Genomic DNA, 57,671 nt, shown 5'->3' with positions numbered 1-57,671 from the left:
CTTCCGAATTCGTACTATATCTGCCAATTCCCAATGAAGTAAAATTCTTATCGTCTGCTGAAGTGTTCGACGGGTTGGAACCCAATATCGATAAGGGAAGCATTAGAGAAGCGGCGTAGGGAAGAAGGCCGGTTGAGCTTTTTCGCTCCAGGCTTACTGCCCGATTGAGTTGAGAGCTCTTGAATCTACCACAGAGATTCGTTTTTCCAGCCAGTTCCTTTACTAGTTCTTCGTCAGTCTTCCTGCTGAAGTCTACTACTTCTTTCTCACAACTACTGCAAAATCTTCCTTTTTCGGAAGGAGTCATGTTTTCCCAACCCTCGTGACAGGGCTCTGGAACATTGATGGTGATGGCTTTTTTCATGCTTCGGTTATTGATACATCAAAGCAATCAAAATTCAGTCCGAAATAAAATGGCTTTTGAGGGAAACGGGTGAATTAATGAGGGAATGGGGTAGTGGGGGAAGGGTGTTAGTATTTTAGAATATTAGTAGGTTAGTATTTTAGAATGTTAGTAATAGACTATTTACTGAACACTGAACACTGAACACTGAACACTGAACACTGAACACTGAACACTGAACACTGAACACTGAACACTGAACACTGAACACTGAACACTGAACACTTAACACTTAACACTTAACACCGAACACTAAACCCATCTACTTTTCCACAACCCGGATCTTGAAGAGCTTATCCCAGTTTTTACCCGTAACATAAAGGATATTAGTTTCGCCTTTATACGCTATACCATTTAGGACATCCAGCTCTTCGTGTTGCGTTACTTTGTCTTTTAACCCTTTTAGATTGATCACTTTTTCTACGGCACCATTCTTCGGATTAACAACGGCAATGGCATCTTTCTGATAGATATTCGCATATATCTTTCCATCTACCCATTCCAGCTCATTCACGTTTGGAATTTTGGCCGTATTGGTGTAGAGTTCAATATAGCTTTCTTCGGCCAGTGTTTCGGGATTCAATGTCCAGATGCGTTCTGTACCATCACTTTTGAAGATCTTCGATCCGTCGTTGCAGAGGCCCCAGCCCTCTTTACTTTCTCCATAGACAAAGGACCCCGTGCTTTCAAGTGTACTTAGGTTGTAGATTAGCCCGGTATTTTCCTGCCAGGTGAGTTGGTAGACCTTGTTGTTTACAATGGTGAGTCCTTCTCCGAAATAACCGTCACTTAGTGAAACGCTTTTAAACACTTCTCCGGTTCGATAGTCGGTTTTACGCAAACTCGATTTCTTATACTTCCCCGTACTTTCGTACAAGGTGTCGTTGTGAAATTCCAGTCCCTGGGTATAAGCCATTTTATCATGAGGATAACTTTCCAGGATCTCGTATGTGTACAGCACTGGTTTTTCCGATGCCAGTAGTACTAAATTGCCTTTAAGTTCGTATTGTTTTTCTTCTGAATGAATTGTTGCTGTAATCTCCCTTTTCCCCAGGTTGAGGGCAGAAACATCAAGTGATACCTGCGCTCCTCCGATACTTTGCCCCACTGTGTTACCATCTATCGCATAACTCACCGAATCGATGGTATTTCCTTTTCTTGCCTTTACTGAAATATTCAATGGCATCGCCCCGTCGTGACCTTTTTTCGCACCGTCGAATTCCATCTTGAAAAGACTTTTAGCAGTAGGCTCTTTATCATCACAAGCGGCAGGAGCTGTCACTAAAAGTATCAGAACGAATATCTTAAGAAATGACATCATATAAATTCAATTTTCGGGCAAGATAACCAATAAAAATTGTATTGTAAAAACCCTTGCGAAACCTTAAAATTGCCGTATCTTTGCACTGGCAAGTCCTACACAACCAGCTCCTGTTGAATCCCCCAGGGCGGGAACGCAGCAAGGGTATACGGTCGTAGCGGTGTGATGTAGGTAGCTTGCCATTTTTTATGCGCTTTTTTTTGCAATTCTTACCCCTTAGGCGCATCTTTGCTTCGTTCGTAACCAACTATGTCCAAAGTTATATTCATTACGGGAGGATCCTCAGGGATCGGCAAAGCCATGGGCGATTTTCTCACCGATAAGGGGTTTGTGGTCTATGGTACTTCAAGGAACCCAGATCGACTCTCTGAAGATTTCAAATTCGAGCTCGTGAAAATGGATGTCTGTAATGCAGATTCTGTTTCTGCGGCCATTTCCGAAGTAATTCAAAAAGAAAATAGACTGGATGTTATTATTAACAATGCTGGTGTAGGTATTACCGGCCCCATAGAAGAAACTCCGGACACTGAGATCCACAAAGCGTTCGACACAAATGTTTACGGGCCCATTCGAGTGATCAAAGCAGCATTACCTCAAATGAGGAGTCAGGGCAAAGGCCTGATCATCAATATCACTTCCATTGCGGGTTATATGGGATTACCGTATCGTGGGATCTACTCGGCGACTAAATCGGCATTGGAAATAACAACAGAAGCCATCCGCATGGAAACCAAACAATTTGGTATAGAAATAACGAACGTGGCGCCCGGCGACTTTGTTACTAATATTGCCGCGGGCAGGTATCATGCCCCGGAATTAGAGCACTCTCCATATCGCAAGGATTATGGCGCTACTCTAAAAATGATGAACGAGCATGTTGATGCGGGTGAGGATCCGGTGCAGATGGCGGAAACGATTTATCGCATCATAAACACCCCTAAACCCAAAGTACGTTACAAAGTAGGGGCCTTCCTTCAGAAGTTCTCTATCGTGCTAAAAAGAGTTCTCCCTCAACGCATGTATGAGCGTATGCTTATGAATCACTACAAACTGAAATAACTACTGCGGTTATTGGATTTTCTATTTCCTGAAGTTGTCAACAATTTTTGTTTGAAAAAATCAGCAGGTACATTGAAGTAACTTGCAAACCTTCGTACTTTTGTGACAATAAAAAAATACAACCACAGCATGAAATTTTTCATTGACACAGCGAATTTAGATCAGATAAAAGAAGCCCAGGATTTAGGAGTACTGGACGGTGTTACCACCAATCCTTCCTTAATGGCAAAAGAAGGAATTACCGGACGGGAGAATATCTTGAAACACTATGTAGACATTTGTAATATTGTGGATGGTGATGTTTCTGCTGAAGTGATCGCGACCGACTTCGATGGTATGATCAAGGAGGGGAAAGAGCTGGCGGCATTACACGATCAAATTGTAGTAAAAGTACCGATGATCAAGGAAGGTGTGAAGGCGATCAAGTATTTTTCGGATAGTGGAATCAAAACGAATTGTACCCTGGTATTCTCTGCGGGTCAGGCGTTGCTAGCTGCTAAGGCAGGAGCTACCTATGTTTCTCCATTTATTGGAAGATTGGACGATATTTCCACGGATGGATTGAACCTTATAGCTGAGATCCGACTTATTTACGATAACTATGGTTTCGATACACAAATCCTTGCGGCGTCTGTTCGCCACACCATGCACGTACTCGAATGTGCTAAGATTGGTTCCGATGTAATGACAGGGCCACTTTCTTCCATTGAAGGCCTTCTGAAACATCCTCTAACGGATATAGGCCTGGAGAAATTCCTGGCAGACTACAGAAAAGGAAATTAAAAAATAAAGCCTCGGGAAACCGGGGCTTTTTAGATATTCAGAAATCCTAGCAGATTATCTTCAATGGTAGGAGAGAAAAGGTTAGTATGACCGTCCCTGATCTCACCATTCTTATCCACGATAATCGCTTTATTCGTAGAATTGATAAGTAGTTTCTTTTCGGCATCCTTGATATTCTCGAGCTGGTACTCGTGCACAGTGCTGTAACCAGCCTTAGTTACAACCTCTTTCCATTTCTTAAAATGTGTATCTGTGTTAACACCAATAAAATCGTATTCCGGGTATTTGGATTTTAACTCTGCGGCACGTGAATGAAGGTTCCTAAAATGCTTCACAGACTCTGCAGACCAGAAATACAGAACAGTAGGGCGGTTAATGATCGAATGCACGTCTTTCATTACATTATCATAACTAACCAGCATGATGTTTGGAAGCACATTGCCGGGTGTGAGTTGCATGGTCCGGTTGGCCAATAGCTCGATCTCGGCATGATGTTTTTCGTTTGTGTTCGTCGACTTGAAGATAGACACCATTTGCTTTTCATTCTCAACATCCTTAGCGTTGATGAGATATCTTCGGGCGCAGGTATATAATAGATTATTCTTAAGTATTTCACATTCCACAATGCTATCTATGAGCTTTATTTTATGGAAATTGTGATAGTAGCTGTTTCTATTCAGAAAATCACCTGTATGATTATTTTTATTATGCGCAAGATTATCGAAGTAGCGGTTCAGAAAACGATAATAAGGGTAATAGGATCGAAGTTCGGCACTACCAAAATCAATATCATTCCTGTAATCGTAGAAATTAGAAGGAAAATCTTCTTCTTTCAGATTTGGATTCATGGCATTGGCCGAAGTGTATAATTCTTTTTTGGAATAATAATCGTAATTAATATTCGCCAGTGCGATTTTCTTAAAATCAGAGCACAAGGACTGATTTTCCGAATATTCGTTGTAGAGGTTCATTCGGATATCCCTAAGTGAATCGATCTTCTCTTCGAACATAGGTGGGCTCAAGCGATACAGAGAAGGCATGAGCGTATTCTCGCTTTCATTCATCAGAAAGAGATCCATCAACAGGTTATTTCTTGCTGCACCTATCCCGGAATAGCTAAGGGATTCGTCAAAATCTACAGTGTTTACACGAAGCATTAAGCTGTCACCGGGTTCCAGGTAAAAGATCTGATATTCATGATGACGGAAAGAATACAAACCTGCCGAAACACTATCGGATTTATAATGAAAGAAATTTTTGCTGTCAAGTTCTATCGTATCAAGAACCTTGTTGTCCTTCAGTAGCAACACATAATCGCTCTTGGGATTGACGATCTCTCCCCCAATCCATGTACTGTCAGACCTTTTTTCAGAACCGGTCTCACAGGATAGGAGGGTAATACACAATGTGAAGAGGAGTAGATTTCTAAACAATACTATGTTAATTTTGGCACACGAAACAAAAGTAACCCTCAGTTCTGCTACTCAGTGTTAATTACTAGTTAAAAGTATTTTAAAACCAGATTGTTGCAACAATCCCAGTTATTTCGCTACTTTTGCGGCGAATTTAAGAAATATCACAAAGGAGACATGTTAAGCGTAAATAACCTATCGGTTCAATTTGGAAAAAGAGTACTTTTTGATGAAGTGAACACCCAGTTTCTACAGGGTAATTGCTATGGTATCATTGGTGCAAATGGAGCGGGAAAATCTACTTTCCTAAAGATAATTGCGGGCAAACAGGATCCAACCTCAGGGAATTATCACCTTGAGCCAGGTAAGCGTATGTCTGTGCTGGAACAGAACCACAATGCATTCGATGATTACCCGGTGCTCGAAACTGTGATGCGAGGTAATAAAGAATTATTTGCAATTAAATCGGAGATAGACAGCCTGTACGAGGATTATACAGATGCGAATGCCGAAAAGATAGGGGAGTTGCAGGTGAAATTCGAAGAGATGAATGGTTGGAACGCCGATAGTGATGCTGCTGCCTTACTTTCGAATCTAGGTATCAAGGAGAGTCTTCATTACAATATGATGGGTGACCTGGACGGAAAGCAAAAAGTACGTGTATTGTTGGCCCAGGCGTTATTCGGTAACCCGGATCTTCTGATCATGGATGAGCCTACCAACGACCTGGATTACGAAACCATCACCTGGCTGGAGAATTTCCTGGCAAATTATGAGAATTGTGTGATCGTGGTGTCTCACGACCGTCACTTCCTGGATGCGGTTTGTACGCATATCAGTGATATTGACTTCGGAAAGATCACTCACTACAGTGGAAATTATACATTTTGGTATGAAAGTAGTCAGCTTGCTGCTCGCCAAAGAGCTCAGCAGAACAAGAAGGCTGAGGACAAAAAGAAGGAACTGGAGGAATTCATCCGAAGATTCTCCGCGAACGTAGCGAAATCTAAACAGGCTACTAGTCGTAAGAAGATGATCGAGAAGCTTGATGTGGAATCCATCCGGCCTTCAAGTAGGAGATATCCCGCCATCATCTTTGATCGCGAGCGTGAAGCAGGAGACCAAATACTTAACGTTGAAGGGCTTTCAGCTTCCCTGGATGGAGAAGTACTTTTCAGCAATGTGGACATCAATCTCGCAAAAGGTGATAAGGTAGTAGTGTTTTCCAGAGATTCACGTGCGACCTCAGCCTTTTACCAGATCATCAATGGACATGAGCAGGCGGATTCCGGAAAATACCAGTGGGGGGTAACTACTACTCAAAGCTATCTTCCCCTGGACAATGAGGAGTTCTTTAAAACCGATGATTCCCTGGTAGACTGGCTGCGTCAATGGGCCAAAACAGAGGAGGAAAGAGAAGAAGTATATATCCGTGGATTCCTTGGGAAAATGCTTTTTAGCGGTGACGAAGCATTGAAAAAGGCCAATGTACTTTCAGGAGGGGAGAAAGTGAGATGTATGTTGAGCCGAATGATGATGCTTAGAGCCAATGTGTTAATGCTGGATGAACCCACCAATCACCTGGACCTCGAATCCATTACCGCATTTAACAACTCCCTGAAGAATTTCAAGGGAACAGTATTGTTAACCACTCATGACCATGAGTTCGCGCAAACCGTTGCCAATCGTGTGATCGAGATCACACCGAACGGGGTTATCGACCGCTACACTACCTTCGATGAGTACATGAATAATCCGAAGATCAAGGAGCTGCGTGATAAGATGTACGCCGTGGAAGTTTAGTGATTAGGCGTTGTAATACTTACTGTCCCAAATAGCACCGTTGAAATTCTTACCCTTGGCAAATCCGTAATACAGGACGATTCCACCCACGGCCTTGAACATGAACAGGAACATCAGGAAATACTCCTGCATGGAAACCTCTCCATGCGTAAAGAGTTTCATAGGGGTTATTGCCGTAAGCACTATGCTTAGTAAGAATACTGTAAACACCAGGTTTTCAAAATTCTTATAAGGCCACATTAACAATTTCCTGAACGGATGCAGATCATTTCCCCACTTATGAACTAAATAATAGTAATCGTTCCCTAGTGGAGCAAATAGAAGCGGGTCATCTGCATTTTCCAGTTTCAGGCGTTTAGCAGGAGCCACGATCTTAAAGCCAGACAGGGCAGCGTCGTGTTCCTTCTCTAGTTGCCGGATCTTTGAAATGGCTTCTTCAGGTATCTCTCCTTTGAAAAAGCGAGAGTCCAGGAACCTTAAGCGGTAGGTGATACATAATTTCTTGATATCCTCTATGTGGAAGATCTTTTCAGTCTCAAGCAGGTCGAGATTTAATGAATTGTCTTCAACTGAGGCAGTCTTCAGCTTGTCTGAGATCGACTCGCGTTCTTTCGCGTTATCCTCAAGGATAGCAGCGACTTCCCGTAGAAGATCTTCGGGAGTCGTTCTTTTATTGCGAGTACGATATAGCTGTGTTTCGAGATTGGTCTTTTCGAACATGAACAATTTTTTGCTTAAAAATAATCAGCAAACTAATTAGACGCAAGATTTTAACAATTCTATTTGAAAATAAATATTAGTTACTAAAATTCGTTAGTAGGAGAGAATGTGTACTTTTATAAAATGAAACTCTTTGATATGAGATTGAGAAATTTACTAGCCCTGGCTTTGATAGTTTGCACAACATCTTCGCTTATTGCCCAGAAATACAAGACTACGGACAGTTCGGTAGTGAAACGAACTTACAATGGAATTGAGTTTTCTTCCGATAAATCACTGTTTGAAAATCTCTCCGAAGCACCTGGATTTACGGTGTATAGTAGTATGCTGGAAACACATTCCGAAGCTGTTCTTCAGGAAGGATTTATGGGAACCGTTTTCGTCATGCCTGATACTGCCTTCGATACCGATTCCGAAGATCCCGAAGCACCCAATCTATCCGATCCTTCACTTCAGAAAAAAATATTACAATTCCTTATTGTTCCGGGTCGCGTGGATGCTCATGCATTGAAAAAAGCTGCTTCAAAGGGAGGAGGAATCGCCAGGTTGTCCACCGTGAGCGGTTCAACGCTGCAGGTGAAACTGCAAGGTGATCAAATTGTACTGTTGGATTCGAAAGGAAATTCTTCACAATTGATAGCTACCGATCTCTATCACAGGGAAGGTTTTTTTCACATTGCAGATGCGATTTTACTTCCTGAATAAGAGATTCGTTCTGACTTATTTTTTCTCTTTCTGAATTGGTGGTCTTTCAATAAGGTAATCTACTCATTTTAAGACGCCTATACTGGTATTATTTTGGATGTTACCAGTGGAGATTGGACCGTATTTCGAACAATGACCCTTGTCATATATCAGCAAAAAAGACACTTCTACTTTTGCGCTAATCTCAAACCAAATACCAAGATAAAAAAGGCTTCTGAATATAGACGTCAAGAAGTTGTTTTTGAGTATCGATGCTACTGTGGACGCCACCACTGCTTTAGGGGCAACGGTAGGAACTGAGGTTGACATCAACCCATGGAAAATTGGTGCGGGATTTGGAATGAAATTTTAAGTGTGCAAGCCTAACTGGAAATGCGTTGGACTACAATTATAGGTCCGGCGCATTTTTTTTAATCTATATGAACATTAACGAAGCTGAGCGCCGAAGTCCTTTTCGAATCGTTGCTGAAGTTTTGCCATGATCTTATCGATCTGCTTGTCGTTTAACGTCTTTCGATCATCCTGAAGCGTAAAACTCAAGGCGTAGGATTTTTTGCCCTTCGGAAGATTTTTTCCCGTATACACATCGAAGAGGGATACCTCTTTAAGAAGTTTCTTTTCCGTTTGAAGAGCCGCTGCCTTAAGTTCCCCGAAGGCAACACTATCATCAAGAAGCAGTGCAAAATCCCTTTTAACCGAAGGATATTTCGGAATGGCTTGAAAAACAAAATTCTCCGCACTTATCTGCTCGAGAAGAACTCCCCAGTTAAAGTCTGCATAAAGCACTTCCGCGTCGAAATCGAAATGTTTGCGAACTTTTTTATTGATTATCCCGAAGTTCACCAGGTCCTGCTTGCCCCTGGAAAAAGTGAGTCCCTCGATGAAAATATCTGCTTTTGAAGATTTTTCAGTGTAAGCTGTAATTCCCAGTCTTTCCATAACGGCTTCAACCACTCCTTTGAAATAGAAGAAGTCGCTCTTTTTCCCTGGGGTAGTCCAACTTTCCTCATGGCGTTCTCCCGATACCACCATGCTAAGATGTTTTCGCTCTTCGCGCCCGTCCGGATAGTTGTGATAGGTGCATCCGAATTCGAACAACTTCACGTCCTTCATCTTTCTGTTACTATTGTAACTCAGCGCTTCCATAGCCCCAAAAAGCATTGAGGGTCGTAAAACGGACAGTTCCTGGCTCAACGGATTCAGAATCTCTACATTGTGCACCTCCTTTATTTGGTCACTCACCTCACAAAAGGCAGGAGAGGTTAAAGAATTAGCGAGCATCTCATTAAAACCAAGGGCTGTAAGCTGACCGGATATCTGCTGTTGTAAGAGGTGGTCTTCAACTTTCTTTGTTTCCGAAATGGATGCATTGAGCTTCTCGGAGAATGCTATTCGGTTATAGCCATACACCCTAAGAATTTCTTCGATTACATCAGCTTCTCGCGTCACATCATTCCTGTAGGCAGGGATTGTCATCCCGAGGCCGCTTTCGGTAACGTTGTTCACCTTGATCTCAAGAGAGGTAAGGATTTCTTTTATAGTCTCCCTGGGTAGTTCCTCTCCAATGAGTCGATTTGCGTTATCGAAATTCAGTACCACCTGGTGATCTTCTATTTTCTTCGGATAGATATCAACGATGTCACTCGTTATCTCTCCTCCGACAATTTCAGTAATCATAATGGCCGCTCGCATGAGTGCGTACTCACAGGCATTGGGATCAACACCCCGTTCGAAGCGGAACGATGCATCTGTATTTAAACCATGACGTTTTGCCGATCTTCGTATACTTATCGGATTGAAGTAAGCACTTTCAAGGAATATACTGGTAGTGCTCTCGGTCACACCACTGTGAATACCACCGAAAACCCCGGCAATACACATAGGTTTGTCCCTGTCGCAGATCATTAAATCTTCTTCATCTAGTTCGCGCTCAACTCCGTCCAGGGTGACAAACTTGGTTCCGCCTGGCAGTGTCTTAACGTTTATCTCATTTCCTGCGATCTTTACAGCATCGAAGGCGTGGAGTGGCTGCCCCAGTTCATGCAGAACGTAATTTGTTATGTCTACAATATTATTGATAGGTGAAAGCCCGATGGATTTTAACCTATTTTGAAGCCAGACCGGTGAAGGTGCCACGGTAATTCCGCTTATGGTTAATCCGCAATAGCGAGGGGCCAGTTTATTGTTTTCAACTTCCACATCAACTTTCAGCGTCCTGTTATCCACGTGAAAACTACTGGTAGATGGTGTGATTAATTCTCGCTGCACTTCTTTCTGAAGTAGTCCAGCCCTGAGATCCCTGGCTACTCCCCAGTGGCTCATCGCATCAGCGCGGTTGGGTGTTAACCCTATTTCGAAGATTTCGTCGTTTTCAATATCAAAGACTTCTGAAGCGGGAGTACCTGGTTTCAAACTATCATCAAGAACCATGATCCCGTCGTGACTATCTCCCAGACCCAGCTCATCTTCAGCACAGATCATCCCCATGCTTACCTCGCCACGTATCTTACCTTTTTTGATCTTCCAGGGTTCTCCTTCTTTGCTGTACAGGGTTGTTCCCACTGTAGCAACAGGTACTTTCTGACCTTTGGCAACATTTGGAGCCCCGCACACAATCTGAACCGGTTCGGAATCTCCCAAATCAACCATGGTAAGCTTTAGCTTATCGGCATTTGGGTGTTGCTTACATTCCACTACATGACCCACAACTATTCCTTCCAATCCTCCCGGAACGGAAGTGAAAGGTGCTATACCTTCAATCTCCAAACCTAAATCGGTAAGGAGATCACCGGTGCTCTCTGCATCCCAGTCGATATTGATAAATTGTTTAAGCCAATTGTACGAGATCTTCATCTAGCCTTTAATTTAAGCCTACAAAGATAAAACAATGGTGATACCATTCAAAGATTGGACTAGAATTTGTACTTTTATATCTTAAAAGTTAAACCCAATAAAATGAAAGTATTTTTAAAGTTATTTATCGTTTTATTTGTTTTTGGACTTACTTCATGTCGTGATACCAAAGCCGAAGAGGCTGAAGCGGCGAAAGTAGTGGAGCAAATAGAATCAATTGAAGAAGAAACCGAAGCAATCACAGAAGAAATTCAAAATGAAGCTGCCGAATTAGAGGCAACATTAACCGAGTTAGACAGTCTATAAAAAAAGAGAAGTATGAAAAATTTGATAAAAGCAATATTTGTATCACTGGTATTAGTGATGGGATCAACCCAATTAACTTATGCCCAGGACGATGCGCAGAAGGTGACTAAGAAAGTCACTGAAACGAAAAAAGACATTCAGAAGAGTAAAACGGAAGCCGATAAAGCAGCAAAAGCTAAGATTGAGAAAGAGCAGCAAAAGCTGAAAGAAGCCGAGAAAGAAGCCAAAAACAAGGCAAAGAACCGCTCGGATAATATGAAAAAGGATGCAGACAAGGTTATGAGCGATGCTCAGCAGGCCAAAAACGATGCTTCTGATGCCGCCATAGATGCCACGGATAAGGCAAGGGCAAAAGGGGATCCGTCTAAAAAGACAGGAGTAGAAACCCGAAAGCCGGAGATCAAGCGAATGGGTAGTGATGCAGCAAGTGTGGCTTCTGCAAAAAAGAAAATGGAGAATGCCAAGCAAAAACTTACAGGGCATGACCAATCACTTGCTAATGCGGAACAAAGAATCGCCAAAGCTAGAGAGCGAGTGGAAGAAGCGAAAGCCGAGGGAAAGATCAACGAGGAAGAATACGCGGCTAAAATGGCTAAAGTGACCGCAGCAGAAGAAAGATTGGCGAAATTTAAAGATGCTTTGAATAACGCCAACAAAAAGGTTGAGGAGAAAGAGAACTCGCTTAAAAAGCTCGGTTCTGATTCTGACATGAACTAAATTGACATTCCAATAATTTCTGCAGGCGCCTTTTAAGGCGCCTGTTTTTTTTGGGTATATTTCAAGACGTTTTATGAAACAATTATTCTTTTTACTGCTAATATCGATAACTTTAATCTCCTGTGATAATGGCCCGCACCATCCCAATCACGGTATTTGGCGAGTTTCACTGGATATTGGTAATGGGCGGGAATTACCATTTTTAGCTGAATTTCCTCAGGATCATACTTTTGTTTTCCTGAATGCTGAAGAACGTGTGGTGACGGAGGAAACAATTATCCGAGGAGATTCAATTATCATACAACATCCTGTTTTCGAAGGTGTTTTCAAAGGTCGGTTTACTGCTGAAACGATTAGTGGAGATTTTATTAAACCAAGCCTGGATAGGGTAGTACCCTTTACGATGAAATATGGAGATAGTCTTCGGTTTCAAACTAATGAATCACCTGGCCAAGAAGTAGAAGGGATGTGGGAGACTGTTTTTAGCCCCGGAGATCCTGCAGCCAGATATATCGCAAAGGGAATCTTTAGACAGGAGGGAAGCAGTGTGACGGGTACCTTTCGAACTACCACGGGTGATTATCGTTTCCTTGATGGAGTCGTTGACGGTGATACACTTCGCCTTTCTACCTTCGATACTGCCCACGCCTTTTTGTTCAAGGCAAAAGTGACGGATAGTACGCTAGATGGTATGTTTTATAGCGGAAACCACTTTGTTGAACCTTTTGTTGCCAAGAGAAATACCAACTATGAATTACCCGAGGAAGATGAACTAACATTCCTGAAAGATGGCTACGATACCATTGAATTTTCATTCCCCGATACCGCAGGCGACACGGTTTCACTTGCAGATGAACGATTTCTGAATAAAGTAGTCGTAGTCCAGATCATGGGTAGCTGGTGTCCGAATTGCCTGGATGAAACCCGCTATTACACAGATTATTTCAATAATAGCTATTCACGTGATCTTGAGTTTGTTTCCCTGGCGTTTGAATACGCGCCTACACGACAGAAAGCAATGGTTGCGATAAACCGGTTGAAACAGAAGGTTGGGGTGCCTTATCCAATTTTACTTGCGCAATTCGGAACAGAAAGCAAGCTGGAAGCAAATATGAAATTACCCATGCTGAATCATGTACTGGCATACCCCACGACCATATTCATCGACAAGAAGGGTATGGTGCGAAGGATCCATACTGGTTTTAATGGTCCGGCGACAGGTGATAAGTATACTGAGTTTAAGCAGGATTTTGAAGCCTATGTTGAGAGTTTACTCTCAGAATGATCAGAACTGGTATTTTAGCAACTTTTAGTTAATGTGACTAAGAAATATAATTCCAGATGTTTCGGTATTTAGCCAATTGAGCATAGGTGAATTTTACCACAGCATTCTCTTTCTTTTCAAGGTTCGGATCCTCTTTTAGCATTTGAAATGCATGCGACCTGGCGATCTTCAGGATATCGCCATCCTTAACTATATCGGCGATTCGGAGGTTTAAGACTCCGCTTTGCTGTGTTCCCATGATATCTCCGGGCCCTCTGAGCTTGAGATCGGTTTCAGCAATTTCAAAGCCGTCATTGGTCCGAACCATGGTCTCCAGGCGTGTTCGGGCATCATGAGTAAGTTTATGACTTGTCATCAGGATACAATAGCTTTGCTCGGCTCCTCTACCAACCCGGCCTCTAAGTTGGTGAAGCTGAGATAAACCGAAACGTTCAGCACTCTCAATTACCATTACTGAAGCATTTGGGACATTTACGCCTACTTCGATAACAGTTGTGGCAACCATGATCTGGGTTTCACCTTTAACAAATCGATCCATCTCAAAATCCTTGTCGGCCGATTTCATTTTTCCATGGACAATAGAGATCTGGAAATCGGGCATCGGAAATTCCCTAACTATACTCTCATATCCATCCATGAGATCCTTGTAATCCAGGGCCTCACTTTCCTGTATCAGGGGGTAGACTATATACACCTGTCTGCCCTTGGAAATTTCGTCCTTCAGGAAGCGAAAAACTTTGAGTCTGTTGGCGTCAAATCGGTGCACGGTTTTGATCGATTTTCTACCCGGAGGAAGTTCGTCAATAACGCTAATATCCAGGTCCCCATATAAGCTCATAGCGAGAGTTCGCGGAATGGGTGTGGCGGTCATGACCAGGATGTGAGGAGGGCGTTCATTTTTGTGCCAGAGTTTACTTCGTTGCGCCACCCCGAAACGATGTTGTTCGTCTATAATTGCAATGCCCAGATTCTTAAATTTCACCTTATCTTCGATGAGTGCATGGGTGCCAATTAAGATATGAAGCGAGCCATTTTCAAGGTTTTCGTGGATTTCTTTTCTATTTGAAGTAGAAGTTGAACCAGTAAGTAATGAAATACTGATATTCAATTTATTACACCATTCCAGTAATCCGTTATAGTGTTGGACTGACAAAATTTCAGTCGGCGCCATTAAACAGGCTTGAAAACCGTTGTCAAGTCCTATTAACATTGACATGAAGGCTACAATGGTCTTTCCGCTGCCCACGTCACCTTGTAGTAATCGATTCATCTGAGCTTTACTGCCCACATCTTTGCGGATTTCCTTGATCACTCTTTTTTGAGCAGCAGTTAATTCGAAGGGTAAATGATCTGAAAAGAAGGTGTTGAAATACCCCCCTACTTTCAGGAATGGATACCCTTTAATTTTTGCTTTGTGGATTAAATTCTTCCGAAGTAATTGTAGTTGGATGTAGAATAATTCCTCGAATTTTAAACGATATTGAGCCTTGGCTAACAGGGTATTACTTCTCGGAAAATGGACGTTAAAAAGCGCCTCGTTTTTAGGTAGTAATTTAAGGTTGTTTAGTACCCTCTCAGGGAGGCTTTCAACAAAGGTATTTTTTGCTTCGGAAAAGAGCTGTTGCATGAGTTTATTTATCACCCTATTAGTGATACCCCTGTTCGTCAATTTTTCGGTGGAAGGATACACAGGTTGCATAGCCGATCTAAGGCTCTTTTCGTGCTCTTCCAACAATTCCATTTCAGGATGAGGCATGGAGTAATGATCGTTAAACCAATTAACTTTTCCGAAGATTACGTATGGCTGATTGATCTTTAAGTTTTCGCGAATCCATTTTTGCCCCCTGAACCACACCAACTCCATAATACCGGTTTCGTCTATGAATTTAGCGACCAGTCGCTTTCCTCTTTTTTGCTCTACGGTTTTGATGTGGGAGATCTTACCAATTATCTGCACTTCGGCATTGGATTTCTGGAGATCAGCGATCTTATAATACCGGGTTCTGTCCAGATAGCGGTTAGGAAACAGGTTGATAAGGTCCTGGAAGGTGTGAATATCCAATTCCTTCTTCAGGAGATCAGCCCGGTTGGGGCCTACCCCTTTGAGATATTCTATGGGTGTTTGAAGGAAATTGGGATTCATATAACGAAGTTACAAATTCCGGCGAAGGCAGGAATCTAGTAGCCTATTAATTCGTAATTTGCAATGCGTAACACGAACTTTGTGTTATATAGTTTATGAAGCACCTCCTATTATTACTCGCCGCCTTTACCTTCTTCGGAAGCCACGCCCAGCAGACCGATGTTGTCGATTTTCTTGAAATACGTGCAAATCTTTACGCTTCTCCTGAAAATAAAACAATTGAGGGTGGGATAGAGGTTACGTTTAAAATGTTGAAAGACGCAGATTCCGTATATCTCGATGCCGTGAATATGGAAAGGCTTTCCCTTGATGGAGACTACGATAATATGAATGTGGAGGCAAATGAAGATAAGTTTTGGATTATAGGGAATTTTAAGGAGGAAAAGGAATACAAGATCTTCTTCTCCTATCGCGCTGAACCTAAGCAAACCCTCTATTTTACCGGTGATCAGATCTGGACACAAGGCCAGGGAAAATACACATCTCACTGGTTGCCTTCTATTGATGATATGAACGACAAGATCGAATTCGACCTGTCGATTTTAGTGGAATCCGAAAAAAGAGTCGTCACCAATGGTGCGTTGAACTCGTTAACCACCAGGGATAGCGAATCCTTGATCGTTTGGAATTTCAATATGGATGAGCCCATGTCTAGCTACCTGGTAGCACTTGTCATTGGGAATTTCAGTAAAAATACAATACAGTCTGAATCGGGCGTGCCGATCGAACTATATTTCAGACCGGAAGACTCCCTCAAAGCTGAGCCTACTTATCGCTACACCAAAGAGATCTTCGATTTCCTCGAAGAAGAGATAGGCGTTCCCTATCCCTGGCAGAACTATAAACAGGTTCCGGTGCGCGATTTTCTCTATGCCGGGATGGAAAATACTACCGCCACTATTTTTTCCGAAGCCTTTGTGGTTGACTCTATAGGCTTTAACGATAGAAACTACGTGAACGTAAACGCTCATGAGTTGGCGCATCATTGGTTTGGCAATCTGGTTACTGAAACCTCAGGGACACATCATTGGCTGCAGGAAGGCTTTGCAACCTACTATGCCCACCTGGCCGAAAAGGAGATTTTTGGGGACGATTATTTCTATTGGGTTATGTATCAGAGTGCCGAACAGCTTAAGGAGCTGAGCGACCAGGGTAAAGGGGAGTCCCTTCTCAACCCTAAGGCTTCGTCACTTACCTTCTACGAAAAAGGGGCCTGGGCCTTGCATATCCTGCGTGAGAAGATAGGAGATGAGGCTTTTAAAAGTGCGATTCGATCCTATCTTCAGAAACACAAATTCAAAAATGTAAATACGGAAGACTTCCTTTCGGAGGTGCGTGCGGCCACCGATGCGGATATTTCTAATTGGGAGCAGGACTGGCTTCAGCAAACGGCGTTCAAAGCAATGCAGGCATACAGTTCACTCTCCGAATCCGAGTTCATGGATAGCTACTTCCAGGTTTCTTCATTACGGGCAGGACAGCTTTCAGAAAAAATAGATTTGCTGGAAAAAGCTATCGAGGAAGGAAATGATTTTATAGGGCAAGAAGCCGTGTACCAGCTGTCCGGAGAGAATCCACTCGTTTCTCAATTCCTATACGAAAAAGCCCTGGACAGTGACAACCTGTTTATCAGGCAGGCAGTAGCCATTTCTATGGATGGGGTTACTGAACGACTCAAACCGAAATTCGAACGATTATTGGATGACCCCAGCTATGTAACCATTGAGGCGGCCTTATATTCGCTCTGGAATTCGTTTCCGAACGACAGGGCAAGGTACCTGGATCAAACAGAATCTATTGCAGGTTTCCAGGATAAGAATGTGCGACAGCTATGGCTGGCACTGGCAATCATAACACCAGACTATCGTTTGGAGAACAAATCCACATTTGTAAACGAATTGCGGGATTACTCAAGTGCGAAGTACAGTTTTGAGATCCGACAAAAAGCCTTCGAATATCTCGCCGAATTACAGATGTACAATGATGAAGTGATCGATAACCTCGTGGATGCATCTGTACATCATAACTGGAGATTTCGCAGTGGTGCCCGTAACATGCTAAAGCAACTTTCCGAAGATCCCGAAGTGAAGAAGTCATTGTATGAACGCCTGGATCAATTCTCAGAAAAAGAAAAGCAGTATCTCACGACTAAAATTATTTCTGAATGAGAGCACTGGTGATTTCGGGGGGAGGGAGTAAAGGTGCTTTCGCTGGCGGCGTGGCCCAGTACCTGATGGAGGAAAAAGGGCACGACTACCGCATTTTCGTGGGTACTTCCACCGGCAGCTTGCTAATTTCCCACCTCGCTCTTAACAAGCTGGAAAAGATCAGGAAAGTCTACACTTCGGTGAACCAGGACGATATCTTCAGCCTCAGACCTTTCAAAATAAAAAAAGGTAAGTACGGACAAAAGGAGATCGCCATTGATCATTTTAAAGTACTTCGGAATTTCTTCAGAGGAAGTAAAACCTTTGGTGAGAGTTATAGTCTTCGGACCTTAATTTCCAATTCGCTAACGCAGCGTGAATTTGACGAGCTAAAGCAAAGTGGAAAGGAAGTGGTGGTTACCGTCTCTAATCTTACTTTGAACCAGGTAGAATACAAAAGCATACAGGATTTCGACTATAGTGATTTTTGCGACTGGATCTGGATCTCCTGCAACTACATTCCCTTTATGAGTCTGGTAAAGAAGAATCAAAATGAGTATGCGGATGGGGGATTTGGGAGTATGGTTCCTATTGAAGAAGCCATTCAAAGAGGTGCAACTGAAGTAGACGTCATCATTTTGGAAACAGAAGTAACACACTACAACCGAATGCCTTCCCGTAATCCTTTTTCCCTGCTAACAAATATGCACGCCTATATGCTGGATCGGGTAGAAAAGCAGAATATTCGCATTGGAAAGTTTGTTGCAGGTCATCACAATGCCGTGATAAACTTCTACTACACACCTACCGTGCTCACCACGAATTCCTTAATCTTTGAAAAAGAACAAATGTTGAAATGGTGGGACAGTGGCTATCGCTATGCCAGGAGCCAGGACGAAGAAACCAGTGAAATTCACCCGAATGACACTTAGAATAGCTCGGCAACTTCTTTTTTGATATACGCCAGGGCCTTTTGAGATGGAGTTATCTCTTCCATGAAATTCCGAAGTAAATATTCTCTCATCTGGTCCGCATTATTATCTTTTTCATGCATAGCGGCTTGCCGTATCACATGAATTGTTGCATTCTTAGCAGCGTTAATGAGGTTCCAGCATTCGGGAGTGATATAAATCTGCTGCGCCACGTTATGCTCAAATTCCTGCTCGATATTCTTGATGAGCAGGGCTTCGTACTTCTCTATTTCGTCGGAATACGGACTAACGCGAATCAATAACTTGTTAGGGTCAAGTCGCTCCATTAGCAGCGTAAGACGCTCATAGGCCTGTAAGCGCATGGGCAGTACTTTGTTCTGCGCTTCCTTTTGAATTAGGTAGCGCCTTCTTCCTTCTTCGTTGGCGGTATGGCCTTTGAAAAAATAATACGCGATAATACCAACCACGATGGCAGGTAATAAGTAGGCTACATAGCTGAGGATTTGAGAAAGTTCTTCCATTTTGATCGGTATTTAAGTTCTAATAACGTACTTCGTTCTTTTCCATTGCCCTTTTTACACTGTTTTTTGCCTCTTTAGGCTGGTAATTACCACCCAAATGTATGCAATTCATGCAATCTTCAACACTGGTAAATCCTGTCTTTGTTTTGTTGTAAGAGAAGGAATCGGCCAGCGTCTTTACCAGGTTTCTATCCCCCAGGCTGAATTCCACATCGTCCATAGTGATCTGCGAAGGATGCTCATAACCACAGGAACGGGTGATCTCCAGTAGTTCTTTTCTGAAGTTCTTAAAATAATAATGCGTTCGTTTCGCCTTGTCTTTCACATTGATCCCGCTTTGTCGCCACTTACTTTGCGTAGCTACACCGCTGGGACAGCGATTGTTGTGACATATCTGTGCCTGAATACAACCTATCGCCATCATGGCTTCACGAGCTACGTTGATGCAGTCGGCACCCATGGCGAAAGCCATCGCAGCTTTGGCGGGAAAACCGAGTTTTCCACTTCCTATAAAAACTACTTTTCCACAGAGTTCATACTTCTGAAAGATCTTATAGACATCACTAAATCCGAATACCCATGGTAAAGCCACGTGATCGGCGAAACTTGGAGGCGCAGCCCCGGTACCTCCTTCACCACCGTCGATCGTAATAAAATCAGGCCCCTTTCCGGTTTCTTTCATTTTGGAGGCAAGCTCCTCCCAGCTGTCGAGCTTACCAACGGCCGATTTGATACCAACAGGCAGCCCGGTTGCTTCAGCAATATCCTCTACAAAATTCAGTAAACCGTCAATTCCATCGAAAGCGCTGTGAGTAGGAGGAGAGAGCACATCTTTACCCTTCACAACACCTCGAATAGCGGCAATTTCCGAAGTGATCTTCGAGCCAGGGAGTACGCCTCCCTTACCTGGTTTTGCTCCCTGGGATAATTTTACTTCGATGGCACGAACCTGGGGATTGTTCTTTACCAATTCCTTCATTTTCTCCATGCTGAAGTTTCCTTCGGAATCGCGAACCCCGAAGTAACCCGTTCCGAAGTGAAAAACCACATCTCCACCCTGACAATGATACGGAGACAAACCGCCCTCACCAGTATTATGGTACGCATGGGCCATTCCACAGCCTCTGTTCAGGGACTCAATAGCACGAGCGGATAAAGAACCGAAACTCATGGCCGAAACATTGATCACGGATGCGGGACGATATGGCCGCCGGCGCCTCCCTTCACCCATAACTTTTGCACAGGGTACAAAATAAGGGTCATTCCTGTTGGGATGGTCTTCCGGAAGTTTGAAAGGGAGTAAGGCGTTATTTATGAAGATATAATTGGGTTTATAAAAATCCCGATCACTTCCGAAACCTTCGTAATTATTCTGGTTTTTCGCTGAAGCGTAGATCCAACCTCGTTCTATACGGTTAAAAGGAAGCTCTTCACGATTGTTGGCAACGATGTATTGTCGCATTTCCGGACCTATACTCTCCAGCATATACCGAATGTGACCCACGATAGGGAAGTTATGCTGGATGGTGTGCTTCTTATTGAAAAATATATCCCTGATGGCGATCAAGGTGAGCACAAAAAGCACCCACGCCCACCAGGGCACCGACTTCAATACATCTAGGAATGCGTCCATTTATTGGGCGTTTAGATAATCCAGTGAAAGTTGTGTCATAGCCTTCACACCAAGCAATAGCCCATCCTCATCAATCTTAAAATCCGGTGTGTGATGTGGGTATGGCGTTTTATTTCCCGGGGTCATACCTCCAAGGAAAAAATAGAATCCCGGAACGATCTCCTGGAAATAGGAAAAGTCTTCACCTCCGGTGGTTGCCTTCATGCTAACTACCTTGTCAGCACCTGCTACTTGTTGCAAGCTAGGAAGCATTTGTGCTGTTAGATCGGGATCGTTATAGGTAACAACGGTATTGTTTTGCCATTCGATGGTAGCTTCGCCACCGTATGCCTTTGCGATATCCCGTGCCATTTCATTCATACGTCGCATGATGAGTTCACGCATTTTAGGGTCTAAAGTTCTTACGGTTCCAATGAGTTCCGCACTTTCAGGAATGATATTAAAACGTACGCCACTGGTGATCTTGCCTACGGTAATAACCGCTGCTTCATCGACAAGAGGTGATTCCCTGCTGATGATGGTTTGGAAACCATCGATGATCTTAGCCGAGATGAGGATGGGATCCACACCTGTCCATGGGGCTGAGCCATGTGTTTGTTTCCCTTTTACGTTAACGACAAACCGCTCCACTGCAGCCATAGTACCGCCACTTTTATACTTTATAGTTCCTACCGGTGTAGCCGAATTGATATGGAGTCCGAAGATCACGTCGACGTCGGGATTCTTTAACACTCCTTCCTTTATCATTAGCTTCGCACCGCCCTCTTCGCCGGGAGGAGGTCCTTCTTCCGCGGGTTGAAAGATAAATTTGATAGTACCCTTTATTTTGTCCTTGTTTTTTGAAAGTACTTCCGCCACACCCATCAATATAGCAATATGGGTATCGTGTCCGCAGGCATGCATCACGCCTGTTTCCTTATCGAGGAAGGTTGATTTTACTTCACTCCTGAACGGAAGGTCATTCCGCTCTGTAACTGGCAATCCGTCGATATCTGCACGTAATCCAACCACCTTTCCCGGTTGGTCGCCTTTAAGGATGCCAACCACCCCGGTTTTGGCAATGCCGGTTTGTACGTCCATTCCAAGGAATCGAAGATGCTCCTCGATCTTCTTTGCTGTGTTGAATTCCCGGTTGGATAGTTCCGGGTTTTCATGAAAATAGCGCCGCCAATCAATGACCTGCTGTTCAATACTTTCAATATCACTAAGTACGGATTTCTCCATTTGTGCCTCTGCTGAGGTAGCCAGAATTAAGACGGCAAGTAAGGTAAGTAGCTGTTTCATAGGGTAAAAAATTCAGCTAAAGATAACGGATTTTAGCTAAAACCAAAACCAGCTCGAATTGTTTATAATTTCTGAATTGGCGCACGCTTTATTCATTCTAAATTCAGTATTTTTCAACTCTAGAATCTCCACAACTTGCAAGCATTCTTAGAACAGCTTAACGATGCACAATTAGCCCCGGTCCTGCAAAAAGACGGGGCAATGATCGTTATTGCAGGTGCCGGTTCCGGTAAAACCAGGGTGCTAACCTACCGTATCGCCTATTTGATGTCGCAAGGAGTAGATCCATTCAATATTCTTGCCCTCACCTTTACCAATAAGGCGGCCCGCGAAATGAAGAAACGGATCGCACAGATCGTTGGTAGTAGTGAGGCTAAAAACCTTTGGATGGGAACCTTTCACAGCATCTTTGCAAAGATCCTGAGGTTCGAGGCGGATAAACTGGGCTATCCATCCAATTTCACGATTTATGATACCCAGGATTCTCAGAGTGTAATTCGGAGCATCATCAAAGAAATGCAGCTGGATAAGGATATCTACAAGTATAAGCAGGTGTATTCTCGCATCTCTTCATTTAAGAACAGCCTGATAACCGTAAAGGCCTATTTCAGTAACCCGGATTTACAGGAAGCCGATGCGATGGCTAAAAGGCCTAGAATGGGAGATATTTACCACGCTTACGTGGACAAGTGCTTTAAAGCAGGCGCTATGGATTTCGATGACCTGCTTCTGAAGACAAACGAACTCCTGAACCGCTTCCCGGATGTGTTGTCCAAATACCAGAATCGCTTTCGCTACATACTCGTGGATGAGTACCAGGATACGAATCACAGTCAGTACCTCATTGTTAAAGCCCTGAGCGACCGATTTCAGAATATCTGCGTTGTTGGCGATGATGCTCAGAGTATCTATGCATTTAGGGGTGCGAATATCAACAATATCCTCAACTTCCAGCGGGATTATGATGATGTGAAGGTCTACCGACTCGAACAAAACTATCGTTCCACTAAGAATATTGTGAATGCCGCCAACAGTATTATTGAAAAGAATAAGCAGCGCCTGGAAAAGGTGGTGTGGACAGCTAATGACGAAGGCAACAAGATACTTGTGAACCGCACGATGACTGACGGTGACGAAGGACGTTTCGTTGCGAGTTCCATCTTCGAGAACGCGATGACTCAACAAGAGATGTACGACTCTTTCGCGGTTCTTTATCGCACCAACGCCCAGTCCAGGGCTATTGAAGACGCGCTTCGGAAAAAGGACATTCCGTATCGAATTTATGGCGGACTTAGTTTTTACCAAAGAAAGGAGATCAAGGATGTACTTGCTTACCTTCGATTGGTATTGAATCCGAAGGATGAAGAAGCACTGAAACGTGTGATCAATTACCCGGCCCGGGGTATCGGACAAACAACGGTTGACCGACTCATTGTGGCAGCGAACCACTATGATCGTTCGATGTTTGAAGTGATGAAAAATATCGACAAGATCGATCTGAAGATCAATAAGGGCACCAAGGGCAAGTTGCAGAATTTTGTGACCATGATCGAGAGTTTCCAGGTCCTAAACCAAAGCTACGACGCCTTCCAGATCTCAGAACATGTGACGAAAAAGACGGGGCTAGTACAGGAATTGAAAAAAGACGGTACCCCCGAAGGTATTGCACGTATTGAGAATATCGAAGAACTCCTAAATGGTATCCGGGATTTTGTAGAAGAGCAGAAAGAATTGGCAGATACCACCGGTTCCCTGTCTGAGTTCATGGAAGATGTTGCCCTTGCAACGGATCTGGATATGGATAAAGGCGATGACAATCGTGTGGCCCTTATGACAGTTCACCTGGCGAAGGGGCTTGAATTTCCCTACGTGTATATCGTTGGACTGGAAGAAGACCTTTTCCCTTCGGCAATGAGTATGAATACGCGAGCGGAGCTGGAGGAAGAACGCCGCTTGTTCTACGTGGCACTTACCAGGGCTGAGAAACAGGCTTACCTAACTTATACCCAGAGCAGGTATCGATGGGGTAAACTTATCGATGCCGAACCTAGTAGGTTTATAGAGGAGATCGAAGAGCAGTTCCTGGATTATTTGACACCCAAGACCGAGAATCGCTTCAAACCACTTATCGATACAGATATCTTCGGGGAAGTAGATAAAAGCAAGCTACGCATGCGCAAACCGGTTTCGGGAACTCCTCCAAAGGGACCTTCGGAAGAGCAACTTCGGAAACTAAGGCGATTGAAGCCCGTAAAGAGCAGTAGCGACAAAAATTTCGATGCAGCCGCTGCAAACCTTTCCGAAGGAACCATGGTAGAACATGTTCGCTTCGGGAAAGGTAAAATACTGAAGATCGAAGGGGTAGGAGCAGACACCAAGGCCGAGATCCTCTTCGAGAACGGGGGATTAAAAAAGTTGTTATTGCGTTTTGCAAAATTGAACGTTCTCGATGCCTAGTGCTCCCGAAGATAACTTCAGAATTACTGAATATTTTGTAACTTACTACTATGGCTGAGTTCATACGTATATATGAAGAAAATCCCAATCCCAGGGACATTAAAAAGGTAGTGGACATTATCCGCTCAGGTGGGTTAGTGATCTACCCAAGTGATACAGTCTATGCCCTAGGGTGCGACATTACTCATAACAAAGCCATGGAAAGACTCGCCAGGATAAAGGGCGTCCGACTCGACAAGGCAAACTTCTCCTTTATCTGTGAAGATTTGAGTCGGTTGTCGGATTTTGTTAGACAGATCGACAACACAACGTTTAAAATGCTCAAGCGTGCTTTACCCGGTCCGTATACTTTCATTTTACCAGGGAACAATAAATTACCTTCCATCTTCAAAAAGAAAAAAGAAGTAGGGATTCGTGTCCCCGATAACGCTATTGCCCGTGCGCTGGTTTCAGAACTGGGTAACCCTATACTTTCTATGTCCATAAAGGACGAGGATGAGGTGATCGAATACACCACAGACCCCGAACTCATTTACGAGAAATGGGCTAATAGGGTAGATGTGGTTGTTGATGGTGGCTATGGCGGTAATATCCCATCAACGGTGATCGATCTCACCGGTGATGAGCCCTTGCTGGTACGAGAAGGGAAGGGGAGTTTGGAGTTTTAACCTTAATCAAAAGGCAGCAGATCCGGTTCCAAATATTGATTCCTGGCTTCTTCAGAATCGAAAATATTAAATGCGTAGTGATACCCCAACAATTGTTTGAAATCGAAAATCAACCTTGGGTTTTCTTTTAAGAAACCCCTGAAAGTGGTTGCTTCTGAAGAAAGAAGAAAATGAAATACCGCACGAACTGAAGCCACTGTAACAGTTTCATTGTATTTCGCGCCCACACCATGGATTTCGGTGTAGGTTTTCAGTTGGGTGGTTACATTATCGATAGCATTCTCCAGGCCGTATTTGGTGATATGTATCCAGGCCAGGCGCAAGTGTGCTTCATGTGAAAAATAGCTCGGATGCAATAACCCGAACTTAAACTGTTTCTCGAACTCCTCGTCGGTGAATTGGTAATGTGGTTGCATAAACTATTCTATTGGTTAGGTGGGGAGTATGCTTTTCTAGTAGACGAATATCGCTCGGGAGTGTTACACTAAAAAATGAGTTAATTTCAACTGGATTATAAAAATTCAGAAATAAAAAACCCGGACATACGTCCGAGTTAGAAATATTATGATTCCGATATTAGTTTCCTTCTGCGGATAAAGTCTCAAGTTCTTCTTCTATCATGGTGTAGAACTGATCGATCTTCGGTAGTACCAGTATCTTGGTTCGTCTGTTGGTAGCACGATTCTCAGCGGTATCGTTATCCACGAGTGGAATATGTTCTCCTCGCCCTGCAGCGATCAGTTGCGCAGGTTTAACACCAAGTTCCTGAAGTTTTCTAACTACAGCTGTGGAACGCTTCACACTAAGATCCCAGTTGTCGAGTAACACTCCGCTTTTGTAAGGAACATTGTCCGTATGTCCTTCAACCATAGCTTCAAAGTCAGGCTTACCGTTGATAACAGTAGCTACTTTTCCAAGAATTTCATTTGCTCTGGATGATAAGTTATACGATCCGGTTTTGAAAAGAACCTTGTCTGAAAGTGAGATGAATACTACTCCTTTTTCAACATTGATCTCTATGTCGGGATCATCTAACCCCACTTCCTTTTTCAGGCTGGTTACAAGGGCCAGAGTAACACTGTCCTTTTTACTAAGTGCGTCCTGAAGTCTTGATATCTTAAGATCTTTCTCTCTTAGACTCTCCAGGGATTTCTCAAGATTAGTAGCTCCTTGTTGAGTCAGCATCGTGAGATCTTTCGAACTTTGGATGAGGTCTTGATTGGACTTTCTCAACTCTTCGAGTCGAGCTAATGCCGCCGCCTTATCTGTTAAACAGCTATTCAATTTAACGGTTGCAGTATTCAATAAGTCCTGTGTCTCTTTTTGCTTTGCTTGCAGTGCTGCATATTCCTTCTTGGATACACATGATCCGAGAACGAGCATCGCACCGACAGCAAACAGTAACAGCTTTTTCATGTTAAGATTGTTTATTTTAGTTATTCAAAATTAGTAATTAGGCGGGTTCTGAAATTGCACTTAACAATTATTTAAGTTTAAATTATCAGAGTTGGTTAAAGGTACGTTTTTTTAGAACAAAGTACTTCCAAACCACCGAATTAATTTCCGAGTATCGCATGGATGACCTGTGTTTTTTTCGCTTCTGAAGGAACTTGCCAAAAAGTGAGTAAAAGCTAAAATGCGCCCTAATAATCGCCCATATATGCACAAACTCACCCTTTAGTAGAAATCGCAACGCTGCCAATCCGTCCAGAAGCATCCGAAAGAAAATCAATCTGTAAACCCTACCGCCTTTTACATTTTTCAGTAGTAATAAAAGTGTATTTCTGAAGTTGTAAAACGTTTTTTGTGGTTTGGCTGAAGCTAAGGTGCCACCTCCAAGGTGATAGACTGTCGAATTTCCGAGGTACATGATCTTACCACCATTAACTTTCAAGCGCCAGCAAAGATCGATCTCTTCCTGGTGAGCGAAGAAATCTTCGTCCAATCCACCTACTTCCCGGAAAGCGGTCTTCCTTATGAAAAGACAAGCACCGGTGGCCCAGAAAATCTCGCAGTTGTCGTTGTATTGTCCTTCGTCTTTTTCAATAGCATCAAAGATTCGTCCCCGGCAATACGGATACCCCAATGCATCTATGTATCCTCCCGCTGCGCCAGCATATTCAAAACTGTCTCTATGGGTTGCATCCAGTATCTTCGGTTGAGCAGCTACAAGTTCGCTGTTGCTTTCGAATTCTTTGACTACGGGTTGTAACCAGTTTTCGCTCACTTCTACGTCACTGTTCAGTAGGATAAAAAGATCTTCATCCAGTGTTTTCAATGCGTCATTATATCCCTTGGCATATCCGCCGTTTGTTTTATTCTGAATGATTTTTACTGAAGGAAAATTTGATTGCACCAATTCCACCGAATCGTCCGTAGATGCATTGTCTGCAACATATACCGTAGCTTCCGAAGAAAACTCAACTACCGAAGGTAAATAGGTTTCCAGCAAGGATCTTCCGTTCCAATTCAGTATGACTACGGCTATTGTCATAGACACAAAGTAACGGCATTATTTCTTAACATAGGATGGCAATTCTTTTAGAAAATGGTAGCGTTCCTCCTCGTAATCCAGGGTACAATAATAATGACTTAATCCATTGGTAACCATTAGATAGGTTGCATTTAATGAAAAATTATATCGTGCGATCTGGTCGAAAGTGTCCTGGCTTATCGCTATCGATGGAGCCTTGCACTCCACTACTATGTGAATACTACCGTCCGGGTTGAACACCACAATATCGTAGCGTTTTGAAGTTTGGTGAACCTTGATCTGCTTTTCTACATTGATAAGTGAATGCGGATAATTCAACTCATGGATCAAAAATTGCACACAGTTTTGACGAACCCATTCTTCAGGTGTGAGAAGTACAAATTTTTTTCGCACCTCGTCAAAGATCAACGGTTTGTTTTCCCTATTTTTGAATCGAAATGTGAAGCTCGGGAAGTTGAGTTGCTGCATAGTACAAAGGTAGCAAACACTTCCAAGATTTCAGAACTAAGAATCTTCCACAACAATTATACGTGCCTTTAGAGAAGACAAAACAGATCATTACCGATATTCAGCAGGGTAGGATAGCTCCCATCTATTTCCTAATGGGGGAAGAACCTTATTATATAGACGGTATCAGCGATTATATTGAACAGACCGTCCTCACGGAAGAAGAACGCAGTTTTAATCAGATCATACTGTATGGCAGGGATGTGACTATCGATGATATCGTGAGCAATGCAAAGCGCTACCCGATGATGGCGGAACGACAGGTTGTGATCGTGAAGGAGGCCCAGGACCTTTCAAGAACCATAGAAAACTTACTGCCTTACGTGGAGAATCCGCAGCCAACAACGGTACTGGTGATCTGCTACAAGTACAAAAAACTGGATGCGCGCAAGAAATTATCCAAAACCATTCAGAAACAAGGTGTGCTCTTTGAGAGTAAAAAATTATACGAGAACCAGGTCCCTGACTGGATCAGGCGTGTGCTGGCGGGAAAAGGCTACACCATAACTCCCAAGGCGGCACAGATGCTCACTGAATTCCTTGGAAACGACCTTAGCAAGGTGAACAATGAACTACAAAAACTACAATTGATACTCCCGGATGGTTCACAGATCACCCCTCAGGTAGTTGAAGAGAATATCGGGATTAGTAAAGACTTCAATAACTTCGAATTGCAAAGCGCCATTGGAGAACGCGATATGAAGAAAGCATTTACCATTGTGCAGTATTTTGGTCAGAATCCTAAAAATCACCCGATTGTGATGACCATTGCGTTGCTCTACAGTTTCTTCTCAAAATTATTAAAATATCACGCTTTGAAGAACCCGGCCCATGCGGCCAGGGAATTGGGTGTTAATCCCTATTTCATTAAAGACTACCAGTTGGCTGCTCGTAATTACCCGATGAAAAAGGTAAGTGGGATCATCAGTTCCATTCGCGAGATCGATATGAAAAGTAAAGGGGTAGGAGCGGCCAATGTTCCGCAGGGGGACCTTTTAAAAGAACTCCTGGTCAAGATTTTTGAATAGAATCCAGGTTCTTCCGTTCTTTAATATTCTTCAACACTTCCGCAGCATTCGTTTTATATGCTTTCAGCATAGTGTTATAATTCCTGCATACGATCACATAGTAATAGGCTACTTTGTTCTTGTAATCCTGGGATTCCATATAGTCATAAAGGCGTTCATCCATCCTTCCTGAAGTAACTTTACTAAACCAAGGCTGGTTGTCCCGCCAATCACGCACATTCTCTAATGTAAATTCTTTAACCTCGTCCCCAAACTGGGTGAGCAGGGCGTCGAAGGCGTTATAAAATTGAACGATCTCCACCGTGAGGGTGTCCTTCTTTTTTGACGAATCCACTATCTCTTTCAGCCTGGAGTATCCCTTATCGTTAATCTTTAGCGGGACATAGGTTGAGATAAGTGTAGGACAAAGGGTACATTTCTCGAAATCCTCCCTACTGTACTTGTCGTCAATTATAGCCTTTGCAACACTGTCTCTGGCTTCGTAATATTTTATGGCAGCTCCAACAGTTAAGGTGTCCAGTTCGAGATCGTATGTGATGCTTTGTAATACGCCATCAACCAGTTTCTTCTTTTTTCGTTCTTCGTTATAATTATTTATCTGAAGTGCGATTAGAATACCGGCCACTACCAGCACGATCTCCCCCAATGCATATAGCATATACCGCCCCACTTGTTTATTTGTAAAAGACTTGATCTTCAATGACTTTGTGAATAAAGGCATGTTATTTTTTATCTACGGAAATTTTCCCGGCCCCTGTAAGGGCGATCACAAGGAAGGCGCAGGCGAACATCAGCGCTTTTTCCTTTGTTCCGAAAGGATCTGATGCGTGTACAACAAAGGCAGCGACAAGCATGGTGATGAGTGCAGGAATAGCTGCCAGGCGGGTTTTATATCCTATTATGATGAGTAACGGACAAATAACTTCCCCGATCACGGCAAGTATCTTAGTTACCGTTGCTCCCAATCCGATAGGATCTCCAAATCCGAAATCACCCTGTAGAACGTCCAGGAGTTTAGGGATACCATGGACTAACATCATTCCGGAAAAACCGATTCGTAATATAAGAAGGCCGAGGTGATAAGTGGAAGTCATAAGAGTTAGAATTTAGTTGGTTTGGTTAAAAATAGTAAATCAATCCGATTTTACAATTCCGCTAACTAAACTTTACAATACTTTAAAGATTGATCCCCATTTTCGATTTGAAAAGAAAAATCTTTCATGATATGGTAATCTCCAGCTAAAATTTTCGGTACAGGCTGCCACTATTTTTGACACAGTTTAACTAAATGTACCAACAATGAAAAAAATTACTATGCTGGCAGCCCTACTTCTAGGCGCTGCTTCTTACGCTCAAATTACATTAGACACCATTAACCAGGAAGGCAGAATAAATACGTCGGTTGATAATGCTGACTGGGGAGGTGGTGTTCATACACCAGAAGGAAATCCTTCGGTCTCATTTTCTGCGGATTTTACCTCAGTAGCAGAGGATGGCGCGTCTGTAGATGTTGAAGTGACTATTAACCAGGCACCTGTAACGAATGGTTCGGTTGATGTCAACATCCTGGCTGGCGGATCAGCTGTTGAAGGGGTCGATTTCAGTTTTCTAGCCGCTGAAACTCTGGTTTTTCCTTCGGGAAGTACGGCATCTCAAACAGTGACTATTCCGATACTAAACGATAATGACGATAATAGCGACGTATTCTTCCTTCTTCAACTTGAGAATGAAGTCGACCTCCAGATCTCCGGCGATAATGTTTTCGGTGTGTATATTCTGGACGATGACACGGTTGTTCCTGCGGGAGACAATACACAATTAGATATCAACTACCTTACCAGCTACCTGGTGGACGGTAGTGGAACAGCAGAGATCTCAGCCTATGATCCAATTACACAACAGATCATTGTAACCAATGGTGACAAGATCGAATTTATTGACTTCTCGGATCCATTGAACATGAGTACCAATGCTACTGTGGACCTAACCGGAATTGGTGACGGTGTTCAAAGTGTTTCCGTGAGTAATGGAATCTATGCTGTAGCCATCGCCGCGAACGAAGCGACAGATAATGGATTCGTGCTTATCGCTGATGTTGAAAATACCGTAGGTGATATCGTTGAAGTAGGATCACTTCCGGATATGCTTACCTTCAGCCCGGATGGAAACAGCCTACTGGTTGCTAACGAGGGAGAACCAAACGATGATTACTCGATTGACCCTGAAGGTTCTGTCTCCGTTATCGATGTGAGTGCCGGTGCGGGAAATATCAGCCAGGCAGACGTTACTACACTCGATTTTAATGCCTTCGATTCTCAACAAGCGGCCCTTGAGGCAGCAGGAGTGCGAATTTACGGTCCGGGAGCTAGTGTTTCCCAGGACCTGGAGCCGGAATACATCACGGTTTCTTCAGATAATCTTTTTGCTTATGTAGCGCTACAGGAAAACAACGCCTACGCCATTGTAGACCTAACTACTCTCGAAATTACGGACGTAATATCCTTTGGATTGAAAGACCACAGCCTTGCTGAGAACTCACTGGATGTTTCTGATGAAACCGACTTTATTTTCGACGCAACCTGGCCGATCTACGGTATGTATATGCCCGATGCCATTGCTTTCTATGAAGTAGGAGGAACGGGTTACATTGTTACGGCTAACGAAGGTGATGCCCGCGAGTACGACACCTACGAAGAGGAGCGTAAGATCGATGATGGAGATTATACGCTTGACGGTTCTGTATTTAGTAATATCGATATCCTGGAATTGGAAACCAACCTGGCAGAGATCAATGTCACAAATGCATCCGGTGACATCGATAACGATGGTGAGTTCGAAGAGATCCATGTTTTCGGCGGAAGGTCCTTCAGTATTTTTGAAGCGGCCACAGGAACCCTGGTTTACGATAGTGGTAACGACTTCGAGGTGATTACAGCGAATGATCCTACCTATGGTGCGATATTTAACGCCAGCAATAGCAATAACAATTTCAAGAACCGCAGTGATAATAAAGGCCCGGAACCTGAAGGCGTGATTGTTGAAGAGATAGACGGTGAATTCTATGCCTTTGTCCTACTGGAGCGTATTGGTGGAATGATGGTGTATAACATAACAGAACCAACTGCCCCTGTTTTCCTCGAATACGAGAACAACAGGGACAATACTCCCGGTGGAAACGAAAGTGGTGACCTTGGTCCGGAAGGGGTATTATATATTAACCCTGCGGATAGCCCAACAGATAAAGGGCTTATCGTGATCTCGAACGAAGTTAGTGCTACCTTGGGTGTTTATTCTATTGACAATAATATCCTTTCAGTAGGCGATAGCCAAATAACCGAAACCGGCTTTGTCATGTACCCGAATCCAGCCACAGGACAAATATTCTTTAGTGAGCCTGGAAGTTATAAAATCTACGACATCACCGGCCGTAGAGTTTTGGAGGCCAGTGAGGTTGCATTCATGGATATTTCTTCTTTAAGAAGCGGAACCTACATTGTGAGCAATTCCGAAGGAGTAACTAAGAAATTGATTGTAAAGTAATTCTTTTTCATATAGATAGTTGTCGTAAAGCCCGTCTTCAGTTTTTGGAGGCGGGTTTTATAATTTAGACGTATTTTTGCAACCTAAAAAGTGTTGCATGTCTAAAGTTAAGGCCTGGGTCTCTGCGGCCCGCCTGCGAACCTTGCCATTATCGGTTTCCGGGATCATCACCGGAAGTGCTGTTGCCTATGCTGCGGACTCCTTCAGGCTGATCGTCTTTCTTTTTGCGATCGCCACCACACTGGGCTTTCAAATACTTTCCAATTTCGCCAATGATTATGGAGATGGTGTTAAAGGCACCGATAATAAAGGCCGAGTGGGTCCTGCCCGAGCCCTTCAAAGTGGTAAACTTAAAGCAAAAGAACTCAAACGGGGAATGATCATCACCGCTGCTATAACACTCTTGTTGGCTAGTATGCTGATCTTTGTTTCCTTCGGAAATGACAACTTCCTGCTGTCCTTTATCTTCTTTAATTTGGGTATCGCGGCTGTCATTGCTGCCGTTACCTACACTGTGGGCAAGAGGGCATATGGCTATCGTGCACTTGGAGATCTGTTTGTTTTTATATTTTTCGGAATCGTGGGTGTGATGGGTTGCTTTTTTCTCTACACCCAGAACCTGGGATCCTACGTCGTTTTGCCTGCTGTCAGCATTGGCTTACTGAGTACCGCCGTTCTCAACCTGAATAATATGCGGGACAGGATATCCGATGCGAAGTCGGGGAAGAACACCCTGGCAGTAGTACTGGGTCCGAACAAGGTGAAAATATATCACGCCGCATTGATCATCATTGCTTTTTTAGCAGCGGCCTTGTTTATCTGGATGGGATTGGGAGGAGGCATATATTTTGTAGCATTGATCGCCTTCATACCGCTGTTTTTAAACCTGGTGAAAGTATTCAAAACCGCCGATGCTACCACCCTGGATCCGGAGCTTAAGAAAGTCGCCCTGAGCACCTTTTTATTTGCACTATTACTATTTGCTTCCAATTTCTTTTAGAAGTAACTTTATGTAAAATTATTAATTATGAAGATTACATTCTACGGTCAGAACAGCCTCGGAATAGAGGTTTCCAATAAACACATAGTCGTCGATCCTTTTATAAGTGGCAATCCACTTTCCAGAGACAAGGTGGATATCAATTCCCTGAAAGCAGACTACATTCTGCTCACACACGCTCACCAGGACCATGTGCTGGATGCTGAGGCCATTGCCAAAAACACGGGTGCCGCCATAGTTAGTAACTATGAGATCGCAATGCACTACCAGGAAAAAGGGTTTAATGTTCACCCCATGAACCACGGTGGCAAGTGGAAATTCGATTTTGGGACGGTTAAGTATGTGAATGCCATTCACACCAGTGCCTTCGCAGATGGAAGTAACGGTGGTGATCCGGGTGGTTTTGTAATTGAAGGAGAACACAAGAATATCTACATAGCCGGGGATACGGCGCTTACCATGGATATGAAACTAATTCCTATGAGTACTAAGCTGGATCTCGCAATTTTACCCATTGGCGACAATTTTACCATGGGAATAGACGATGCTATCATCGCGAGTAATTTCGTGGAATGCGATAAAGTGCTGGGGGTACATTACGATACCTTCGGATTTATCGAGATCGATCACGATGAGGCTAAGCGAAAGTTTTACGATGCCGGGAAAGACCTGATGTTACTTGAAATAGGAGAGTCTATCGAACTCTAACACCAAAAGTCACCCCAAGCAAACGGTCTCCGCCATGTTGCAAGCCTCCCGCCTTAAACACATCCTTCAGTTTAAAAATCCCAGTGGAACATCGCGTGGTGTTTTAACCACCAAGGATACCTGGTTCCTTATTCTAAAGCAGGGTGATAACTTCGGAATAGGGGAGTGTGGAATGTTTCGCGGACTCAGTTACGACGACCGACCCGATTTTGAAAAGAAACTGGATTGGACCTGTAAACATATAGATCTAGGCCTGGAAACACTACTTGCCGAACTTGTAGAATTTCCTGCAATACAGATTGGTTTGGAGACCGCTTTTTTATCGTTAAGGTCCAAAGATCCATTTTCTATTTTTCCTTCGGAATTTACTACTGGAGAAGCTGCTATACCTATCAATGGGCTCATCTGGATGGGTTCCGAAGCATTTATGAAAGAGCAGATACGCGATCGCCTGAAAGACGGTTTCGGTTGTATCAAGATGAAGATCGGGGCCATTGATTTCGAAAAGGAAATCTCTTTGCTAAAGTCGATCCGCAGCGAATTCTCTTCAGAAGAAATCGAACTAAGAGTAGATGCCAACGGTGCTTTCAAACCTTCTGATGCGCTCGAGAAACTACATCGCCTGGCAGAACTGGACATTCATTCCATCGAACAACCTATAAAGCAGGGTCAGTGGCAGGAAATGGCAGGACTCTGTGAAGAAACTCCCTTGCCTATAGCGCTGGATGAAGAATTAATCGGGGTAGTGTCCATGACCGATAAAATAAAACTACTGGAAACGATTCGCCCTCAATACATCATCCTAAAACCAACCCTGGTTGGTGGATTCTCAGGCAGCGATGAATGGATATCTTTGTCGGAAAAGAACAGCCTAGGCTGGTGGATCACTTCAGCCCTGGAATCTAATGTAGGATTAAATGCCATTTCACAGTACACCTTCACAAAAAATAGTAAATTGCCGCAAGGATTGGGCACGGGAAGTTTGTTTACCAACAACATTGATTCACCCTTGGAGGTGACAGCGGGAACCCTTCGCTACCAACCGGAAAAACAATGGAATGTCGATCTTTTTTCAATATAAACTGTTTATCATATGTTCATAGCCCAGGCGTTTAAGTACAAGCACGATTGGTGGCGTTATCTCCTCCCGGCACTTGGGTTGCTGGGATTGTTCGCATTGAATTATGCCGTGGTATTGCTGTTGGATATGGATGTGGATGCCTTAATGCGGGATCAGATAGAACAAAAAGGATCTAACCGGGTGTTTTTAGAGAATCTCATCCCTTTTGCACTATTCCTTGGTGCGATCTTTGTTTGGGTGAAGTTAGTACACCAGCAGCCTATTCTATCACTTACTACAAGTAGAAAGAAAATTGACTGGGGGCGGGTCTTTTTTGGATTTGGATTGATAGCCGTTACCACAACCGGGCTAACCCTGGTTGCATATTATACCAATCCGGACGATTTTGTTCTTCAGTTCGATCTAGTACCCTTCCTGGTACTTGCCCTTATAAGCTTCTTACTTATTCCTCTGCAGTCCAGCTTTGAGGAATATATGTTCAGGGGATACCTGATGCAAGGGATTGGGGTTCTGGCAAAAAATAGGTGGATGCCGCTTATTGTAACTTCAGTTCTCTTCGGAATTATGCACTCCATGAATCCTGAAGTCGAAAAGTTGGGATACATTATTATGGTCTACTATATCGGAACGGGACTCTTCCTTGGGATCATTACCCTGATGGATGAAGGACTGGAACTAGCCCTTGGATTTCATGCAGGAAACAACATCATCGCGGCGCTTCTAGTTACTTCCGACTGGACCGTATTTCAAACCAACTCTGTATTCAAAGATATTTCCGAACCCTCTGCTGGTTTCGAGATCATCATGTCGGTAGTAATAACCTACCCGATCTTCCTTGCCCTTATGGCCTGGCGCTACAAATGGAAGGGCTGGAGTGACAAACTCTTAGGGAAAGTGGAGCCACCACCCGAGCCACTTTCAGAAGTAACCGATCAAGCATCCTAATTATTCAGCTGTGGAACTAACCTCACAAACACTTCATCCCTCCTTTAAGCTGAACGGCCTTGAATTTTCCTCGGCTGAAGAAGTGTTGAATTTTGCCGATGGGCTCCTCGAAGATGGCGATGCCCAGGAAGAAAGCGTGGTTCGATTCATAGAACAATGGTTGGATTTCAGTGAAACTGTAACCGTAAGAACTTCAGGATCCACAGGGAAACCCAAAGAGATGCAGCTTAAGAAGGAGCACATGATCAACAGTGCGAAAGCTACGGGCGCCTATTTTAAAACGGGAAGTGGTACGCGCGGTTTGTTGTGTTTATCGGCAGATTACATAGCCGGGAAAATGATGCTGGTTCGTGCCATGGTACTGGGCTGGGATCTGCACGTGGTAATGCCTTCGAAAGACTCGCTTACCGAATACGATAATGATTACGACTTTGTTGCCATGGTTCCTTACCAGGCCTGGCATTCGCTTCCTGCATTGAGCAAGGTTCAGAAAATGATCATTGGCGGGGGTCGGATACCTGCCGAACTAGAGGAGAAATTGCAGGATGTGGAAACGGAAGTTTTTGCTACCTATGGTATGACAGAGACGGCTACTCATGTTGCGGTTAGAAGGATCAACGGCCCGGCACGAAGCGAATCCTTCTCGGCCTTGCCTGATGTAAAGTTCTCAACCGATGAAAGGCAATGCCTGGTTATAAACGCACCAAAGATCCTGGATAAACCCATAACTACTAACGACGTGGTTAGTTTACATTCGCCCACCAACTTCACCTGGCACGGTCGTTACGACAACGTGATCAATAGTGGTGGTGTGAAAATCTACCCGGAAGTAGTAGAAGCTAAGCTTGCATCTGATATTGAAAGTAGTTTTATGGTTGCTTCTGAAAAAGATCCTGAGCTTGGTGAAAGGGTGATCCTGGTTTACGAAGGAGACGAACGCTCCGTGCCCAACCTATCCCGGGCTTTTGAGAAATTGGAGTCCTACGAACGACCCAAGCGCGTGTACAGCCTTTCAAAATTTGTATATACCGAAACCGGTAAACTGAAGCGAAAAGACATACTCCAGGTCCTTCAGAAATACAAATAAGGATTTTCCCTCGCCCAAAGTGGCTGTTTACTCAATTGTTGTTTATTTTCGTGAATACGGAGCTTAGTTTTATGGAAATTCTTTAAAACCAAAGCGTTATGAAAAAAATATTTACTGCTATTTTTTGCTTGTTTGTGCTTCAATCCTATGCACAAACTGTCACAGTTACCGGAACGGTGACCGATGATTACAATGTTCCCCTGAACGGTGCCACTGTTCAGGTTAAGAATGTCCAAAAAGGAGTTACAGCCGATTTTGACGGAAACTACACCATAGATGTGGAGGTAGGCCAGGAGTTGGTTTTCTCCTATGTAGGCTATGGAAAACAGACGAAAAAGGTGAATCAGGCGGGACGAATCGATGTGATTATGACCATTGAGGAGCTTGGCGTAGTCTACCTTGAGACCTATGGGGTGAAAAAAGACGAGAAGTTAAATCCGACCTCCATCACGGTCATCGATGGATCTCTCATTGAAAACAAACCTGAGACGGACGCCATTCGTTCGATAGTGGGGAAAGTACCGGGTGCACGTATTATCGGCGCATCAGGGATTAGCGGTTCAACCACTAACTTTTCCATTCGCTCATTGAGTTCCATCACAGGTGATAACACTCCACTGATCATGGTGGATGGCGCACCATTCAATGCTGGGACTAATGACATTGGCGGACTAGCCGGCGGAGGCGCCATTACCAGCAGTCGTTTTCTAGATCTGGACCCGAACAATATTGAATCGATAAAAGTACTTCGCGGACTCAGTGCAACGGTGCTCTACGGACAAGATGGAAGGAATGGGGTTGTATTGATAACCACCAAATCAGGATCACAGAAAACAGAAGAGGCCGGACCGTACGTTCCTTATAGTGAACGCTACCTCGCCGCGCAGGAAGAAACCCGTACTGCCCTGGCCAATGAACGAACAGCTGTGGAACTTGGCTACAGCAGCCCTTATCAATCCATGGTTAAATCCATCCTCAACAGTAGAGAACGGATGGCAACCTACATGGAATTGCGAAAAGGCAACGAAGAGGACCCTGCCTTCTATGTGGATGTATTTGACCGATTCAAAAAGATAGACCCGGATTTTGCCATGGGAGTGCTCAATACTTTTGCTGAAGTGGATAGTTCGGACCCTCAACTACTGAAAGTACTTGCATATAAACTGGAAGAGCAGGACAAGGATATGGATGCAGTGAAGCTGTATCGAAAGTTATTGGAGCTGCAGCCCGATGAGCCTCAGTCGTATAGAGACCTGGCATTAATGCTGGAAGAAACAGGAAATGAAAATGAAGCCATTAAGTTACTTTTCTCTGTAACTCAAAGAGCAGGTTTAGATAAAGAGTACGGTACCATTATCGAAAATGATATCACACGTATCTTAAGGAACTCAAAGGAGGCGCGTGAAACCTATAAAATTCGTGAGTCGGCCCTCAAGAAAGTAGGGAAGGACATACGAATTGTGATCGACTGGAACCGTCCTGATGTAGACCTGGATCTTACGGTTATAGATCCTAATCTCGAGATCGCCACACCTGAGAATCCACGGACACGAAAAGGAGGACGGCTAATCAGTAATAACGAAGCGGGTTATGGCCCGGAGATCTTCGAACTCCCTGAGCTACAAAGCGGATCATACTATCTCAAAGTAGGGCATCCACTGGAAGAAGGAGAGTATCTTGATGTGGAGGGTCCCACCTACGTTAAGCTAACTATCTACCGGAATTATGGACGTTCGGGACAAACCAAGGAGATACAGTTAGTTCGTATATCCGATGACAAGAAACTACAGCTGATGGATCGCATCGCTGTGCTATAACCCAATTATGAATCAGGAAAAAGAGCCGCTGTTGCGGCTCTTTTTTTTATGCTGTATATTTAGAAAAAAATTGAATTTCATGCGAATCTTACTTTTCTTTTTGTTCCTCGGAAGTCTTACAATTCAATCACAAGTCCTCAACGAATGGGACCGCGCTACACTAAAAGACGAGATCCTGGCCGATCGTTTTAATAACCTCTTACCGTCTTTAATGGATCGTGCGGATATAGACATGTGGCTGGTGATCGCCAGGGAATACAACGAGGATCCCGTGATGCGTACCATGTTGCCGGCACGATGGCTGAATGCCCGCAGAAGAACCATGCTGGTCTTTTACAGAAACAAGGAAGCGAATACTATCGATAAGCTTGCAGTTGCGCGATACGATGTAGGAGAGAATATCACTTCGGCCTGGGACAAGGAAAAGCAACCGAATCAATGGGCACGGCTGGTTGAGATCATTCGTGAGAGAAATCCCAAAAAGATAGGCATCAATATTTCGGAACACTTCGGAATTGCGGATGGCCTGGTTTATACAGATTATAGCGAACTTCTTGATGCACTTCCTGATGACCTGGAATCCAAATTGGTTTCCGCAGAAAAACTTGCCATCGGGTGGATTGAGACACGGACCGCCAAGGAAATGGAGCTGTACAACACCCTGGTAGAAATTACGCATGGCATTATTGCCGAGGCTTTTTCAGAAAAAGTAATAACACCTGGAAAAACTACAACCGATGATGTAGTGTGGTGGATGCGACAAAAAGTGACCGACATGGGCCTCGAAACATGGTTCCATCCAACGGTCGACATTCAGCGAACGGATGAGGAATTGAAGAGTCATATCTACTCCTTCACCAAAGGTGATAAGAATAAAGTGATCGTACCGGGAGATTTGCTGCATTGTGACTTCGGGATCACTTATATTGGGCTTAATACCGACTGCCAGCAGCACGCCTATGTGCTAAGGGAAGGCGAGAAGGAGGTGCCTGGTTTTCTTCGGAAAGCATTTGCCGATGGAAACCGCGTACAGGATATTTTCACATCTAATTTTAAAACAGGACTAACGGGAAACGAGATACTACTGAAATCACTTTCGGAAGGGAAAGTCGAAGGATTACGTCCTTCCATCTACACCCATCCTTTGGGGACCTATGGGCATAGTTCAGGGCCAACGATTGGAATGTGGGATTCGCAGGGAGGTGTGCCGGTGAATGGTGATTACCCACTCTATCCGAATACCGTATATGCGATCGAATTAAATACGACGGTAACTATTGATGAATGGCAAAAAGATATACGTATCATGCTGGAAGAAGCAGGATTTTATGGGGAGGATGGTTTTCGATATGTAAATGGCCGTCAAACCGAGATCAGGCCTATTCCTGCAGAATAGAGTTCATTTCTGCATTTTCAACGAGTAATCAACCGAGTGTTTTCCAGATCCGAAGAACAGGAAGAATACACAAACGATAAAGGTTAGAAGCGCCATTATAAGGTCGAACGAATTCAAATCACCCATAGCATTGATAAGAATCGCTCCAACAAGTATCGGTAGCTGTGCTAAAATGGCCCAGCGAGTAAGCAATCCAAAGGCTATTAACAAGCCTCCCACGAAATGAGCTGGCGCCACATAATGGATCATGATCATTTCACCCCCGATACTTTGCAGGGGCTGTACCAGTTCGAGGAGCATTTGAGTATTGCCCATAAAATTTATTCCTTTTATAAAGAGAAACACACCCAGGGCAATACGCAGAAAATCCAATGGGTAATAGGAATGTCTATTGGCCCATTTGTTCCAGGTTTTTATAGTTCCCATAATAAAAAGGTTTGATTCAATTTCTTAAGATACTCATTATTAAGGGAATAACCAATGATTTTTGTCAGATTTGACCCCATTATCCGTCAAGTGAATACAGAATCTACCTATTTACCTACACATCAGATACTGCAATTACCATTAAGAATATCGTCACGAGTAGGATTGTATGCATTACCCTCAACCGTATAGAAAAACTGAATACCACCAGGATTACTAACGAGGTTGAATAAACCACAAAAGTCCGTTAGGGAAGTATTGAAAATAATTGTACAATCCCCAGTGTTCAGGAGGTTCGAAAAAGCATCAAGATCTGTCAGTGAATCATTGTAAGCTATATAAAATGCATCATCAATATTAACTAATGCATCGAAAGCCTGGATAGTAGTCAATGAAGAGTTAACGTCTATACTAAAGAAGTCTCCAACGGTTTCAAGGCTTGTAAAGCCAGTGATTGAAATGAGTGCCGGATTCGCTCTTATTTTAAAATCATCTCCTGTGTTGTTGAGAGATGCAAATCCATTTATCCCTGTTAATGAAGCATTATTTCTGATGCTAAATTCTCTTTCAACTGATGCTAGAGCATTAAATCCGGAAATTGTAATCAAGTTGTCATTTTCTTCGATATATATGTCGTCTCCTGCTATTGTCAGATTATTAAAACCATTCACCACTTGAAGGCTTTGATTATTTACAATGGCAAATTCATCGTCAACCTGATCAATGTCGTGTAAAGCAGAGATATCAGTAAGAGAATCATTAAACGCAATTACCAGATAACCATTAATTGTACTGATGTTTTGAAGACCATTCAGTGAAGTTAAGATCTCATTATCACGAATGGATATATCGAAAGTGGATGTCAAATTAGCCAACGCACTGATACTCGTTAAGTTATCATTTCTTTCAATAAAAATGAAATCACCTACACTAATCAGTTGATTTAAGCCCTCAAGGGATGTTAGATTCAAATTACTACTGACTATCAGGAAACCGGTTAATTCTCTTAGATTTTTAAATCCGAGAAGATTTGTGATTCCTTCACTATTCTGAATGTCTAAACTTCCGATTTTTATAAGAGTCTGAAGTGTCGTAACATCGTTAATGCTTTGGCTTCCGAAGCTAACAATTGTTAATCTTCCCACAACCTCGGAGTAGTTTTGATATCCAAAATCGAGGAGTTCTTGTTGCGTGGTTAATGTAATGTCCCCATTAAGAATAAGCCGGTTGGCAAAGCTTAGCGTGGTTTCTGTAGCTTGATCGCTATAAACCGTTCCGCCACTATTTGTTCCATAGGAACGAATGTAATAGGTTGTCTCTTCTTCCAGGAATGCGAGCTGAGCCTTGTAAGTTCCGGGACTACTGAATGCAATCTTATCGTCATTAATGGTAGGATTAGGACTTTCAGACCAAACCACTCCAACTTCAGTTACCCCGCTGCCGCTTCCTTCTTCGCTTATTGTAAAGGAGACTGTTATACCATTGGCTCCGGTAGTTTCAATTACTACGGGTGAAGCGGTTATGGTCGTGGGATCATTATTTACCGGATCGGGATCCTGAGGATCTGGGGTTGTATCGGTATTGTCGGTACTACAACCAACCATTACCATAGAAACAATCAAAAGTAAAACAAACTTGAAATTATTCATAGCTTGATTTTTAAATGTTGAGGAAATATTCTTTAAACCTGTATCACTCCCAAATTAAAAGGCTTCTCTATGGGCGCATGATCAGCCGCTTCAATACCCATGGAGATCCAGGTACGGGTATCCAATGGATCTATCACTGCATCGGTCCAGATGCGCGACGCGGCGTAGTATGGCGAAATTTGATTGTCGTAGCGGGCCTTGATTTTGTCGTATAGTTCTTTTTCTACCTCTGGAGTGATCTCTTTGCCTTCTTTTTTCAAAGATGCAGTCTCTATCTGAAGCAGCACCTTCGCAGCACTGTTCCCGCTCATCACTGCTAATTCGGCACTTGGCCAGGCTGCTATCAATCTAGGGTCGTACGCCTTACCGCACATGGCATAATTACCAGCGCCATAGGAATTTCCAATAACAATGGTGAACTTAGGGACCACACTGTTACTTACGGCATTTACCATTTTAGCGCCGTCTTTGATGATACCTCCGTGTTCACTTTTACTGCCCACCATAAAGCCCGTAACATCTTGTATAAACACTAATGGTATTTTCTTCTGATTGCAATTTGCGATAAAGCGCGTGGCCTTATCGGCACTGTCGCTGTAGATCACGCCACCAAACTGCATTTCGCCTTTTTTGGTCTTTACGAGTTTTCGTTGGTTTGCAACTATACCAACCGCCCAACCATCGATTCGTGCGTAGCCAGTAAGAATTGTTTTACCATAACCTTCTTTGTATTGTTTAAATTCTGAATCGTCCACCAGTCGCTTGATGATCTCAAGCATGTCGTACTGGTCGGCCCGGGATTTAGGTAGAATTCCAAAGAGTTCTTTCGGATCTTCTTTTGGTGCAGATGGTGTATCTCGGTTGTAACCGGCTTTGTCGTAATCGCCAATTTTTGATACGATGTTCTTTATGGTGTCCAGTGCGTCCTTGTCGTCCTTTGCTTTATAATCGGTGACCCCGCTTATTTCGCAATGTGTTGTTGCACCACCCAGTGTTTCGTTGTCGATAGATTCACCAATAGCAGCTTTTACCAGGTAACTCCCGGCCAGAAAGATACTTCCTGTTTTATCCACGATGAGTGCTTCATCGCTCATGATCGGTAAGTATGCACCACCCGCAACGCAACTACCCATGACCGCAGCGATCTGGGTGATTCCCATACTGCTCATTACGGCGTTGTTCCTGAAGATCCTTCCGAAGTGTTCCTTGTCTGGGAAGATCTCATCCTGCATAGGCAGGTAAACCCCTGCACTGTCCACCAGGTAGATGATAGGCAATCGATTTTCCATAGCGATCTCCTGTGCCCTCAGGTTTTTTTTACCTGTGATGGGGAACCATGCCCCTGCTTTTACGGTAGCATCGTTAGCTACCACTATGCATTGTTTTCCCTGGACATAACCAATTTTCACCACAACTCCGGCACTGGGGCATCCTCCGTGCTCCTCGTACATTCCGTCCCCTGCAAAAGCACCAATTTCAATGCGATCACTCTTGTCGTCCAGAAGGTAATCAACACGTTCCCGGGCCGTCATTTTACCCTTTGCGTGATGTTTTTCTATTCTTTTAGGGCCGCCACCTTGCTTTACCTTCGTAAGGCGTTTTCGGAGTTCGGAGAGGAGTAATTTATTGTGATCTTCGTTCTTGTTGAAGTTGATATCCATTCGATCAATACATTTACTCAAAAATACAAAAGTGTGAACTTATGCTTACCGAATTCACGATTAATTAACGATATTTGTTGCTGCTCTTTAATTTCTAACTATATGATGAATAAGAATACAGTATTGGCCTGGGCAACCTTTATCATGATTTTTGTAGGTGTTGGGCTGATTATTTTAGGTGCCTTTAGGTATGAAGATGTAGCAGGATGGGGGTTTGCCGCCGTAGGTATTGGCTTCTTTGCGATAGCCTGGGTTTTTAATGCTCTGAAAGGGCGAGTTTAGTGTTCCTGGTTTATTGTTTTTAGTGTTCTTTGTTTAAAGTGAATCGGATTTAAACGGATATAAATTTAAACATATCTGTATGGGAAAAGTCCGAAAATTTGAAGATCTCGAAATCTGGCGGATCGCCAGGGAAACCAGTAAGTTTGTCGAATGTTTATTCAAAACTACCAGGATTCGTTTTAATCCAAGATTAATGAACCAAATGGAAGGTAGTTCAGGTTCAATCATGGACAATATTGCTGAAGGATTCGGAAGAGACGGAAATAGAGAATTTCATAATTTTCTTAGTTATGCAAAGGGGTCCTCGAATGAACTGAAATCACAAGCATACAGAGCACTTGACAAAGGGCTTATCACAAGTGAACAGTTTCAGAAATTATCTGAATTTTGTAATGAATTAATGAATAGGATCGGAGCGCTAATGAAATATTTAAGAGCCTCGCAATTTAAAGGCCAGAAATTCAAAAATTCTCCATAATTACGAACAACGAACAACGAACAACGAACAACAAACATCGAACAACGAACATCAAACAACAAATAACATATTTACTAAATAATGTCCGACGATAAGAAAGTTATCTTCTCAATGTCGGGAGTATCGAAGACGTACCAGAGTGCGCAGACTCCCGTTTTAAAAAATATCTATCTAAGTTTCTTCTACGGTGCCAAGATCGGTATCCTTGGTCTTAACGGTAGCGGTAAGTCCACCTTGCTGAAAATAATCGCAGGAATCGACAAGAACCACCAGGGTGATGTAGTATTCGCGCCAGGATATACCGTAGGTTACCTGGAGCAGGAGCCTCAATTAGATGAATCCAAAACGGTAATCGAGATCGTAAAAGAGGGCGTCCAGGAAGTAGTGGATGTACTGGATGAGTACAATAAGATCAACGATATGTTTGGCCTGCCGGAAGTCTATGAAAATGCAGATAAGATGCAGCAGCTTATGGACAAACAGGCGAAACTTCAGGATAAGATCGATGCTACTAACGCCTGGGAACTCGATACCAAACTTGAGATCGCTATGGATGCGCTTCGCACACCGGAAGGGGATAAGCCGATCAGTGTACTCTCCGGAGGAGAAAGGCGACGTGTAGCCCTGTGCCGACTATTACTCAAAGAGCCAGATGTGCTGCTCCTTGATGAGCCTACCAACCACCTCGATGCTGAAAGCGTGCACTGGCTGGAACATCACCTGGCTCAGTACAAAGGAACCGTGATAGCGGTAACACACGACCGATACTTTCTCGATAACGTAGCGGGATGGATTCTCGAACTCGACAGGGGAGAGGGAATACCATGGAAAGGAAACTACTCTTCATGGCTGGAGCAAAAGGCCAAGCGCCTAGAGCAGGAACAAAAACAGGCTAGTAAACGCCAGAAGACCCTTGAGCGGGAGTTGGAATGGGTGCGTATGGCTCCAAAGGGTAGACAGGCAAAACAAAAAGCTCGTTTGAGCAACTATGAGAAACTAGCGAGTGCAGACCAGAAACAACTGGACGAAAAACTGGAGATCTATATTCCCAACGGACCACGATTGGGAACCAATGTGATCGAAGCTAAGGGTGTGTCGAAAGCCTACGTTGACAAACTGCTTTACGAAGACCTGAATTTCAATTTGCCACAGGCAGGTATTGTGGGGATTATCGGTCCGAACGGAGCCGGGAAGACGACAATCTTCAGAATGATCATGGGTGAAGAGACCCCTGATAAAGGGACATTTGAGGTAGGTGAAACAGCGAAATTGGCCTATGTGGACCAGGCGCATTCCAATATTGATCCCGAAAAAACCATTTGGGAGAATTTTAGCGATGGTCAGGAACTAATTATGATGGGTGGCAGACAGGTGAATTCTCGTGCTTATCTAAGTCGGTTTAATTTCAGCGGAAGTGAACAGAATAAGAAAGTGAATATGCTGTCCGGTGGGGAGCGAAACCGCCTACACCTTGCAATGACATTGAAGGAAGAGGGGAATGTACTCTTGCTGGATGAACCAACTAACGACCTGGACATAAATACCCTGAGGGCACTGGAAGAAGGACTGGAAAACTTTGCGGGCTGCGCGGTGATCATTTCGCACGACCGTTGGTTTCTCGACAGGATCTGTACGCATATACTGGCGTTCGAAGGTGACAGCCAGGTGTACTTCTTTGAAGGTGGCTTCAGTGATTACGAAGAGAATAAGAAAAAACGTTTGGGAGGCGATCTACTTCCGAAACGAATCAAATACAAAAAACTCATTCGCTAGTTCTGCCTAATAACATACTAAAATACCAACATACTAAGATACTAGCATGCTCCAGAACATCAAAGCCATAGCCTTCGATGCCGACGACACCCTATGGGTAAACGAACCTTTTTTCAGAAATGCTGAGAAAGAGTTCTGTGAGCTGATGGTAGATTACCTGGATGAGGAACAATGCAACCGACTCTTGTTCGAGGTGGAGATGCAGAACCTTCCGCTTTATGGTTATGGAATTAAGCCATTCACGCTATCGCTTATTGAAGCTGCCATCCGATTTTCCGATGGAAAAGTTCCCATTTCAGTAATAAATACCCTCATAGAAAGAGGAAAAAAAATGCTGCAGGAACCCGTTGAAGTACTGGACGGGATCGAAGATACTTTGAAGCGTCTCAACGGCAATTATCGCTTGATAATGGCTACTAAAGGTGATCTGCTGGACCAGCAGCGCAAACTTATTAAATCGGGTCTTGAACCATACTTTCACCACATCGAGATCGTTTCGGATAAGACCGAAGCTCAGTATTCAAAACTGGTAAAGCACCTGGACGTCACACCCGAAGAATTTCTGATGGTAGGGAATTCAGTAAAAAGTGATATACTGCCCGTTCTCAATATTGGTGCACATGCCTTTCACATTCCATTTCACACTACCTGGGAGCATGAAGTGGTAAAAGAACCTGTTGAGCATCTCAACTTCAGGTTGTTGGACTCAGCCACAGAAATGCTGGAACACCTGGGAGTGGTTTAATTGCTTCTGAAAGGGTTGTTTCAATCAAATTGACTTCCCTTCCGGCTAATTAAAACATATGTTTGACTAGCCTTCGGAAATCGAGTATCTTTAACTTCTTCAAAAATTCAGCAATGAAAAAAAGATATTTTCTCGCCTTAATCACACTACTATTTTGTTTTCAACTCCAGGCACAGCTTCAGAAAGAATTTGAATACCTGGATGTGTTTCAACTTGAATACACAGGGGATCCGCGGATATCTCCCGATGGAGAATACATTGTATACCGGAGAACCGGGTTCGATGTGATGAAAGATCGATCTAAAGGTAATTTGTGGATACTAAGCACAGACGACCGAAAGATCCACCACAAGCTCACCAACTTCGAAGGTAATGAACGCCAGGCAAGATGGTCGCCCAGTGGAGACAGGATCGCCTTTGTGCGAAGTACAGACGAAGGAAGCGAGATATTTATCTATTGGACCAATACCGGAGCTACAGCTAAACTCACACAATTGGAGAAAAGTCCGTCAAATTTAAGCTGGTCGCCCGACGGCAAGCGAATAGCCTTCACCATGAAAGTAGCGGCTAAGGCACCGGTAATTGCTAAAATGCCCTCCAAGCCCAAAGGTGCAAAATGGGCGGAATCACCTAGAATTACCGATCGCCTTAAGCATGAGTCAGATGGATCCGGTTATATCGAACCCGGCTTTACACACATCTTTACAATTCCTTCGGAAGGAGGAACGCCACGGCAAATGACCAGTTGGGATCGAAACCATGGAGGAAACCTATCATGGTCGCCGGATGGACTGAAGATCTACTTTTCGGCAAACCTCAATGAAGACTGGGAATACGATTTCAGGAATTCAGAAATTTATGCGATCAATACAGAAACCCTGCTGTATGAGACTTTTACTGATCGCCCAGGGCCAGACAGCTCACCAAAGGCCTCACCCGATGGGAAATACATTGCTTCCATTGGTTTTAAAGATAAGATACAAACCTACCAGACCCGGAAAATCGAACTTATGGATGCCAACGGGAAGAACAAACGCATTCTTTCGAAGAAATTAGATCGGTCTACATCCAACATACAGTGGGCCAGTGACAGTAAGGGGCTTTACTTCATGTATAAAGACAAAGGCCTGAACAAGATCGGTTTCATAGACCTAAATGGTAAAATAACTGATATAGCGGATGACGCAGGTGGAACCACACTTGGTCGTCCCTATTCAAGTGGTAGCTACACCGTTTCTAAAAACGGAACCATCGCATATACGATCTCGTTCCCAGACCGGCCGGCGGATGTTGCGGTAATAAAAATGGGGCAGGAAGAACCAAAAATACTGACCTCGGTTAATTCGGATCTGCTAGATTACCGAATTATGGGACCAGTGGAGGAGATGTGGTATACATCTTCTTTCGATGGCCGCGAATTACATGGTTATGTGGTATATCCGCCGAAGTTCGACAAACGAAAAAAATATCCGCTTTTGGTAGAAAACCATGGTGGGCCGATACTGAATTACGGTCCGAATTTCTCTGCTGAAATGCAACTGTATGCGGCTGCAGGTTACATTGTTTTTTATCCCAACCCGAGAGGAAGTACCAGCTACGGGGAAGAGTTCGGAAATCTGTTGTACAATAATTATCCCGGTCAGGATTACAACGATGTGATGGATGGTGTGGATGCTTTGATCGCGAAAGGAAAAATTGACAAAGACCAGCTCTATGTCACTGGCGGAAGTGCCGGAGGTATTATGACGGCATGGATCGTTGGCAAGACGGATCGATTCAGAGCTGCGGTTGTGGCAAAACCGGTGGTGAACTGGATCAGTAAGACGTTGGTAGCTGACAATTATTACGGCTATGCCAATTCCCGCTATCCGGGTCAACCGTGGGAGAATTTTGAAGTCTATTGGAAATTTTCTCCGCTTTCACTGGTAGGTAATATCGAAACACCAACCATGGTAATGGTAGGAATGAACGATCTGCGCACACCGCCTAGCGAAGCTAAGCAGTTGTATCACGCTTTGAAATTACGGAAGATCGAGACGGTTTTAGTGGAAATTCCAGAGGCGTCACACGGCATCGCAGCGCGGCCGAGTAACCTGATCACCAAGATCGCACATACGTTGGCTTGGTTTGAGAAATACAAGGAATAAGATTATTCCTTGTTTGGATACCAATCTAGCTGAACTACTTTAATATCCTTTGATGCACTCGATTTCATGATCCAGCCTTTGAATTTGTTCACATCACTGAATCCTTCGCTTCCACGATAGTGATAGGGGTAGACATTTTTGGGTTTAAAGTCGACAACTGCTTTGGCAGCAGCTAATTCGGTCATGGTATAGGGTAGATTCATACAAACAAAGGCGACATCGATATCTTTCAAAGCTCGCATTTCGGGGATATCCTCTGTATCTCCGGAAATGTATACCCGTTTTTCATCCTTCTCTATCACATAACCATTACCGCGTCCCTTTATATGAAATTTCAGTGCTTCTTCCCTCAAGTTGTACATAGGAATCGCTTCCACCGCAAACCCATAACGCTCTTTGGTGTCGCCGTTATTCAGTACATCCACCTGGGCGTCAAATTCAGCAGGTAGCTTATCGGCCACTGCTTGTGGCACCATCATCTTGGTTTTATCGGTGCTTACAGCTTGCAGGGTTTCAAGGTTGAGATGGTCTCCGTGGATGTCGGTTATAAGGATGAGGTCCGGTGACGGCTTACCTGCAAATGCTTCAGCACCACCTACCGGATCCACGTAAATGATGGTTCCGTCCCAGTTCAGGACCATGGTAGCATGGGAAATGGGTGTGATCTCAAACTTCTCTTCTTGCTGAACCACCATCTCATTGTCGGCAATGGGTTCTGATTCGGCTATTGCCGGTTGTTCTTTCTCGGATTTACAGCTGGTGAGGACTGCCGCAAATAGCAATACATAAAGGAATTTCATAGTAGATACTTTTCGTAAAAATACGAAGTTTATCCCCACTCAAACCTGCTACAAGGTTAATTCCATCTTAATATTACTTCGTTTATAAGGGCTGTTGGCTTCCACGGGTACTTCTACGAATCCGTACTTTCGATAGATATGTATGGCGTTTTCCAGTATGGTGTTAGAATAGAGTAGAAGCTTTGTTTCGCCCCGTTCCTTTGCGAAATCAATGCAGTATTGCATCAATAATTGACCGATCTTTTTACCTCTTGCTGAAGGGTGAACGGCCATTTTTGTGAGTTCAAGGCAACCGCTTATGTGGGGCATCAGCGCAACAGTTCCGAGGATTTTTTCTCCCTGCTTCACAAAGAATATATGACCGCCAGGATCAATTATGAATTGCTGAGGATCACTAAGCACCTCCCGGTCGAAATCTTCCACATAAAAATAAGTTTCCAACCATTCAATATTGAGGTCGTAGAAATGGGAAGAATATTCCTTTTGAAACGGAACGATCTCGAGTTCCATGATTACAATTTCGTATCGATCTGCTTTATCGCTTGCTGTTCACGGCTGTTTGCCGATTCGTAGATGTCTTTAGCTCTTTTCAGTATATCTTCAGCATAATCCCGATCCTTGATATCCTTGGCATTGATCCTAACGTTGAAATAAGCACCAACTACCGCTGCCCTCGCACATAGAATTCCCACCCCTGCATCCGAAAGGGAAGTCTGAAGTCCTTTGTCCATCATTGCTTCCATTACCTCCATGGAATCATGGGCTGTTTCCATAACCTGGAAGGGGATTTCAGTGGCGTATTTAGTGGCCTCTTCGATAGCTTCGGCTCTTGCAGTTTTTTCTTCTTCTGTGGATTTAGGCATTCTAAAACCATCGATGATCTTGTTAAACGCATTGGTGTCTTCGTCTACTAGGTAGAGTAATTTATTCAGGTATTCCTGGCCTTTTTCGGCCCACTTGGAGAAGAATTCCCATTGGTCATCCCAACCGGCCTTATGTCCCGATAAATTTGCAACCATGGTCCCGAGCGCAACGCCTAAACTTCCTGCATAGGCCGAAATCGAACCACCGCCGGGCGCCATGGATTCGCCCGCTGTTTCATCTGCAAAATCGGTTATCGAAAGATCGACCAGTTTTTTTTCTTCGGAATCCATCATGTACTCAATGATCTTCTCCTTGGGGTTGAACGGTTTCAGGTCGTCCAGGCCAAGTGATTTCACGGCGATCTTGATCTTTTCACTTTCTGAAATACCCAACGATCGTTGCTGTTTCAGTAAAAAATAATCGGCGGCATCCAGCATGGCTTGCAATGGAACCAGCCCAACCAATTCTGAACCTGTCACCCTAAGCCCTCTTTTATCGGCGGCCTTACAGGATTCGTCGAAAGCAACATGCATGGAGGTTATCGAAATGTTTGTAAGGTTGTAGGATATCTGGGCGATGCCATATTCCTCAATATACCAGCCAATTCCTTTTACCGCTTTTAGTTTTCCGGGAATACGCACAGGTTCACCGTTTTCGTCCACTACTTTTTTTCCGGTGATCGGGTTCCCTTCCCGTTTCACCCTTCCGGCCTCGCGAATATCGAAGGCAATTGAATTGGCGCGTCGGGTTGAGGTGGTGTTCAGGTTTATGTTGTATGCGATTAGGAAATCACGCGCAGAGATGGCCGTAGCACCGGTCTTAGCAACTGCATCGTTGAACTCGGCCGGTCCGAAATCCGGTTTCCAGCGCGGGTCCACTAGTTTTTTTGCCAGGCCTTCGTACTCACCCGATCGGCAATTTGCCAGGTTTTTTCTTTTTTCTTCTGAAGCCGCTTGCTCGTAGAAATATCCTGGAATTCCAAGTTCTTTACCAACTCGTTCACCGAGTTTGTGTGCATAATCAGCAGCTTCTTCCATGGTGATGTTGCTGATTGGCACTAACGGACAAACATCGGTGGCACCAAAGCGGGGATGTTCGCCACTGTGCTTCGACATATCGATGAGTTCAGAAGCTTTTTTTATGAGTCGGAAGGCGGCTTCGATCACTGGTTCCGGCTCTCCTACAAAAGTAATGACGGTCCGGTTTGTGGCATTTCCGGGGTCGACATCCAGTAGTTTTACTCCTTCAACAGTTTCAACCACACCTGCGATTGCCTTGATCTTTTCGGCATCGCGGCCTTCGCTGATATTAGGTACACATTCGATTAGTTGTCTTTGCATGATAATTCTATTGATTAAGCGGTTAGATCGAGCACAAGAGAAGCAAGTGCTTTACCAACAGTATTGACTTCTGTTTTTTCCGGGATGGCTTCACAAATATGCACGTAGGAGGGAAGCGGGTTCTTTGAAAAGAATCTCGCAAACTGCCGCGCCTGTGTCATACTAAAACCGGTTGGGGTCTCAGCGCTGGATGGGAAACCTTCAATTGCATCCACGTCTATCTCCAGTCCGAATTTCTTATTCCTGATGAACTGCTTTGCTACCTTCACCGCCTGATGAAACGGGGGGTTCTCACGAATGATCACATCCTCAAAAAAGTAGAACCCGATCCGGTTCTTGAATTGCTCCATCCTGTTGTACACCTCCTGGGCCGTATAGCTCTTGTGAATACCGAAAATGGCGTACCTGTCCACGTAGCCTTTTTCCATGGCATAGGAAAAGGCATTCTCATTATGACGGTGGGTTAATGCTTTGAAGTTGCTATCAGCGTCCATACTTACTACATTGATTGGTCCTCCCAGTGCGTCACTTACTCCTTTCACAAGGCCAAAACCATTGTTGTGACCGCCACCAATAGCAACCGGGATCTTGCCTGTAGATACAATGAAACGAACCAATTGTGAAACCTCGAGATCAATTTGTTCTACCAGTTTACCAATGGTCTCTCCGAAGTTATCTCCATCGGGGTCCAATAGCGAAGCTGTCCTCATTTCCTTGCTGAAATCAAGGTCTCCCAGAATTATAATGGATTCTGGTTTGGTGAGACTGTTTGCCTGCATATCAAGCAATGCTTTCAAACAAGCTTCCCAGGCATCCGAACTTCCTTTTCTACCATAATTCGCCAGTACGCCTACATCTTCTTTAATTCCGAAGAGCACATAAGGTGCCCTCTGTTTTTTTATGTCCTCAAGCTTTTCAACAACGCCTACTACTTCCGCGAACTTTTTTTCTCCTTCCGTCAGGCGAACCTGCGAAGTGAGAAACTCCCGATTGTATATCTTCAAACCATTCATAAGAGTTGTCCGTTACAAATTACACTGTCGATACAATTACTTCCGAAGGAATAAGGAAGGAAACCGTAAGATGGAATCTCTTTCGTTATTATCAGGTTGGCTTTTTTTCCCTTCGTTATGCTGCCATGTGTTTCACTTAAACCCATGGCATAGGCTGCATTTACAGTAGCAGCATTGATAGCTTCTTCAGGAGTAAGCTTCATTTTGATACAGGCCGAGGCTACAACAAAATTCATGTTTCCGGTAGGCGAGGAGCCTGGATTGAAATCGGTAGCAAGAGCCAAAGGTACTCCTGCATCGATAAGGGTGCGTCCAGGGGTGTAAGGAATTCCGAGGAAAAAAGAACAGGCGGGAAGTGCTACCGCCATGGTGTCGGAATGTTGCAGATCTTTTATATCGTCGTCACTAAGTACCTCGAGGTGATCCACTGTTAGGGCATTGTGTTTTATACTTACCGCAATCCCACCGATGGAATTAAACTGATTCACATGAATCTTCGGGATGAGATCGAATTTAACAGCGCAGGAGAGAATTCGATCGGTGTCTTCAACGCTAAAATAGCCCTCTTCACAGAACACATCCACGTAGTCCGCCAGTTTTCCTTCAGCCACTGCGGGAAGCATTTCGTTACAGATCAGGTCGATATAGGCGTCTTTATTGTTTTTGAATTCTTTCGGAACTGCGTGAGCACCGAGAAAAGTAGTTTTTACAGTCACCGGGTATTCCTGGTCCAGTCTTTTCGCAACGCGCAACATTTTTAGTTCAGCTTCGGTAGTTAGTCCGTAACCACTCTTAATTTCTATAGCGCCTGTTCCGAGACTCATGACTTCTTCCAGTCGTTTAGCTGATTGCCGGAATAGCTCTTCTTCGGAAGTTTCCTGAAGCTTTTTGGCACTGTTGAGGATCCCACCTCCTTTTTCGGCGATCTCCTGGTAGCTCAATCCGTTGATCCTGTCAACGAATTCCTGTTCCCTGTTTCCCGCGTAGACTAAGTGTGTATGTGAATCGCACCAGGAGGGGAGGACTATTTTACCGCTGCAATCGATCACCTGGTCGAATGAGCCTTCAGGAGTTGCCTCCATTCCTCCGAAATTGAGGATGCGATCGTCCTCTATAAGTAACCAGGCATTTTTGAGTGTGGGAAGATCGTTCATCTCCGGGCCACTTAAAGCTCTTACCGGAAATTCCCGTATTTGCAAGAGTTCCTTGATGTTGGTTAGCAAAACATTCATCGATCAAAGATAGCAAACCTGAAAAGGAATTTATAACTTAGTACAGTAAAAAAATTCAGGTAAAATGAAATCGAAATCACCAGGTGTAAACACCATTTGCACTCATGTAGGTGAGCTGTTAGACGAGCAACACAAAGGGGCTATTTCTCCTTTGTATATGGCGAGTTCTTATGCTTATGAAGATGTGGAGGTAAAACGTTATCCGCGTTACTTCAACACTCCGAACCAGGAGGGATTATCAAAGAAAGTAGCTGCGTTGGAGCATTGTGAAGCCGGGTTGATCTTCGGAAGTGGGATGGCAGCGATCAGTCATACTATGCTTGCTTTTTTGCAGAAAGGAGACCATGTGGTTGTTCAGAAGACCATTTACGGTGGTGCGTTTAATTTTATGGTTGAGGAATTTCCCAAGTACGGGATAGCGTATGATTTTACCGATGGTTTTTCTGAAGATGATTTCAGAACTAAGATCAAGCCCAACACAAAAGTTATCTACGTTGAAACACCTTCAAATCCGCTGATGCTCATTACCGATTTGAAAATGATCGTTCGGTTGGCAAAGGAGTTTAATTTAGTATCGATGATCGACAACACTTTCGCATCACCCATAAACCAAACCCCTGCCGATTTCGGAATCGATATTATGATCCATAGTGCTACCAAGTATATGGGAGGCCATAGCGATATATGTGCCGGAGCTGTAGCTGCTTCAGAAGAAAATATTCAAAGGATCTGGAACGTTGGGAAGAACCTGGGCGGTAGTTTAAGTGATCAAACCGTTTGGTTACTGGAGCGAAGTATGAAAACCCTCGGAATTCGTGTAAAAGCCCAAAATCGGAATGCAAAAAAGATAGCTAAATGGCTGGATGCACATGAGTTGGTGGCCAGGGTGTATTATCCCGGCTTAAAGACCCATCCCGATCACGACCTGGCCAAAAAGCAGATGAAGGGCTATACAGGGATGATGTCGTTTGAGCTTGTACCAAGCGTTGATCCGGAGAAATTCATGAGAACACTTAAGTTGATAAAGCAATCAATGAGTCTCGCCGGTGTTGAATCTACGATTTTGTCGCCTGCCAAGACCTCTCATGCTTTGCTAACTCCCCAAGAGCGTGAACGACAAGGTATTTCGGATGGACTGCTGCGTTTTTCAATAGGTATAGAAGACAAGAAAGACATTATTGCCGATCTGCAACAGGCCTTTGAAGCTATTACCCGGGATCAATTACAAAATTCAACAGTATGAAGTTAGACATCTTAGCCATTGGGGCGCATCCCGATGATGTGGAAATGAGTTGTGGGGCAACCCTGGCCAAAGAGATAGCGGCAGGAAAGACAGTGGGTATACTCGATCTTACCCGGGGAGAATTAGGTACACGTGGAAGTGCGGCAATAAGGAAGGAAGAAGCAGATAGGGCAGCAGAGATCCTGGGAGTTAAAGTGAGGGAGAACCTGGGGCTTAAGGACGGATTTTTTCAGAATGATGCTGAATCCCAACTCGCAATTATCCAGGTGTTGAGAAAGTATCGTCCTGATGTGGTACTTTGTAATGCGGTGGACGACCGACATATCGATCATGGAAAAGGCAGTAAGCTTACCAGCGACGCTTGTTTTCTCAGCGGACTCCGACGCATAGAAACTAAATTGGATGGTGAGGCTCAGGAAGCCTGGCGACCGAAGCATGTGTATCACTACATTCAATGGAAGGATCTTGAGCCGGATTTCGTAGTTGATGTTTCCGGATTCATGGACAAGAAACTGGAGGCGGTCTTTGCTTATAAGAGCCAGTTCTACGACGAAAATTCAAAGGAACCGGAAACACCTATCTCCAGTAAGAATGCCACTGAGAGTTTGAGGTATAAGAATCGTAACCTAGGACGATTAATTGGCACGGAATATGGGGAAGGATATACTGTAGAAAGATACGTAGCCATAAACTCCCTGGACGACCTTATTTAAAAAATAGCTAAGGGTATTGTACAGGCAGGCTAAAAGATTTATATTTGCGTCCGCTTATAATACGGAGCACACATGGTGGTTGTAGCTCAGTTGGTTAGAGCACTAGATTGTGGTTCTAGGGGTCGCGGGTTCGAATCCCGTCTTCCACCCATAAAGCCTTCAACAAAAGTTGAAGGCTTTCTTGTTTTCAGAACCGAAGCTTGCTTCAGGTTTCAGAAAACAAGAAAGAATTTCGTGCGAAGCGCGAAGGCTTTATGAGCAGTTCTCCCATCTCTGGGATCACGAGCGTCTCTGATCACCGAAGTTTTAACGAAGGTGATAGCGAGTAATCCCGAGACCCTGAATCGAGTTCAGAATGACAAGGAATGAAAAGCACATTGAAGCCATAGTATCTGCAGCGGTGTATTAAGGAATAGCCACCACGCCGGCTGGCCCCTTCGCTAAAAGTGTCCACCGGACACTTTTTTTACGCTTGGTCCGGGATCACGAGCGTCTCTGATCACCGAAGTTTTAACGAAGGTGATAGCGAGTAATCCCGAGACCCTGAATC

General features: G+C 43.9%; 50 protein-coding genes, 1 tRNA gene and 1 other RNA gene (1 of these 52 running past the window's edge). 29 read left to right on the top strand and 23 right to left on the bottom strand.

Translation table 11 applies throughout. From position 1 onward, the window contains the following. Together J1N09_RS07090 and J1N09_RS07085 are read right to left on the bottom strand one after the other, a co-directional pair. Positions 1 to 364 carry the 5' portion of a carboxypeptidase-like regulatory domain-containing protein gene (locus J1N09_RS07090; RefSeq protein WP_265199268.1) on the bottom strand. The gene continues 902 nt to the left of window position 1, outside the view, so 364 of the gene's 1,266 nt are visible here — the first part of the coding sequence; its start codon is at positions 362 to 364; its stop codon lies off the left edge, out of view. A 301-nt stretch (positions 365 to 665) separates the two neighbouring features. Further along, positions 666 to 1,724: a glutaminyl-peptide cyclotransferase gene (locus J1N09_RS07085; protein WP_265199267.1), complete on the bottom strand. Its 1,059-nt coding sequence runs from the start codon at positions 1,722 to 1,724 to the stop codon at positions 666 to 668. An 86-nt stretch (positions 1,725 to 1,810) separates the two neighbouring features. Between J1N09_RS07085 and ffs the strand changes: the two genes are divergently transcribed. The 3 genes from ffs (at position 1,811) to fsa (ending at position 3,566) form a co-directional block, all read left to right on the top strand. After that, an RNA gene (gene ffs / locus J1N09_RS07080) (signal recognition particle sRNA small type) lies at positions 1,811 to 1,909 on the top strand. Between the two features lie 64 nt (positions 1,910 to 1,973). Continuing rightward, positions 1,974 to 2,783, top strand: coding sequence for an SDR family oxidoreductase (locus J1N09_RS07075; RefSeq protein WP_265199266.1), 810 nt, complete (start codon positions 1,974 to 1,976; stop codon positions 2,781 to 2,783). Positions 2,784 to 2,912: 129 nt separating this feature from the next. Continuing rightward, positions 2,913 to 3,566: a fructose-6-phosphate aldolase gene (fsa, locus tag J1N09_RS07070; protein WP_265199265.1), complete on the top strand. Its 654-nt coding sequence runs from the start codon at positions 2,913 to 2,915 to the stop codon at positions 3,564 to 3,566. 29 nt (positions 3,567 to 3,595) lie between these two features. Here the strand turns inward: fsa and J1N09_RS07065 are convergent, their stop codons facing one another. Continuing rightward, the gene (locus J1N09_RS07065) at positions 3,596 to 4,999 is read right to left on the bottom strand and encodes a TlpA family protein disulfide reductase (RefSeq protein ID WP_265199264.1); all 1,404 of its coding nucleotides are present in this window, start codon (positions 4,997 to 4,999) and stop codon (positions 3,596 to 3,598) included. Positions 5,000 to 5,155: 156 nt separating this feature from the next. Between J1N09_RS07065 and J1N09_RS07060 the strand changes: the two genes are divergently transcribed. Next, positions 5,156 to 6,781 carry an ABC-F family ATP-binding cassette domain-containing protein gene (locus J1N09_RS07060; RefSeq protein WP_265199263.1) on the top strand — a complete coding sequence of 542 codons (1,626 nt, stop codon included), beginning with the start codon at positions 5,156 to 5,158 and terminating at the stop codon, positions 6,779 to 6,781. A gap of 3 nt (positions 6,782 to 6,784) precedes the next feature. Here the strand turns inward: J1N09_RS07060 and J1N09_RS07055 are convergent, their stop codons facing one another. After that, positions 6,785 to 7,501 carry a hypothetical protein gene (locus J1N09_RS07055; RefSeq protein ID WP_265199262.1) on the bottom strand — a complete coding sequence of 239 codons (717 nt, stop codon included), beginning with the start codon at positions 7,499 to 7,501 and terminating at the stop codon, positions 6,785 to 6,787. Between the two features lie 138 nt (positions 7,502 to 7,639). Here J1N09_RS07055 and J1N09_RS07050 point away from each other — a divergent pair, with 138 nt between their 5' ends. Continuing rightward, the gene (locus tag J1N09_RS07050) at positions 7,640 to 8,206 is read left to right on the top strand and encodes a fasciclin domain-containing protein (protein ID WP_265199256.1); all 567 of its coding nucleotides are present in this window, start codon (positions 7,640 to 7,642) and stop codon (positions 8,204 to 8,206) included. A 426-nt stretch (positions 8,207 to 8,632) separates the two neighbouring features. Here the strand turns inward: J1N09_RS07050 and pheT are convergent, their stop codons facing one another. After that, the gene (gene pheT, locus J1N09_RS07040; protein ID WP_265199255.1) at positions 8,633 to 11,059 is read right to left on the bottom strand and encodes a phenylalanine--tRNA ligase subunit beta; all 2,427 of its coding nucleotides are present in this window, start codon (positions 11,057 to 11,059) and stop codon (positions 8,633 to 8,635) included. Positions 11,060 to 11,161: 102 nt separating this feature from the next. Here pheT and J1N09_RS07035 point away from each other — a divergent pair, with 102 nt between their 5' ends. From J1N09_RS07035 to J1N09_RS07025, 3 genes are all read left to right on the top strand, one after another. Then, the gene (locus J1N09_RS07035) at positions 11,162 to 11,365 is read left to right on the top strand and encodes a hypothetical protein (RefSeq protein WP_265199254.1); all 204 of its coding nucleotides are present in this window, start codon (positions 11,162 to 11,164) and stop codon (positions 11,363 to 11,365) included. A gap of 12 nt (positions 11,366 to 11,377) precedes the next feature. Continuing rightward, complete coding sequence (locus tag J1N09_RS07030; RefSeq protein WP_265199252.1) at positions 11,378 to 12,082, top strand: hypothetical protein; 705 nt, start codon at positions 11,378 to 11,380, stop codon at positions 12,080 to 12,082. A gap of 73 nt (positions 12,083 to 12,155) precedes the next feature. Continuing rightward, a complete protein-coding gene (locus J1N09_RS07025) occupies positions 12,156 to 13,367 on the top strand; it encodes a peroxiredoxin family protein (RefSeq protein WP_265199250.1) in 1,212 nt (403 codons plus the stop codon). 37 nt (positions 13,368 to 13,404) lie between these two features. Here the strand turns inward: J1N09_RS07025 and recG are convergent, their stop codons facing one another. Then, entirely contained in the window at positions 13,405 to 15,510 is a 2,106-nt protein-coding gene (gene recG / locus J1N09_RS07020; protein ID WP_265199248.1) for an ATP-dependent DNA helicase RecG, read from the bottom strand. Positions 15,511 to 15,605: 95 nt separating this feature from the next. On the opposite strand from recG, the gene J1N09_RS07015 reads away from it, so the two are divergent. Both J1N09_RS07015 and J1N09_RS07010 read left to right on the top strand, forming a co-directional pair. After that, complete coding sequence (locus tag J1N09_RS07015; protein WP_265199246.1) at positions 15,606 to 17,678, top strand: M1 family metallopeptidase; 2,073 nt, start codon at positions 15,606 to 15,608, stop codon at positions 17,676 to 17,678. Next, complete coding sequence (locus J1N09_RS07010; RefSeq protein ID WP_265199245.1) at positions 17,675 to 18,589, top strand: patatin family protein; 915 nt, start codon at positions 17,675 to 17,677, stop codon at positions 18,587 to 18,589. The genes J1N09_RS07015 and J1N09_RS07010 overlap by 4 nt, the downstream gene beginning before the upstream one ends. On the opposite strand, the gene J1N09_RS07005 is transcribed toward J1N09_RS07010, so the two are convergent. The 3 genes from J1N09_RS07005 to J1N09_RS06995 are packed head-to-tail and all read right to left on the bottom strand — an operon-like array spanning position 18,586 to position 22,027. Continuing rightward, a complete protein-coding gene (locus J1N09_RS07005; RefSeq protein ID WP_265199244.1) occupies positions 18,586 to 19,110 on the bottom strand; it encodes a hypothetical protein in 525 nt (174 codons plus the stop codon). The two genes, J1N09_RS07010 and J1N09_RS07005, sit on opposite strands and share 4 nt — an antisense overlap. A gap of 19 nt (positions 19,111 to 19,129) precedes the next feature. After that, positions 19,130 to 20,743: an FMN-binding glutamate synthase family protein gene (locus J1N09_RS07000; protein WP_265199241.1), complete on the bottom strand. Its 1,614-nt coding sequence runs from the start codon at positions 20,741 to 20,743 to the stop codon at positions 19,130 to 19,132. Then, on the bottom strand, positions 20,744 to 22,027 hold the full coding sequence (locus J1N09_RS06995) for an amidohydrolase (RefSeq protein WP_265199239.1): 1,284 nt from the start codon (positions 22,025 to 22,027) through the stop codon (positions 20,744 to 20,746). Between the two features lie 135 nt (positions 22,028 to 22,162). Between J1N09_RS06995 and J1N09_RS06990 the strand changes: the two genes are divergently transcribed. Further along, positions 22,163 to 24,484, top strand: a complete 2,322-nt coding sequence (locus J1N09_RS06990; protein WP_265199237.1) for an ATP-dependent helicase — start codon at positions 22,163 to 22,165, stop codon at positions 24,482 to 24,484. Between the two features lie 50 nt (positions 24,485 to 24,534). Next, positions 24,535 to 25,152: an L-threonylcarbamoyladenylate synthase gene (locus tag J1N09_RS06985; protein ID WP_265199235.1), complete on the top strand. Its 618-nt coding sequence runs from the start codon at positions 24,535 to 24,537 to the stop codon at positions 25,150 to 25,152. Between the two features lie 2 nt (positions 25,153 to 25,154). On the opposite strand, the gene J1N09_RS06980 is transcribed toward J1N09_RS06985, so the two are convergent. From J1N09_RS06980 to J1N09_RS06965, 4 genes are all read right to left on the bottom strand, one after another. Continuing rightward, positions 25,155 to 25,568 (bottom strand): hypothetical protein, encoded by a 414-nt coding sequence (locus J1N09_RS06980; RefSeq protein WP_265199234.1) that lies wholly within the window; start codon positions 25,566 to 25,568, stop codon positions 25,155 to 25,157. Positions 25,569 to 25,728: 160 nt separating this feature from the next. Then, positions 25,729 to 26,568: a flagellar motor protein MotB gene (locus J1N09_RS06975; RefSeq protein ID WP_265199232.1), complete on the bottom strand. Its 840-nt coding sequence runs from the start codon at positions 26,566 to 26,568 to the stop codon at positions 25,729 to 25,731. 85 nt (positions 26,569 to 26,653) lie between these two features. Next, a complete protein-coding gene (locus tag J1N09_RS06970) occupies positions 26,654 to 27,646 on the bottom strand; it encodes a glycosyltransferase family 2 protein (RefSeq protein WP_265199230.1) in 993 nt (330 codons plus the stop codon). 18 nt (positions 27,647 to 27,664) lie between these two features. Further along, positions 27,665 to 28,114: a type I restriction enzyme HsdR N-terminal domain-containing protein gene (locus J1N09_RS06965; protein WP_265199229.1), complete on the bottom strand. Its 450-nt coding sequence runs from the start codon at positions 28,112 to 28,114 to the stop codon at positions 27,665 to 27,667. A 62-nt stretch (positions 28,115 to 28,176) separates the two neighbouring features. Between J1N09_RS06965 and holA the strand changes: the two genes are divergently transcribed. Further along, positions 28,177 to 29,181, top strand: a complete 1,005-nt coding sequence (holA, locus tag J1N09_RS06960; RefSeq protein WP_265199228.1) for a DNA polymerase III subunit delta — start codon at positions 28,177 to 28,179, stop codon at positions 29,179 to 29,181. Here holA and J1N09_RS06955 read toward each other — a convergent pair. Then, a complete protein-coding gene (locus J1N09_RS06955; RefSeq protein ID WP_265199226.1) occupies positions 29,165 to 29,902 on the bottom strand; it encodes a DUF6090 family protein in 738 nt (245 codons plus the stop codon). The two genes, holA and J1N09_RS06955, sit on opposite strands and share 17 nt — an antisense overlap. Before the next feature lies 1 nt (position 29,903). Beyond that, positions 29,904 to 30,275, bottom strand: coding sequence for a DoxX family protein (locus tag J1N09_RS06950; RefSeq protein ID WP_265199224.1), 372 nt, complete (start codon positions 30,273 to 30,275; stop codon positions 29,904 to 29,906). Positions 30,276 to 30,480: 205 nt separating this feature from the next. On the opposite strand from J1N09_RS06950, the gene J1N09_RS06945 reads away from it, so the two are divergent. From J1N09_RS06945 to J1N09_RS06910, 8 genes are all read left to right on the top strand, one after another. Then, on the top strand, positions 30,481 to 32,721 hold the full coding sequence (locus J1N09_RS06945; protein WP_265199222.1) for a choice-of-anchor I family protein: 2,241 nt from the start codon (positions 30,481 to 30,483) through the stop codon (positions 32,719 to 32,721). A gap of 97 nt (positions 32,722 to 32,818) precedes the next feature. Then, entirely contained in the window at positions 32,819 to 33,721 is a 903-nt protein-coding gene (gene menA / locus J1N09_RS06940; protein ID WP_265199220.1) for a 1,4-dihydroxy-2-naphthoate octaprenyltransferase, read from the top strand. A gap of 27 nt (positions 33,722 to 33,748) precedes the next feature. Beyond that, positions 33,749 to 34,429 (top strand): metal-dependent hydrolase, encoded by a 681-nt coding sequence (locus J1N09_RS06935; protein WP_265199219.1) that lies wholly within the window; start codon positions 33,749 to 33,751, stop codon positions 34,427 to 34,429. Between the two features lie 37 nt (positions 34,430 to 34,466). Further along, positions 34,467 to 35,510 (top strand): o-succinylbenzoate synthase, encoded by a 1,044-nt coding sequence (locus J1N09_RS06930; RefSeq protein WP_265199413.1) that lies wholly within the window; start codon positions 34,467 to 34,469, stop codon positions 35,508 to 35,510. 12 nt (positions 35,511 to 35,522) lie between these two features. Further along, positions 35,523 to 36,455: a CPBP family intramembrane glutamic endopeptidase gene (locus J1N09_RS06925; RefSeq protein ID WP_265199217.1), complete on the top strand. Its 933-nt coding sequence runs from the start codon at positions 35,523 to 35,525 to the stop codon at positions 36,453 to 36,455. 10 nt (positions 36,456 to 36,465) lie between these two features. Further along, the gene (locus J1N09_RS06920) at positions 36,466 to 37,542 is read left to right on the top strand and encodes an AMP-binding protein (RefSeq protein WP_265199216.1); all 1,077 of its coding nucleotides are present in this window, start codon (positions 36,466 to 36,468) and stop codon (positions 37,540 to 37,542) included. A gap of 98 nt (positions 37,543 to 37,640) precedes the next feature. Then, entirely contained in the window at positions 37,641 to 39,359 is a 1,719-nt protein-coding gene (locus J1N09_RS06915) for a TonB-dependent receptor plug domain-containing protein (protein ID WP_265199214.1), read from the top strand. A gap of 79 nt (positions 39,360 to 39,438) precedes the next feature. Continuing rightward, entirely contained in the window at positions 39,439 to 40,755 is a 1,317-nt protein-coding gene (locus tag J1N09_RS06910) for a M24 family metallopeptidase (RefSeq protein ID WP_265199213.1), read from the top strand. A gap of 3 nt (positions 40,756 to 40,758) precedes the next feature. Here the strand turns inward: J1N09_RS06910 and J1N09_RS06905 are convergent, their stop codons facing one another. The 3 genes from J1N09_RS06905 to J1N09_RS06895 form a co-directional block, all read right to left on the bottom strand. Continuing rightward, positions 40,759 to 41,181, bottom strand: coding sequence for a DoxX family protein (locus J1N09_RS06905; protein WP_265199211.1), 423 nt, complete (start codon positions 41,179 to 41,181; stop codon positions 40,759 to 40,761). Between the two features lie 122 nt (positions 41,182 to 41,303). Continuing rightward, complete coding sequence (locus J1N09_RS06900) at positions 41,304 to 42,830, bottom strand: hypothetical protein (RefSeq protein WP_265199209.1); 1,527 nt, start codon at positions 42,828 to 42,830, stop codon at positions 41,304 to 41,306. A gap of 32 nt (positions 42,831 to 42,862) precedes the next feature. Beyond that, complete coding sequence (locus J1N09_RS06895; RefSeq protein ID WP_265199207.1) at positions 42,863 to 44,491, bottom strand: acyl-CoA carboxylase subunit beta; 1,629 nt, start codon at positions 44,489 to 44,491, stop codon at positions 42,863 to 42,865. A 105-nt stretch (positions 44,492 to 44,596) separates the two neighbouring features. Between J1N09_RS06895 and J1N09_RS06890 the strand changes: the two genes are divergently transcribed. The 5 genes from J1N09_RS06890 to J1N09_RS06870 all read left to right on the top strand — a co-directional run bounded on the left by J1N09_RS06890 (position 44,597) and on the right by J1N09_RS06870 (position 49,916). Next, positions 44,597 to 44,773, top strand: a complete 177-nt coding sequence (locus tag J1N09_RS06890; protein WP_265199411.1) for a CAL67264 family membrane protein — start codon at positions 44,597 to 44,599, stop codon at positions 44,771 to 44,773. A gap of 79 nt (positions 44,774 to 44,852) precedes the next feature. Next, entirely contained in the window at positions 44,853 to 45,251 is a 399-nt protein-coding gene (locus J1N09_RS06885; protein WP_265199205.1) for a four helix bundle protein, read from the top strand. Positions 45,252 to 45,332: 81 nt separating this feature from the next. Next, a complete protein-coding gene (gene ettA / locus J1N09_RS06880; protein WP_265199203.1) occupies positions 45,333 to 47,024 on the top strand; it encodes an energy-dependent translational throttle protein EttA in 1,692 nt (563 codons plus the stop codon). Between the two features lie 46 nt (positions 47,025 to 47,070). Then, entirely contained in the window at positions 47,071 to 47,769 is a 699-nt protein-coding gene (locus tag J1N09_RS06875) for an HAD family hydrolase (RefSeq protein ID WP_265199202.1), read from the top strand. A gap of 113 nt (positions 47,770 to 47,882) precedes the next feature. After that, entirely contained in the window at positions 47,883 to 49,916 is a 2,034-nt protein-coding gene (locus J1N09_RS06870; RefSeq protein ID WP_265199201.1) for a prolyl oligopeptidase family serine peptidase, read from the top strand. Between the two features lie 2 nt (positions 49,917 to 49,918). Here J1N09_RS06870 and J1N09_RS06865 read toward each other — a convergent pair whose 3' ends face one another. The 5 genes from J1N09_RS06865 to hutI are packed head-to-tail and all read right to left on the bottom strand — an operon-like array spanning position 49,919 to position 55,165. Then, positions 49,919 to 50,716, bottom strand: coding sequence for an MBL fold metallo-hydrolase (locus J1N09_RS06865; RefSeq protein ID WP_265199199.1), 798 nt, complete (start codon positions 50,714 to 50,716; stop codon positions 49,919 to 49,921). 48 nt (positions 50,717 to 50,764) lie between these two features. Continuing rightward, positions 50,765 to 51,226, bottom strand: coding sequence for a GNAT family N-acetyltransferase (locus tag J1N09_RS06860; RefSeq protein WP_265199198.1), 462 nt, complete (start codon positions 51,224 to 51,226; stop codon positions 50,765 to 50,767). Positions 51,227 to 51,228: 2 nt separating this feature from the next. Next, complete coding sequence (ftcD, locus tag J1N09_RS06855; protein ID WP_265199195.1) at positions 51,229 to 52,920, bottom strand: glutamate formimidoyltransferase; 1,692 nt, start codon at positions 52,918 to 52,920, stop codon at positions 51,229 to 51,231. A 14-nt stretch (positions 52,921 to 52,934) separates the two neighbouring features. After that, on the bottom strand, positions 52,935 to 53,924 hold the full coding sequence (locus J1N09_RS06850) for an arginase family protein (RefSeq protein ID WP_265199194.1): 990 nt from the start codon (positions 53,922 to 53,924) through the stop codon (positions 52,935 to 52,937). Positions 53,925 to 53,929: 5 nt separating this feature from the next. Beyond that, positions 53,930 to 55,165: an imidazolonepropionase gene (gene hutI / locus J1N09_RS06845; RefSeq protein WP_265199193.1), complete on the bottom strand. Its 1,236-nt coding sequence runs from the start codon at positions 55,163 to 55,165 to the stop codon at positions 53,930 to 53,932. Positions 55,166 to 55,229: 64 nt separating this feature from the next. On the opposite strand from hutI, the gene J1N09_RS06840 reads away from it, so the two are divergent. The 3 genes from J1N09_RS06840 (at position 55,230) to J1N09_RS06830 (ending at position 57,271) form a co-directional block, all read left to right on the top strand. Next, the gene (locus J1N09_RS06840) at positions 55,230 to 56,408 is read left to right on the top strand and encodes a trans-sulfuration enzyme family protein (RefSeq protein ID WP_265199192.1); all 1,179 of its coding nucleotides are present in this window, start codon (positions 55,230 to 55,232) and stop codon (positions 56,406 to 56,408) included. Continuing rightward, a complete protein-coding gene (gene bshB1 / locus J1N09_RS06835) occupies positions 56,405 to 57,121 on the top strand; it encodes a bacillithiol biosynthesis deacetylase BshB1 (RefSeq protein ID WP_265199191.1) in 717 nt (238 codons plus the stop codon). The genes J1N09_RS06840 and bshB1 overlap by 4 nt, the downstream gene beginning before the upstream one ends. A gap of 74 nt (positions 57,122 to 57,195) precedes the next feature. Then, positions 57,196 to 57,271, top strand: a tRNA-His gene (locus J1N09_RS06830). Positions 57,272 to 57,671 lie beyond the last annotated feature (400 nt).

Source organism: Aureitalea sp. L0-47 (assembly GCF_026126405.1).
Classification (GTDB): domain Bacteria; phylum Bacteroidota; class Bacteroidia; order Flavobacteriales; family Flavobacteriaceae; genus Pukyongia.
The sequence above is the reverse complement of the archived record's forward strand: the minus strand, read 5'-3'. Positions and strand labels throughout refer to the sequence as shown.

Coding starts and splice junctions, on each gene's coding strand:
- hutI (WP_265199193.1), bottom strand. CDS start 55,165: ATGAATGTTTTGCTAACCAACATCAAGGAACTCTTGCAAATACGGGAA.
- pheT (WP_265199255.1), bottom strand. CDS start 11,059: ATGAAGATCTCGTACAATTGGCTTAAACAATTTATCAATATCGACTGG.
- J1N09_RS07030 (WP_265199252.1), top strand. CDS start 11,378: ATGAAAAATTTGATAAAAGCAATATTTGTATCACTGGTATTAGTGATG.
- J1N09_RS07035 (WP_265199254.1), top strand. CDS start 11,162: ATGAAAGTATTTTTAAAGTTATTTATCGTTTTATTTGTTTTTGGACTT.
- J1N09_RS06840 (WP_265199192.1), top strand. CDS start 55,230: ATGAAATCGAAATCACCAGGTGTAAACACCATTTGCACTCATGTAGGT.
- J1N09_RS06885 (WP_265199205.1), top strand. CDS start 44,853: ATGGGAAAAGTCCGAAAATTTGAAGATCTCGAAATCTGGCGGATCGCC.
- J1N09_RS06970 (WP_265199230.1), bottom strand. CDS start 27,646: ATGACAATAGCCGTAGTCATACTGAATTGGAACGGAAGATCCTTGCTG.
- ftcD (WP_265199195.1), bottom strand. CDS start 52,920: ATGCAAAGACAACTAATCGAATGTGTACCTAATATCAGCGAAGGCCGC.
- bshB1 (WP_265199191.1), top strand. CDS start 56,405: ATGAAGTTAGACATCTTAGCCATTGGGGCGCATCCCGATGATGTGGAA.
- J1N09_RS07015 (WP_265199246.1), top strand. CDS start 15,606: ATGAAGCACCTCCTATTATTACTCGCCGCCTTTACCTTCTTCGGAAGC.
- J1N09_RS07075 (WP_265199266.1), top strand. CDS start 1,974: ATGTCCAAAGTTATATTCATTACGGGAGGATCCTCAGGGATCGGCAAA.
- J1N09_RS07005 (WP_265199244.1), bottom strand. CDS start 19,110: ATGGAAGAACTTTCTCAAATCCTCAGCTATGTAGCCTACTTATTACCT.
- J1N09_RS06915 (WP_265199214.1), top strand. CDS start 37,641: ATGAAAAAAATATTTACTGCTATTTTTTGCTTGTTTGTGCTTCAATCC.
- J1N09_RS06875 (WP_265199202.1), top strand. CDS start 47,071: ATGCTCCAGAACATCAAAGCCATAGCCTTCGATGCCGACGACACCCTA.
- J1N09_RS06985 (WP_265199235.1), top strand. CDS start 24,535: ATGGCTGAGTTCATACGTATATATGAAGAAAATCCCAATCCCAGGGAC.
- J1N09_RS06945 (WP_265199222.1), top strand. CDS start 30,481: ATGAAAAAAATTACTATGCTGGCAGCCCTACTTCTAGGCGCTGCTTCT.
- J1N09_RS06895 (WP_265199207.1), bottom strand. CDS start 44,491: ATGGATATCAACTTCAACAAGAACGAAGATCACAATAAATTACTCCTC.
- J1N09_RS06900 (WP_265199209.1), bottom strand. CDS start 42,830: ATGAATAATTTCAAGTTTGTTTTACTTTTGATTGTTTCTATGGTAATG.
- J1N09_RS06905 (WP_265199211.1), bottom strand. CDS start 41,181: ATGGGAACTATAAAAACCTGGAACAAATGGGCCAATAGACATTCCTAT.
- J1N09_RS06910 (WP_265199213.1), top strand. CDS start 39,439: ATGCGAATCTTACTTTTCTTTTTGTTCCTCGGAAGTCTTACAATTCAA.
- J1N09_RS06955 (WP_265199226.1), bottom strand. CDS start 29,902: ATGCCTTTATTCACAAAGTCATTGAAGATCAAGTCTTTTACAAATAAA.
- J1N09_RS06950 (WP_265199224.1), bottom strand. CDS start 30,275: ATGACTTCCACTTATCACCTCGGCCTTCTTATATTACGAATCGGTTTT.
- J1N09_RS07060 (WP_265199263.1), top strand. CDS start 5,156: ATGTTAAGCGTAAATAACCTATCGGTTCAATTTGGAAAAAGAGTACTT.
- J1N09_RS06995 (WP_265199239.1), bottom strand. CDS start 22,027: ATGAAACAGCTACTTACCTTACTTGCCGTCTTAATTCTGGCTACCTCA.
- J1N09_RS06965 (WP_265199229.1), bottom strand. CDS start 28,114: ATGCAGCAACTCAACTTCCCGAGCTTCACATTTCGATTCAAAAATAGG.
- J1N09_RS07085 (WP_265199267.1), bottom strand. CDS start 1,724: ATGATGTCATTTCTTAAGATATTCGTTCTGATACTTTTAGTGACAGCT.
- J1N09_RS07050 (WP_265199256.1), top strand. CDS start 7,640: ATGAGATTGAGAAATTTACTAGCCCTGGCTTTGATAGTTTGCACAACA.
- J1N09_RS07025 (WP_265199250.1), top strand. CDS start 12,156: ATGAAACAATTATTCTTTTTACTGCTAATATCGATAACTTTAATCTCC.
- J1N09_RS07055 (WP_265199262.1), bottom strand. CDS start 7,501: ATGTTCGAAAAGACCAATCTCGAAACACAGCTATATCGTACTCGCAAT.
- J1N09_RS06860 (WP_265199198.1), bottom strand. CDS start 51,226: ATGGAACTCGAGATCGTTCCGTTTCAAAAGGAATATTCTTCCCATTTC.
- J1N09_RS06980 (WP_265199234.1), bottom strand. CDS start 25,568: ATGCAACCACATTACCAATTCACCGACGAGGAGTTCGAGAAACAGTTT.
- menA (WP_265199220.1), top strand. CDS start 32,819: ATGTCTAAAGTTAAGGCCTGGGTCTCTGCGGCCCGCCTGCGAACCTTG.
- J1N09_RS06925 (WP_265199217.1), top strand. CDS start 35,523: ATGTTCATAGCCCAGGCGTTTAAGTACAAGCACGATTGGTGGCGTTAT.
- J1N09_RS06870 (WP_265199201.1), top strand. CDS start 47,883: ATGAAAAAAAGATATTTTCTCGCCTTAATCACACTACTATTTTGTTTT.
- J1N09_RS07010 (WP_265199245.1), top strand. CDS start 17,675: ATGAGAGCACTGGTGATTTCGGGGGGAGGGAGTAAAGGTGCTTTCGCT.
- recG (WP_265199248.1), bottom strand. CDS start 15,510: ATGAATCCCAATTTCCTTCAAACACCCATAGAATATCTCAAAGGGGTA.
- J1N09_RS07000 (WP_265199241.1), bottom strand. CDS start 20,743: ATGGACGCATTCCTAGATGTATTGAAGTCGGTGCCCTGGTGGGCGTGG.
- ettA (WP_265199203.1), top strand. CDS start 45,333: ATGTCCGACGATAAGAAAGTTATCTTCTCAATGTCGGGAGTATCGAAG.
- J1N09_RS06890 (WP_265199411.1), top strand. CDS start 44,597: ATGAATAAGAATACAGTATTGGCCTGGGCAACCTTTATCATGATTTTT.
- J1N09_RS06865 (WP_265199199.1), bottom strand. CDS start 50,716: ATGAAATTCCTTTATGTATTGCTATTTGCGGCAGTCCTCACCAGCTGT.
- J1N09_RS06975 (WP_265199232.1), bottom strand. CDS start 26,568: ATGAAAAAGCTGTTACTGTTTGCTGTCGGTGCGATGCTCGTTCTCGGA.
- fsa (WP_265199265.1), top strand. CDS start 2,913: ATGAAATTTTTCATTGACACAGCGAATTTAGATCAGATAAAAGAAGCC.
- J1N09_RS06935 (WP_265199219.1), top strand. CDS start 33,749: ATGAAGATTACATTCTACGGTCAGAACAGCCTCGGAATAGAGGTTTCC.